The 46981-nt window shown below is 31.0% G+C and carries 40 protein-coding genes and 5 pseudogenes; 24 read left to right on the top strand and 21 right to left on the bottom strand.

The annotated features are described in order from the left end of the window. Positions 1 to 32 precede the first annotated feature (32 nt). Positions 33 to 215 carry a hypothetical protein gene (locus tag HMPREF2658_RS13870; protein ID WP_070854490.1) on the top strand — a complete coding sequence of 61 codons (183 nt, stop codon included), beginning with the start codon at positions 33 to 35 and terminating at the stop codon, positions 213 to 215. Further along, the gene (locus HMPREF2658_RS13865) at positions 212 to 1519 is read left to right on the top strand and encodes a restriction endonuclease subunit S (protein ID WP_000809140.1); all 1308 of its coding nucleotides are present in this window, start codon (positions 212 to 214) and stop codon (positions 1517 to 1519) included. Before HMPREF2658_RS13870 ends, HMPREF2658_RS13865 begins: the two co-directional genes overlap by 4 nt. Before the next feature lie 101 nt (positions 1520 to 1620). On the opposite strand, the gene HMPREF2658_RS13860 is transcribed toward HMPREF2658_RS13865, so the two are convergent. Then, on the bottom strand, positions 1621 to 1815 hold the full coding sequence (locus HMPREF2658_RS13860; RefSeq protein WP_000953270.1) for a hypothetical protein: 195 nt from the start codon (positions 1813 to 1815) through the stop codon (positions 1621 to 1623). A gap of 474 nt (positions 1816 to 2289) precedes the next feature. Here HMPREF2658_RS13860 and HMPREF2658_RS13855 point away from each other — a divergent pair, with 474 nt between their 5' ends. Continuing rightward, complete coding sequence (locus tag HMPREF2658_RS13855; protein WP_070854487.1) at positions 2290 to 4209, top strand: DNA/RNA helicase domain-containing protein; 1920 nt, start codon at positions 2290 to 2292, stop codon at positions 4207 to 4209. A 638-nt stretch (positions 4210 to 4847) separates the two neighbouring features. Continuing rightward, positions 4848 to 5123 carry a site-specific DNA-methyltransferase gene (locus HMPREF2658_RS14500; RefSeq protein ID WP_072468794.1) on the top strand — a complete coding sequence of 92 codons (276 nt, stop codon included), beginning with the start codon at positions 4848 to 4850 and terminating at the stop codon, positions 5121 to 5123. Here the strand turns inward: HMPREF2658_RS14500 and HMPREF2658_RS14495 are convergent. After that, positions 5115 to 6062: pseudogene (locus tag HMPREF2658_RS14495) on the bottom strand (IS30 family transposase). The gene HMPREF2658_RS14500 and the pseudogene HMPREF2658_RS14495 overlap by 9 nt on opposite strands. Positions 6063 to 6160: 98 nt before the next feature. Between HMPREF2658_RS14495 and HMPREF2658_RS13840 the strand changes: the two are divergent. Both HMPREF2658_RS13840 and HMPREF2658_RS13835 read left to right on the top strand, forming a co-directional pair. Next, positions 6161 to 6559, top strand: a pseudogene (locus HMPREF2658_RS13840) (Lrp/AsnC family transcriptional regulator); the annotation flags it as partial. Between the two features lie 61 nt (positions 6560 to 6620). Continuing rightward, positions 6621 to 7094: a GNAT family N-acetyltransferase gene (locus HMPREF2658_RS13835; RefSeq protein ID WP_000455984.1), complete on the top strand. Its 474-nt coding sequence runs from the start codon at positions 6621 to 6623 to the stop codon at positions 7092 to 7094. Between the two features lie 241 nt (positions 7095 to 7335). Here HMPREF2658_RS13835 and HMPREF2658_RS13830 read toward each other — a convergent pair whose 3' ends face one another. Further along, a complete protein-coding gene (locus HMPREF2658_RS13830; RefSeq protein ID WP_000633423.1) occupies positions 7336 to 7893 on the bottom strand; it encodes a DUF4811 domain-containing protein in 558 nt (185 codons plus the stop codon). A gap of 1 nt (position 7894) precedes the next feature. Next, entirely contained in the window at positions 7895 to 9412 is a 1518-nt protein-coding gene (locus HMPREF2658_RS13825) for an MDR family MFS transporter (RefSeq protein ID WP_000107171.1), read from the bottom strand. Between the two features lie 147 nt (positions 9413 to 9559). On the opposite strand from HMPREF2658_RS13825, the gene HMPREF2658_RS13820 reads away from it, so the two are divergent. Further along, entirely contained in the window at positions 9560 to 10132 is a 573-nt protein-coding gene (locus tag HMPREF2658_RS13820; RefSeq protein WP_000540837.1) for a TetR/AcrR family transcriptional regulator, read from the top strand. A gap of 60 nt (positions 10133 to 10192) precedes the next feature. Here the strand turns inward: HMPREF2658_RS13820 and HMPREF2658_RS13815 are convergent, their stop codons facing one another. Beyond that, positions 10193 to 11179, bottom strand: a complete 987-nt coding sequence (locus tag HMPREF2658_RS13815) for a tRNA dihydrouridine synthase (RefSeq protein WP_000662031.1) — start codon at positions 11177 to 11179, stop codon at positions 10193 to 10195. A 308-nt stretch (positions 11180 to 11487) separates the two neighbouring features. Between HMPREF2658_RS13815 and HMPREF2658_RS13810 the strand changes: the two genes are divergently transcribed. After that, positions 11488 to 11691, top strand: coding sequence for a DUF6007 family protein (locus tag HMPREF2658_RS13810; RefSeq protein ID WP_000389758.1), 204 nt, complete (start codon positions 11488 to 11490; stop codon positions 11689 to 11691). A 48-nt stretch (positions 11692 to 11739) separates the two neighbouring features. Beyond that, a complete protein-coding gene (locus HMPREF2658_RS13805) occupies positions 11740 to 12036 on the top strand; it encodes a TfoX/Sxy family protein (RefSeq protein ID WP_000179894.1) in 297 nt (98 codons plus the stop codon). Between the two features lie 160 nt (positions 12037 to 12196). Here HMPREF2658_RS13805 and HMPREF2658_RS13800 read toward each other — a convergent pair whose 3' ends face one another. From HMPREF2658_RS13800 to HMPREF2658_RS13760, 9 genes are all read right to left on the bottom strand, one after another. Next, positions 12197 to 13423, bottom strand: a complete 1227-nt coding sequence (locus HMPREF2658_RS13800) for an ATP-grasp domain-containing protein (RefSeq protein WP_001152729.1) — start codon at positions 13421 to 13423, stop codon at positions 12197 to 12199. Further along, complete coding sequence (locus HMPREF2658_RS13795; RefSeq protein ID WP_000953187.1) at positions 13423 to 14328, bottom strand: transketolase family protein; 906 nt, start codon at positions 14326 to 14328, stop codon at positions 13423 to 13425. Before HMPREF2658_RS13795 ends, HMPREF2658_RS13800 begins: the two co-directional genes overlap by 1 nt. 118 nt (positions 14329 to 14446) lie before the next feature. Then, on the bottom strand, positions 14447 to 15103 hold the full coding sequence (locus HMPREF2658_RS13790; RefSeq protein ID WP_223876702.1) for a 1-deoxy-D-xylulose-5-phosphate synthase N-terminal domain-containing protein: 657 nt from the start codon (positions 15101 to 15103) through the stop codon (positions 14447 to 14449). 4 nt (positions 15104 to 15107) lie between these two features. Beyond that, positions 15108 to 16949 carry a M20/M25/M40 family metallo-hydrolase gene (locus HMPREF2658_RS13785; RefSeq protein WP_000431739.1) on the bottom strand — a complete coding sequence of 614 codons (1842 nt, stop codon included), beginning with the start codon at positions 16947 to 16949 and terminating at the stop codon, positions 15108 to 15110. Beyond that, positions 16949 to 17971, bottom strand: coding sequence for an N-acetyl-gamma-glutamyl-phosphate reductase (argC, locus tag HMPREF2658_RS13780; RefSeq protein WP_000595461.1), 1023 nt, complete (start codon positions 17969 to 17971; stop codon positions 16949 to 16951). The genes HMPREF2658_RS13785 and argC overlap by 1 nt, the downstream gene beginning before the upstream one ends. Continuing rightward, positions 17968 to 19287, bottom strand: coding sequence for a DegT/DnrJ/EryC1/StrS aminotransferase family protein (locus HMPREF2658_RS13775; RefSeq protein ID WP_000845237.1), 1320 nt, complete (start codon positions 19285 to 19287; stop codon positions 17968 to 17970). Before HMPREF2658_RS13775 ends, argC begins: the two co-directional genes overlap by 4 nt. Beyond that, complete coding sequence (locus HMPREF2658_RS13770) at positions 19288 to 19899, bottom strand: hypothetical protein (protein ID WP_000183177.1); 612 nt, start codon at positions 19897 to 19899, stop codon at positions 19288 to 19290. Continuing rightward, a complete protein-coding gene (locus HMPREF2658_RS13765) occupies positions 19871 to 20743 on the bottom strand; it encodes a RimK family alpha-L-glutamate ligase (protein ID WP_000912563.1) in 873 nt (290 codons plus the stop codon). Before HMPREF2658_RS13765 ends, HMPREF2658_RS13770 begins: the two co-directional genes overlap by 29 nt. 1 nt (position 20744) lies before the next feature. Beyond that, positions 20745 to 20915 carry an alpha-aminoadipate/glutamate carrier protein LysW gene (locus HMPREF2658_RS13760; protein WP_000420547.1) on the bottom strand — a complete coding sequence of 57 codons (171 nt, stop codon included), beginning with the start codon at positions 20913 to 20915 and terminating at the stop codon, positions 20745 to 20747. A gap of 178 nt (positions 20916 to 21093) precedes the next feature. Between HMPREF2658_RS13760 and HMPREF2658_RS13755 the strand changes: the two genes are divergently transcribed. Beyond that, positions 21094 to 21900 carry a helix-turn-helix domain-containing protein gene (locus HMPREF2658_RS13755; RefSeq protein ID WP_001004209.1) on the top strand — a complete coding sequence of 269 codons (807 nt, stop codon included), beginning with the start codon at positions 21094 to 21096 and terminating at the stop codon, positions 21898 to 21900. A gap of 3 nt (positions 21901 to 21903) precedes the next feature. Here the strand turns inward: HMPREF2658_RS13755 and HMPREF2658_RS13750 are convergent, their stop codons facing one another. Both HMPREF2658_RS13750 and HMPREF2658_RS13745 read right to left on the bottom strand, forming a co-directional pair. Beyond that, complete coding sequence (locus HMPREF2658_RS13750; protein ID WP_070854485.1) at positions 21904 to 23124, bottom strand: MFS transporter; 1221 nt, start codon at positions 23122 to 23124, stop codon at positions 21904 to 21906. Next, on the bottom strand, positions 23117 to 23668 hold the full coding sequence (locus tag HMPREF2658_RS13745; RefSeq protein ID WP_000627032.1) for a flavodoxin family protein: 552 nt from the start codon (positions 23666 to 23668) through the stop codon (positions 23117 to 23119). Before HMPREF2658_RS13745 ends, HMPREF2658_RS13750 begins: the two co-directional genes overlap by 8 nt. A gap of 112 nt (positions 23669 to 23780) precedes the next feature. On the opposite strand from HMPREF2658_RS13745, the gene HMPREF2658_RS13740 reads away from it, so the two are divergent. Both HMPREF2658_RS13740 and HMPREF2658_RS13735 read left to right on the top strand, forming a co-directional pair. Further along, on the top strand, positions 23781 to 24641 hold the full coding sequence (locus HMPREF2658_RS13740) for a LysR family transcriptional regulator (protein WP_001052504.1): 861 nt from the start codon (positions 23781 to 23783) through the stop codon (positions 24639 to 24641). A gap of 627 nt (positions 24642 to 25268) precedes the next feature. Continuing rightward, a complete protein-coding gene (locus HMPREF2658_RS13735; protein WP_001621787.1) occupies positions 25269 to 25871 on the top strand; it encodes a hypothetical protein in 603 nt (200 codons plus the stop codon). Between the two features lie 291 nt (positions 25872 to 26162). Here HMPREF2658_RS13735 and HMPREF2658_RS13730 read toward each other — a convergent pair whose 3' ends face one another. Next, on the bottom strand, positions 26163 to 27077 hold the full coding sequence (locus HMPREF2658_RS13730) for an alpha/beta hydrolase (protein ID WP_000814443.1): 915 nt from the start codon (positions 27075 to 27077) through the stop codon (positions 26163 to 26165). A gap of 178 nt (positions 27078 to 27255) precedes the next feature. Between HMPREF2658_RS13730 and HMPREF2658_RS13725 the strand changes: the two genes are divergently transcribed. From HMPREF2658_RS13725 to norC, 9 genes and pseudogenes are all read left to right on the top strand, one after another. Beyond that, the gene (locus HMPREF2658_RS13725; protein WP_001100493.1) at positions 27256 to 27810 is read left to right on the top strand and encodes a TetR/AcrR family transcriptional regulator C-terminal domain-containing protein; all 555 of its coding nucleotides are present in this window, start codon (positions 27256 to 27258) and stop codon (positions 27808 to 27810) included. 88 nt (positions 27811 to 27898) lie between these two features. Next, positions 27899 to 28012 (top strand): annotated as a pseudogene (locus tag HMPREF2658_RS14970) (hypothetical protein); the annotation flags it as partial. A 27-nt stretch (positions 28013 to 28039) separates the two neighbouring features. Further along, complete coding sequence (locus tag HMPREF2658_RS13720; RefSeq protein WP_001621785.1) at positions 28040 to 28777, top strand: methyltransferase domain-containing protein; 738 nt, start codon at positions 28040 to 28042, stop codon at positions 28775 to 28777. Positions 28778 to 28931: 154 nt separating this feature from the next. Then, on the top strand, positions 28932 to 29414 hold the full coding sequence (locus tag HMPREF2658_RS13715; RefSeq protein ID WP_000714391.1) for a hypothetical protein: 483 nt from the start codon (positions 28932 to 28934) through the stop codon (positions 29412 to 29414). Positions 29415 to 29618: 204 nt separating this feature from the next. Beyond that, positions 29619 to 30605, top strand: a complete 987-nt coding sequence (locus HMPREF2658_RS13710) for a phosphatidylinositol-specific phospholipase C (RefSeq protein ID WP_000710567.1) — start codon at positions 29619 to 29621, stop codon at positions 30603 to 30605. A 220-nt stretch (positions 30606 to 30825) separates the two neighbouring features. Further along, positions 30826 to 31595, top strand: a pseudogene (locus HMPREF2658_RS13705) (tandem-type lipoprotein). Between the two features lie 93 nt (positions 31596 to 31688). Next, the gene (locus tag HMPREF2658_RS13700) at positions 31689 to 33926 is read left to right on the top strand and encodes a transcriptional regulator AryK (RefSeq protein WP_001188483.1); all 2238 of its coding nucleotides are present in this window, start codon (positions 31689 to 31691) and stop codon (positions 33924 to 33926) included. A gap of 150 nt (positions 33927 to 34076) precedes the next feature. Continuing rightward, entirely contained in the window at positions 34077 to 35255 is a 1179-nt protein-coding gene (locus HMPREF2658_RS13695; RefSeq protein WP_070854483.1) for a M20 family metallopeptidase, read from the top strand. Between the two features lies 1 nt (position 35256). Beyond that, positions 35257 to 36645, top strand: a complete 1389-nt coding sequence (norC, locus tag HMPREF2658_RS13690) for a multidrug efflux MFS transporter NorC (protein WP_001006436.1) — start codon at positions 35257 to 35259, stop codon at positions 36643 to 36645. Between the two features lie 485 nt (positions 36646 to 37130). On the opposite strand, the gene HMPREF2658_RS13685 is transcribed toward norC, so the two are convergent. The 3 genes from HMPREF2658_RS13685 to HMPREF2658_RS13675 form a co-directional block, all read right to left on the bottom strand. Then, the gene (locus HMPREF2658_RS13685) at positions 37131 to 38792 is read right to left on the bottom strand and encodes a Na/Pi cotransporter family protein (protein WP_001791319.1); all 1662 of its coding nucleotides are present in this window, start codon (positions 38790 to 38792) and stop codon (positions 37131 to 37133) included. 324 nt (positions 38793 to 39116) lie between these two features. Then, complete coding sequence (locus HMPREF2658_RS13680) at positions 39117 to 40892, bottom strand: oleate hydratase (RefSeq protein WP_001621781.1); 1776 nt, start codon at positions 40890 to 40892, stop codon at positions 39117 to 39119. Positions 40893 to 41065: 173 nt separating this feature from the next. Then, positions 41066 to 41938: a DMT family transporter gene (locus HMPREF2658_RS13675; RefSeq protein WP_001038104.1), complete on the bottom strand. Its 873-nt coding sequence runs from the start codon at positions 41936 to 41938 to the stop codon at positions 41066 to 41068. A 113-nt stretch (positions 41939 to 42051) separates the two neighbouring features. On the opposite strand from HMPREF2658_RS13675, the gene HMPREF2658_RS13670 reads away from it, so the two are divergent. The 3 genes from HMPREF2658_RS13670 (at position 42052) to HMPREF2658_RS13660 (ending at position 45966) form a co-directional block, all read left to right on the top strand. Further along, the gene (locus tag HMPREF2658_RS13670) at positions 42052 to 43449 is read left to right on the top strand and encodes an aminotransferase-like domain-containing protein (RefSeq protein WP_000170488.1); all 1398 of its coding nucleotides are present in this window, start codon (positions 42052 to 42054) and stop codon (positions 43447 to 43449) included. 189 nt (positions 43450 to 43638) lie between these two features. Beyond that, entirely contained in the window at positions 43639 to 44112 is a 474-nt protein-coding gene (locus HMPREF2658_RS13665) for a DUF1648 domain-containing protein (protein ID WP_000036332.1), read from the top strand. Positions 44113 to 44373: 261 nt separating this feature from the next. Then, positions 44374 to 45966 (top strand): L-lactate permease, encoded by a 1593-nt coding sequence (locus HMPREF2658_RS13660; RefSeq protein WP_000173896.1) that lies wholly within the window; start codon positions 44374 to 44376, stop codon positions 45964 to 45966. A gap of 326 nt (positions 45967 to 46292) precedes the next feature. On the opposite strand, the pseudogene spa reads toward HMPREF2658_RS13660, so the two are convergent. Next, a pseudogene (gene spa / locus HMPREF2658_RS13655) lies at positions 46293 to 46981 on the bottom strand (staphylococcal protein A); the annotation flags it as partial.

Raw genomic sequence — 46981 nt, 5'->3', positions numbered from 1 at the left:
TGAAAACTGTCTAAAAAATTGTTGACATACCAATGGTAGATATAGAGAAAATTGGTTATCAGGGAAATAAGAATGGTACATTAATTTATAAAATTGATGAAAAAGGTCAGTACATATTGGATGAAAATGGAAATAAAATATTAGATGAAGAAATAAGTGAAGCATTAGAAGGATGGACTGAGTACGAAGCAGTAAATGAGGTGTGGAGTTCATGAAGCAAGGAGTTGTAAGTTCTAAGAAATTATTTAGAAGACTCGATGTTAAATACCATTTTAATGAAAATAAAGAGATAGATAATTATGATAAACTTTGTGATTTAAAGGAACTCATTGTAAGAGATCCGAACTGTTATGGTTTCCGTTATAGCTCAGTAGGAATACCTATGATAAGAATAAGTGATATTGGTAATCCTTTTATTAATTATGATAATGTGGCTTATGTAAATGAGAGGATTCATAATAAATATAAAAAAACTCAATTACAAAAATTTGATATTCTTATGTCAGTTAGAGGAGTAAGTATAGGTAAAATCGGTATTTTTATGGGAGAATATTCAGAAGCTAACATTAGTGCGAATTTAATAATAATTAGATTAAAAAATCCATCGTATGCTCCTTATGTAGCAATGAGTCTCATATCTTCTGTCGGACAAAGCCAGATAAGTAGAAGTATCGGTGGTGGATCGAAACCAACAATTACCTCAGGATTTATTGATGAAATAGAGATCCCTACACCTCCTGAGGAAGTGCTTAAAAATATAAATCAACTTTTCTTTGAAGCATTTAATCAACGTGGGTTAGCTAAAGAATCTACAGAAATAATAGATTCAGTTTTTGATGAATTATTTAAGTATGAAGATAATAAAAAATCTGTAAGTTATACTAAAAATATTTTAGATAATAACCGATGGGATAGTCATTACCATAATCCTAAATATATAAATACTAGACGAAAAGTTGATGCCGAAAATGCAAAATATTTAAAAAATTTAGTTACTGAAGTGACAGAGAGCGTCGATAAACTTCACGAAGATAAAGTAGGTTATATAGAAATTTCTAATGTTAATAATCGTACTGGTAGAATCAACGGGATAAAATTTGATTACATTAATAAACTACCAAAAAACGGGAAAATAATATTGAAGGATGAAGACATACTAATATCTAAAGTCCGTCCATATAGAGGTTCCATAGCAATTTATAAAGAGTATAGTGCTGAATTATGCACAGCATCTAAAAGTGCTTTTGTCGTGATTAGAGCAGAAGAATTTATGTATCCTTATTATTTAACAGCTTTTCTCAGATATCGATTAGGTCTTGATCAGATAGTCATGAATCAATCTGGAACAACTTACCCTACTGTAAAGCCAGAAGAGATTATGAATGTCAAAGTCATTTTGCTAGAAGATATGAAGATGAAAGAAATAAATGAAATTTATCGTAAAAATATCGATTCAAAATATCATGAAGAAAAAAATATACAAAGTATTATAGAGCTACTAGAATCGAGTTTCTCATAATCTGTAAAACGGAAATCAATTCCTGCTTTTCCCATGATAACTTTTACTTCCTTTTAAATTTATACGAAGGTTAACTTCAAAAGTGTCGAATGACTTATTATTCAAGTAATTGTACCATCAGCACTGAGTTCTAGAGAAACATCATGTTTAGATAGCTCGTCAATTTCTCTGTCGTAAAGATATTCTCTATTTTGATCAATGATTTTCATTTTAAACAGCAGTTTTTTTAGTTCATCAGCCTCACTAAGATTTGTAAAATATTGAATTGAAACATAGAAATAAGCGGTACTTAACATGACAGCCCTCATTCATTTAGTTCGTTAAATAAATTATAAAGTTTAAATTTGGGCTGTACACTTTTAATTGTAAATAATAATGGTTTTTATTTAGGTTATAAACCCATAATTGGATACCATCTCTTTATTTAAATTCTTTGCTCCTGGCATCCTCTGAATTAAAAGGATACAGGTATGGTGGAGTAGTATTGAGTTTTGAACTCGTGAAAATAAATTATCATCCTCTTTATTGTGATAGGGAGTGGGACAGAAATGATATTTTCGCAAAATTTATTTCGTCGTCCCACCCCAACTTGCATTGCCTGTAGAATTTCTTTTCGAAATTCTCTTTGTTGGGGCCCCTGACTAGAATTGAAAAAAGCTTGTTACAAGCGCATTTTCGTTCAGTCAACTACTGCCAATATAACTTCGTAGAGCATAGAACATTGATTTATGTCCCAGCCTGCAATAATTTTTTAAGGGAAGTGAATATATATGATTACCCAATCATTAAAGACAGTTATCAATTTTTCAAATGAAATTTTTTTTCAAGATTACTTAAATAAAAATAATATGTCTTTAAAAAAAACAGAAATTGAAGATATAAAAAAATTTGTGGCATTATTAAATGGAAAATTAGAAAAAAATAGTAACTTATTTAGGGGGTATATCCTTGGATATTCTTTTCAAGATTTAACAGGAGAATTTGATTTATTAAGATTTACTGAAACACATATTATTAACATTGAACTTAAATCACGCGATACCACTGAAAAAGAAATAGAAGATCAATTAAAAAGAAATAAGTTTTATTTAGGAAGTACTAATTACACACTTTTACAGTATGGGTTTTTATCATCAGAAAATAAATTATATAAATTAAATGAAGAGGACTTATTGCGAGAAATAAATGTAGAAGAATTTATCAGTGAATGTTCGAACTTAAAAAATAAATTATTTATAAATGTAGAAGAGTTATTTAGACCAGAAAAATTTATTATTTCTCCATTTAATAATACTCAAGAATTTTTAGAAGGAAAGTATTTTTTAAATGACGAACAAGTTAAAATAAAGAAATGTTTAACCCAATTTTTGAATAATGATGACTCAATTGTTAAATTAACAGGTGTGCCTGGTTGCGGAAAAAGTTTGATTCTTTATGATTTTTACAAAGAGTGCTTAAAAATTGATAAGAAAGTTGCCTTAATGCATTGTGGTGCTGAGTTGAATGACGGACAGCTAGATTTAATAAAAGGTCATGATTGGAATATATATCCCCCAAAGGCAAACGAAGAGTTTATATCTTTAGATGCTGACATCTATATGATTGATGAAGCTCAACGTAAGTATCCTCATCAGTTAGAGAAAATTTATTCTTATATTAAAGAAAATGATAAAAAGTTAATTATTTCTTATGATCCTGAACAAACATTGGTGAAAAGAGAAACTAAATGGAATATTTCTAAAACTATAGCAGAAGATTACGAAGGTAAAACATTAAATCTAGAATCCAGGATACGTAATAACAAAGAAATTAGTAGTTTTATTAGGTTATTATTAAATAAAAATCAATCTAACTATATTCGGGATTTTAAAAATATTGAAATAGTATATGCGAATGATATTAGTGAATCAAAAACTATTTTAAAATTTTTAGATAATACATATACCGTTATTGATTACACCGCTCCTAATTTTAATAGAAAAGGCTATAATGAAATATCTAACATGAGATACGGAAATACTATATTGAATTCTCATAACGTCATAGGTCAAGAATTTGATAATGTGTGTTTAATCTTAGGTAATGAATTTTTTTATGATAATGATGGGTTCTTAAGAGCGAATGATGTTAATGATCAACTTGATCTTATGAAATTACTTTATCAAAATGTGACTAGAACAAAACATAAACTTGTTTTAGTAGTTAATAGGAATAAAGAGTTATATATTGACCTTTTAACTATACTAAAACCCAGAATTCAGAAGTCAATAAAATTAAAAGAAATTGAAAATATAGGTTACAATACAATACCAAATTCAAAAGGTGTGTTTTATATATTTAAGCATAATAACAATATTTTAAAAAACGAAAATACTGGTGAAGATATTAATGTTAAAGGAAATATATTATATGTAGAGAGTTGTAAAGACTTGAGAAAGGCAATTAAAAGTTTAATAACCAATATTATAACCAAAAAATTAAAAAAATTTGAAGATATTGAAATCGCTGATTTACTTAATCTAAAAGTATCGTGGATTGATAGCAAAAATAAGGAACAAATATTTTCTTATATTGTTGAGCAACATATAGAAAAGTACGGAGAAATTCCTTTTTTAAATATACCTTTAAAATTAAAAGGTTATTCAGATAATATTATTAGAAATTATAGCTATATTGTTGAATATGATTAAGTCTATTAAATATCATTTATAGTAAATTTATTAATAATTAATTTATACTATATAAATGAAGATAAAGTTATCGTAAAACATCTATTGCTAATTCCTCAGGCGTTTTTTACTAAACTAAGAGTGAACCATCATCTTTTATAATTATTGTAAGTTTATCTTCATAGACTAACAACTAAATAATAGTTGAAGTGTTTCCTAAATGTTTGATTGCTGCTTAGAGGTGATATACGAGTAAATTTCATCTCGTCATATTTTTATAGAAATCTTTTCATGATTACCGGAATTATATCTTAGAATAAAATAAGACATATTGCTATCATTTACTTTTTATTAACCGCATCATAAACTGATAAGTAGAGGCGTATCATAAGTGATGCAGTTTTTGGTATTCCAATAACTTTTAGTTGAAGTTTCATTAGAAAAGGTTTAATGAATTGGACATTCCCTGTGTAATTTTATTGCAAAGTCTATTATCATAAAGATATATACTAAATTTCGATGTATGGAGAGATTATATGAGCGCCAACATATTAGATGAAATCAGTGAAATACTAAGTGGAGTAGAAAAATATTGGATAAATGAAAAACTAGCAAAACAAATAATAATATAAGATTTACGTAACAACGATACTAAATTAATTTCTAAGCTTTTAGCTAATAAATCTATTAATGAAACATATGTTCAAGATATAGATGGCTATAAAATATTCGATAAAGAAGCATTTATTTCATTGTTACGTTATAAAAATCACTGGCAAGATAGCTATACTAAGTATGCTAATAAAATTGGTTTAACGGCAGAAGGTAAATATTTAAATTATAATTCTGATGTGGTTTTAAATTTTCGATTTAAGGACTGTGTACTTGAAGGTGGAATGACTAAAGAAGATAGTATTTTTAGATTGTCAAATTAAGCTGGACAGTTTATCATCTTCGATGAAACTCATAAATACTTCCAATGGTGTTCTATAACCTAAAGATTTTCTAGGACGATGATTGATCTTTTGAGCAACACTAATGATATGATCGTCTGTTACTAAATTGAAATTTAGTTCTTTATCTAATCCACTGCGTCTAAGTATTCCGTTAGAATGTTCATTTAAACCTCGCTGTGATGGCGTGCCTGGATCAGAAAAAAATATAGATATATCGTGACAGTTGCATATTGTTTTCCAGTTTGAGAACTCCTTACTACAATCAAAAAGTAATTGATTTAAATATATGAGAAAGTAAAGCTGCATACATTAAGTGCAGAGAGTTTTCTTTATCAGTTTCTTTACGACCTAAGGGTCGTAAGGTGATAATCATCTTGGATACTCTTTCTACCAAAGTAATGATTGCACTACCATGACGACGACCAACAATAGTATCTCCTTCAAGATGTCCAAACTCCTTATTGAATAAAGGAAATTCTTCTATTCTTTCAGAAATATGTCTTTTAAAAGTCTGTCTGCCTCTTTTTCAGAATGACCATTTAGCTTTCTTTTACCTTTCATAGGTAAATCATGTACAGCAAAAATGTTCTCTTTAAACATTCTGTAAAGTGTTTTAACAGAACAATTGATCGTGCGTTCACCTCTGCCAATAATAGTATCAGGTGTCCATCCATCAGCTACTTTCTCTCGGATATAATCTGCCTGTTCTTCTGGAAGCACCATTCTATGTCTCCCACAATTAGACTTTCTTTGTTTATATTCTTGATAATATTCAAGGGCAGACATACTCGACTTAAAAGCATTGATTACGTTATAAATTGTCTGTCTAGTACTCGAAATCTCTTTAACTGAAAGATTCTGGTGATAATATGAGTCTATGAACGTAAGTTCATCCGTGTTAAGATGTGTATAGGCCATTCTGTACTAACTCCTTATGTTTTCTTTGGTAGGAAATACATATTGAGTTTAGCACAGAAGGCTTATTTATTTGTCTAACTTAATTTTACAATTGGCGAAATGAAAAAATAATCAACGTTTTGTTAAATAATAGTAGAATTACTATTAATGAATTAAGTAAACAAGTGAACTTATCTGCTCCAGCTGTAAGAGAAAGGGTAAATAAACTTGAAGATCAAGGTATTATAAAAGGTTATACAATTAACATAGATTATAAGGAATTAGGTTACGATGTAGAAATATTAATTGAGTTAACTATAAAGAATAATAGATACAAAGATTTTAAAGAATTTATTTCAAAACAAGATAATGTTGAGTTTTGTTATCGTGTATCAGGAGAGGCATGTTTTGTATTTAAGGTTCGGTTGGAAAATATGGATGAAGTAGAAACATTTGTTGATACCATACAGCCATATGGGCAGATAAAATGTCAGTTTATCTTTTCATCAGTTGTCTAAACTACATGGAAAAAGTTTAATAAGCATAGGAAAGATTATTAACAGAGAGAAGTGACTTAGTTTGGAATATAAATCTTACAACAAAATGAGTAATACTATTTTATCTATCTTGTTGAGTGAAAAAAATTTCGATAATAAAATGGTAGTCTCAACAGGTAGTTACATTTTGTCTGAGTTGCCATGTATTGTTGCCTATAAAAATAATGATATCGTGGGGCTACTAACGTATAAAGTTTATGATGAGTACATTGAAATCATTTCTTTAGATAGTTTTGTAGAGAACAAGGGTATTGGTAGTCATTTACTTAATTATGCTGAAATAATTGCCTCAGATATGAGTAAAAGAAGTATCAGTGTTATTACTACAAATGAAAATATTAAGGCACTCTATTTCTATCAAAAAAATAAATATAGAATCACAGAAGTTATTTTTGATGCTGTAACAGAAGCAAGGAAAATAAAGCCGTCGATTCCTACAATTGGTAAAAATGGCATTGAAATTAGAGATGAAATTGTATTGAAAAAATGTTTATAACGTATAGATATACTCAGCTTTAAATCACCCTAGTTCATACAAAAAGACTTTAACACAAACAAAAAAGGAGGAAACTTAAATTCCTCCTTTCCCTTATTACACCTATAATTCTATTTTAACGTCTTCGTCCATTTGGGCTTCAAATTCATCTAGTAGTGCTCGTGCTTCTGCTTAATTTGAATCATACAAGGTGTTTTTTGTTATTCCTAAAATTTGGCATAGCTCAATAAACCTGTATTATCTATTTGTCTTTTTTGGCATTTATGATAACCCAAGTATCTTTTGGAACGGTAACTGTAGTTGTTGATTGAATTAATTCGTTTTCACTTTCATCGAAGCTTAGTAATGATTTATATAAATCTGATTTCCAAACCCAAACTTCTTTTTGAGTTTGCTGTGTTGCTTTATCAGTATTCTTCACTTCATATTTAGCTTGATGCTTAATGGACTCAGATATATTATTTTTATCCATTTTAGGCTTGAAATGAGTTGTAGGTTTTTTATCCTTAGGATGATTTCTATAGACCATGACATAGTTATTTGTATTTTTTCCTATTTCATTGATTATTAATATATTAGCTGGATTATTTTTAGGACCACCAGTAAAAATTTCTTTTTTATTTGATGTGATTACTTTCTTTTCCATACCCCAATGGTTAGTCATATTAGCTGTAATACCAATGATTGTTAGTGTCAACGCAAGAGTAAATAATGTTCCTAATATATAGCGTGTGATTTTATGAGGAATTAATAACCAACTAACAAAAGTACATAAAGTTAAAACAATCGTTGTTATCATATTATTTATCCTCACTTTCAATAATATTCATTTTTAAAAATGGAACTAAAATGATACCTATAATTGCAAAGAAAATGCCAATTATAAATGCAGTATTAAAGCCATCGATTGATGCTTGTTGAGCAAGGTGTGCATATTTGAGTGGATTGCTTTCTTTTAAACTATCTGCAGGCATATGGTTGTTAATAATATTTTGAGTAACAGATGTCAGTAATGCTACTGCTATAGATGATGCTACTTGTCTAGCAGTATTATTTACTGCTGTAGCATGTGTACCTTTTTCAACTGGTAAAGCATCCATCGCATTTGTTGTGAGTGGCATCATTAAAATTGCCACACCAAACATTCTTACTGCATATAGAACAAGAATAAGTGTTGGTGATGTGTTAACTGTTAAAAATCCAAATGGAACTGAAGCTAAAGTCAAAATAGTGAAACCAACGAACGCTAATCTTTTAATGCCAATTTTATTGTACAGTATTCCTGAAATTGGAGAGATAAATCCTAACATCAGCGCTCCAGCTAAAAGTGTTAAACCAGATTCAAATGGTGAGAAACCGTGTATATTCTGTAAGTAAGTGGGTAACATCATTTCAACACCATACATTGCCATAGTTACAACGATTAAACCAATTGTCGCTATCATGAAACCTTTAGATTTAAAAACGCGTAAATCCAAGAAAGGATCTTTAGATTTTAATTGTTTGATAACGAACAAAGTGAGAATAAAGATACTTAAAAAAATTGGTAAAATAACGTAATTTATATTTCCCCATCCTTCGCTTGCAACGTTTGAAAATCCCCATAAAAATAATCCGAAACCGATACAAGAAAGTATTAGAGAATAGAGATCTAATTTAAGTTTACGATTAGGTATAACATCTTTCATGAAGAAGAAGCTTAATATAAATGCTATCGCTATAATAATGATTGGAAGAACAAAAATATTACGCCATGAGTCTGAAATTGTAATACCTAGTACCACGTGGTTTTTGTTTAATATCCAACCAGCAAAAGTTGGACCCATTGCAGGTGCGAGACCTACTGCTAAACCACTCAGACCCATTGCAGTACCACGTTGTTTTATTGGAAACATATAAATAATGATGATTTGTAACAATGGCATCATTAAACCAACAGCAATTGCTGTAACAATACGTCCAGCTAGAAATATTAACCAGCCATCTTGATTTGATGGTGCGATTGCAGTAAGAATTAATCCGAATAATAGGGCGCCGTAAGAGTATACATGTAACAATCTAGTAGATATACGCGTCGCTAAAAATGCCGAAAGTGGTACCATAATACCATTTGCGAGTAAAAACCAAGTTGTTGCTTGTTGAGCAGTACTAAAATCGATATCAAAATCGTTCATCAAAGTAGGTAGAGCGGTACCTAATGAAGTCTGCATCAATGCACCAGAGAATGTAGCTAATAATATAATGCTCATTATAATTTTGGGTTTATATTGATTGCCATGAATATCTAAATTCATTGCATTACTTTTTTGAGTAGACATAAAGCCGGCCTCCTATAGTTTTTTAAAATTAATACTTTGAAAATATAACACCTACTTTATAAACAGAACAGAACAAAATCATATACTTTGTACAATTTGAGACACTTTGTTTTATTTTGTGTTATATTCATTTATAGGAGTGATTATATGGGTTATAAAAGGAAAACGGTCTTAACTCAGCGTAATATAAAAAATGCTTTAGTGAGTTTATTAGAGAACAATAAGTTTGATTTCATTACAATCAATCAAATAGTAGAAGAAGCGGAAATAACAAGAAGTACTTTTTACAGGTATTATGATGATAAATATGAATTAATATCAGAAATAGAAGAAGAAATTTTAGAACATATTCATAAAGAAAGGCAAAAGATAGACGAGAACGCTTCAGAGAAGAATTTATTAGATATTGAGATGTTTAAATATCTGTTTGAAACATTAGAGCCATATTCGAACACGATATATCGATTGTTAGGATATAATGGTGATTCCAGTTTTGAGATGAAACTCAAGAATGAAATATCAAGAAGATTTATAGATATAGAACAACGTAATCATATTTCTCAAGTACGAGCAGACTTAGTAAAGGAATATGTATTTGTTATTATGATAAAAACATTACAATATTGGTCAGCTCATAAAGACGAAGTAGATATTGATGAAATAGCTTTAACAATTAGGGATATCCAGTTAAAAGGATTAAGAAAAGCAATAGGGTTATAATTTTAATGAATAACAAAAAAGGAGGAAACTTAAATTCCTCCTCAACCTTTATTACTCATACTATAATTCTATTTTAACGTCTTCGTCCATTTGGGCTTCAAATTCATCTAGTAGTGCTCTTGCTTCTGCAATTGATTGTGTGTTCATCAATTGATGGCGAAGTTCGCTAGCGCCTCTTATGCCACGCACATAGATTTTAAAGAATCTACGCAAGCTCTTGAATTGTCTTATTTCATCTTTTTCATATTTGTTAAACAATGATAAATGCAATCTCAACAGATCTAATAGTTCTTTGCTTGTATGTTCGCGTGGTTCTTTTTCAAAAGCGAATGGATTATGGAAAATGCCTCTACCAATCATGACGCCATCAATGCCATATTTTTCTGCAAGTTCAAGTCCTGTTTTTCTATCGGGAATATCACCGTTAATTGTTAACAATGTGTTTGGTGCAATTTCGTCACGTAAATTTTTAATAGCTTCGATTAATTCCCAATGTGCATCTACTTTACTCATTTCTTTACGTGTACGAAGATGAATAGATAAATTTGCAATGTCTTGTTCGAAGACATGCTTCAACCAATCTTTCCATTCATCGATTTCATAGTAGCCAAGGCGTGTTTTAACACTTACCGGAAGCCCGCCTGCTTTAGTTGCTTGAATAATTTCGGCAGCGACGTCAGGTCTTAAGATTAAGCCGGAACCCTTACCCTTTTTAGCAACATTTGCTACAGGACATCCCATATTTAAGTCAATGCCTTTAAAGCCCATTTTAGCTAGTTGAATACTCGTTTCACGGAACTGTTCTGGCTTATCTCCCCATATATGAGCGACCATCGGCTGTTCATCTTCGCTAAAAGTTAAGCGTCCGCGCACACTATGTATGCCTTCAGGGTGACAAAAGCTCTCGGTATTTGTAAATTCAGTGAAAAACACATCCGGTCTAGCTGCTTCACTTACAACGTGTCGAAAGACGATATCTGTAACGTCTTCCATTGGCGCCAAAATAAAAAATGGACGTGGTAATTCACTCCAAAAATTTTCCTTCATAATATATTTATACCCTCTTTATAATTAGTATCTCGATTTTTTATGCATGATGATATTACCACAAAAGACGAACTTATACAAAAGGAATTTTAGTTGATACAACCATTTGAAAGGGAAGTCTACGAGTAGTCTAAAATGAATGTAGTGGTAAGTTGATCAATACACAGATCAAGGATTATCGTATTAAATTGTTCATTATTAATGATACACTACTTATGAATATGATTCAGAATTTTCTTTGGCTACATATACAGTAAAGCGATTTTTTAGTTATCTTATAACAAAGACAAATTTATAAAGGTGATATTATGGAAGATTTAAAGGAATCTTTAAAAGGTTTAAGTTGGTATGACTTATTTTTTACAGTACCTATGTTTCTACTATTCGTGTATCTACCGAATTATAATTTTATAACTATATTTCTTAACATTGTTATCATTATTTTCTTTTCCATAGGTTTGATTTTAACTACGCATATAATTATAGATAAAATTAAGAGCAACTCGAAATGATTCATTAATACGAATGTGATTAAACATAAAACTGAAGGAGCGATTACAATGGCTACTGAAAAAGATATAAATGATTTGTTTTTAAATCATGTGAATTCAAACGCGGTTAAGACAAGAAAGATGATGGGAGAATATATTGTTTATTATGATGGTGTGGTTATAGGTGGTTTGTATGATAATAGATTATTGGTCAAGGCGACTAAAAGTGCACGTCATCAATTTCAAGATAATACATTAGTATCGCCGTATCCAGGTGCTAAAGAAATGATATTAATTCCAGACTTTGTCAAAGTAATAAATATTACTAATTTATTTGAGTGCATAAAAAATGATTTGAAAAAGTGAAGTGCGGATGGAGAGAGTCGGAAGTATATATAAATACACACCTAGAAAATTTAGAATGTCACTCAACTTTTCTAAGTGTGTTTGAAATGTAATATTATACTATTTATTACAATTTAAAAATAGATATTTTTAAATGCACAAAAATACCGTTAGTTTATGTTCATAGTATTTCAATTTTGAGAGTTTCTTCTATCGCTTTTTTATTTTTAATTAAAGAATTATAGGAATCGGAATAAAAGGTAATGTAACCTAACCTATCATCAGAGTTTTCAGGTATTCTGACTGAATCACCAAGACTAACATTTAACCTTACCGTATTAACAAATTCTAGTTGCTTAATTTTTTCTAAACCATGTATTTTTTTTAATTTGCCATTTTTATGGGCTGTAAAATAATAAATCATACTATATTTTTGACGGCTTTTTTCAAATTTCAAGTTTTCCCCTAAATAATTGAAAATTGTATTTTGGAATATATTAACTCCAAAAGATAGTGGGATTAGTTGTGATGTTATTTCGTCTCCACCAGGTCTACCATTAATTTCAACGATTTTTAATCCATCAATAGTGTCTATTACTTCTATATGAAGGGGGCCATTCTCTATGCCTAAAGCTTTTGCTCCATTTTCAGCAATTTTTGCAAATTCACTTTTATTATCAATAGGTGCGGGTATAATATGGCCTAATTCTACAAAATATGGTGGCTTTGATTTTAATTTTTTTGTGACTTCCAAGAACTCTGTTTTTCCAGAATTTAAAAATAATTCAATGCTATATTCCTGGCCACGCATAAATTCTTCGATTAAGAAAATGTCGTTGACCTTAAACCCCATATAAGATTCTTTGAAATTTAATAATTCTTCTAAGGATGATTTAAGTTGAGATTGATTATGAATTAGCGAAACGAATTGGCTACTTGCAGTATTTGTTGGCTTTAATACTAATGGATATCCTATTAAATCAGCAAATTCCTTAGCTTCTTCATAAGATCGGATAGCTTTATATTTTGGACTTGGAACATTAAATTTTAGAAATAAATCTCTAGCAATATTTTTATTTCTAGCAGCGATTGCAGATTGATAGCCCATAGATTTTAATCCTAATTTATTTGCTACCCAACAAGCGTTTGGTGTAGCATAATCAGTTGCTGGCAACAATCCAATAATTTTATCGGAATATTTAAAAGATTTAATAGCATTATATATATCCTCTTTATTCCGGATGTCACATGTTATTAGGTAGTCGTAGTCATTTGAATATCCATATGTGATTGGATTTGTGCTGTCATTTACTATTACAAGAATTTTGTAACCTAATCTTTTTGTATACTCAACATATTTAACACCATAAAAACTAGGTTCAACAAATGCGAATATTTTATCTTGCATTATTCCACCTCTTTAAGTAATGTTAATAACTTTTCTTTACTAAATCCCAATTGATTTAGTACTTCAGCATGTGAACCGCCATGGTGTGGATATTCATCATTAGGTGTGAATGGGATCACTGTATTGTCAATTAAAGATGCTAGTAAGTTCGATATAGAACCTGTTTGTCTATGTTCTTCAACTGTAATGATTTTGTGTCCTTTAAGTAAAGAAGACAATTCATTTATATAAGTTTTTAGCGAATCTTTATCTACATAAATCAAATGTATATGATTAATTTTATTTGATTTATCATTTATTTCTTTACAAATTTCTGTAGAAATTTCTCCAATAGATATTAATGTCATTTTGTTGTTTTTATCAAATTCTCCATCTATTACAAAAGGTTTGTTATAAGGATTTTTTATACTTTCAAAAGTATCATTTCTATATAGCCTTATATAATATGGTTTATCTTCAAAATAAGATTTTCTGATGACGCTTCGGACTTCTTCTTCACCATGAGGGCATGCGATTGTTATATTTGGAAGAGTTGCCACAATTGACATATCTTCTAGACAATGATGTGTAGTTCCAAACCAACCGCCAGAAACACCACCATAACAAGCAATAATTTTTATATTATGTTCCATGTAGCTAAGAGATAATTTTAATGATTCTGCACATCGTAATGCTACAAATGGAGCAAAGGTTGAAAAGTATGGTTTGAATCCTTTTTGAGCTAAGCCGCTGCATATATCAATGGAAGCCATTTCGGCGATGCCGAAATTAAAAAAGCGTGAAGGGTGATGTTGTTTAAATATATGTTTTTTACCGCCTAAATCTGCTTCAACTGCAATGATATCTTCGTATTTATATGCCAGTTTGGTTAATTCATGCTTATATGCGTCTCTAGATGATAGCATTAAATTAACTCCTCCTTCCATTTTTGGGCAGTAGCCTCATTGATTTTTACGTAATGAGATGAAAAATTATTTTCTAGAGAAGGTATTCCCTTACCTTTAATGGTATTTGCAATAATTACTAGAGCGTGATTTGCTCTTTTTTTGAAAATGATTCTAATATCTCTTTATAATCATGTCCATTAATTTCTAGAACATCAAAACCATACGAAGAAAAACGACTTTTTAAGTTATGATAAGGAGAGATACTTGAAGTTGCTCCATCATTTTGACCATTGTTTTTATCGATTATATAAATAAAGTTGGCAATGTTTTGACCACTGGCTACTTGCAAAGTTTCCCATATTAAACCTTCTTGTAACTCACCATCACCACCTATAATTATTGTATTTTCTCCTGACTCTTTCTGCTTTAATTTATTAGACAAAGACACCCCTATGCCATATGGTAAACCGTGACCTAAGCTGCCAGTTGAGAAGGTTATGTTTGGTATTAGATGATTAGGGTGACCAGTTAAAAGCGAGTTGAACTTTCCATAACTTAATGAAGGTTTTTCTTTTAATTTATTTAATTTATAGAGAATAGCGTATAATGCTGCGCATGTATGACCTTTGCTAAGTATTATTTCGCTATTTTCGAAATTTATATATGAAGCGTATAATAAATCTAAAACTGATAAAGAACCACCCAAGTGGCAACCATATTCTGAATTTGCAATGTCAATTAGCTCTTTTCTTAATTCTCTAGCATCAAGTTCTAAACTTTTTATGAAGTGCATGAAATTAATCTCCTATCCTTGAAAATAAGTTTTGCAATGAAGATACAAGAACTTTATTACTTTTATCAAATTCAGATAATTCAATTTGTTCGTTTTCAGTATGATCTAAAGATGAATCTCCAGGGCCATAAGCAACCATTGGAACATTCCAAGTCGTAGCTAGAGTATTCATGTCACTTGTACCTTTTTTATTTAAAAACTTATATTGAGAGATTTCATTTGTTTTAAAAGCGAAGTTGAATGATTTTACAATATCGTTTGTTCTTTTGCTAGTATATCCTTTAGTACTTCTTAAAATATTGATTTTAGTATTTTTAAATTCTTTATTAAAATTAAAAATTTGTTCCATTAGATTTTCTGGTGATTTAATACTTGTTCTAAAGTTTATTGTACAAGTAGCAAAATCTTTTTCATTATCCTTGTATTTTTTTATATCTAATATCGTTGATAAGCTTTGTGAATCTAAATCCATTATAAAGGCCTTTAACTGTTCTATATAATCGAGTAGCATTTCAATGATACCGACACTATCTTTTGCTGCAGAATGTTCTCTTTTTTTTGAAATAGTTAGTTTTAATTTAGTAAGTCCAAAGTATCCTAATGTAAGAGCATTATATCCACTTGGTTCTCCAATTATGACATGATTTGCAGCATAGTTATCTCTCACAAAAAAAGCTCCTTTTGAAGAAGATACTTCTTCCTCAGTAGCGCCAATAACTAGTAATTTGCAGTTTTTAGGTACTGATATGTTTATCGCAGCTTGAACAAAGTTGAAATAACTAGATTTTGCATCGACACTGCCTCTTGCAAAAATATTATTCTCAGTGTTTTTAGGAGTCCAATAATATGGAACAGTATCAATATGCCCTAATAATAATACGGTGTTTGAACCATTCCCTTTTTCAAATACGATATTACCAGCATTATCAATATATGACTTGTCAAATACACTTTTGTATTTTTCTAATAAATATATAGATAATACTTCTTCATCTGTTGATACGGATGGTATGTTTATTACTTTTTTTAAATCAATATTTTTAGTATAACTATTCATTCTCCAGAAGGTTGAATGGGATTTATATAAACTGTTATATCCACAGATTTGAATATCGCAATATCCGTTTTTTAAAGCGAAATTTGCAGCTCTTACTTTTTGTTTCATACGCCCTTTTACGGAAGTTAAGTCGCTGTCTAAGTAAATATCTTTTATTAACGATTCAGAATCATTAATATTTTTTAATATACCTGGAGAAGAAGTAACAAATCTCAGATGAGCAGCTTTTAAAGAAACGGCTAAATGAGATGCTAACATGTCAGCATCAACATTAATGATTGATTTTAAACTTTCTTCATAAACAGGAGGAGATAAAATAATTAAGTCATTTATTGCCAGCAAATTCCTTACGTTTTTTTCACTAATACTTTTTATGGTACCGTAATGTGATCCTCTCAAGATTTGTGGTTTGCCATTCTGATTTATCTTCAATGGTTTGCCTACTTCTCCTGAAATTAGATTATTAAAATCCCCGGTATGACAATAAATTTTATATTCCGAAAATTCTGTTTTTAAAATTTTTAAAACACCATTTAAATAAGCGTTTTTGATATTATATATGTCTTCAGAGTTTGAAAATCTAACAGAGTCACCATTTTTATATAATGTAACAAATTTCTCTTCAATACTGTTCTCATAATAATAATCTTTAATACTTCTTGCTCCGCCAGACACTAAAATAACCTTTTTATTCTTATCTAATAGATCTTTAATTTCTGATAAAATAGGACTATCCTTTTGATATACTGAATCACTACCAACTTTAATTACATATATGCTATTTTCCATTAGGGCCACATAGCTCCTTTCTGAACAGATAAACCTTCACTTTCTGGAATATTGAAGTAATTATTAGCAGCTTGAATAGCTTGACCGGCTGCACCTTTAACTAAGTTGTCTAACATCGATACAGAAAGACATAAATTTTTATTAAGTTTGAAACTTGTATATACTTGGTTTGTTCCCAAAGTTTGTTTTAGATTAATTTTGTTTATGTTAGATATATAATCTATAAATACTGATTCTTTATAAGTTTGAAAGTATGCTTTCTTTACATCTATTTCTGTAACATCTTGTTTAAGATTAGTATATGAACTAACATATATTCCTCTAGGTATATCTAAACTAAATGCAGAAAAATTAACATTATTAGTATTTTGTGAAATTGTATTTAAAAACATTACTATTTCAGGTTGATGTTTGTGTTCAAAAGCTTTATGAATTCTAAAGTTATTAAAGCGTTCTGCATGAGATTCTTTTGTGGTTTTTCCACCTCCACTGGAGCCTGTTTTAACATCTAAAATAATATTATTGTTTTCTATTAAGTTATGTTTGATAAGAGGATAAAGAGAATAAATTGAAGATACTGCCATACAACCTCCTAAATTAATGATTTTTTTATCTCTATCAATTTTAGTAAATTCAGGTATATAATACTGTACCTTTGAATTTAGGTTTTCCCATTCCGTTGCTGGATAGTAACGATTTGAGAGAGTTTTATCATTAAGTCTGTAGTCACCACTAACATTAAATATAACTTCTGATTTATTAAGTAATTTATTTATATAATTAGGCAATACACCAGAGGGTAAGCATGAAAATATAGCATCATAATCATTTTTTAAACTATCTATACTTTGATATTTCATTTTTCTGTCCAACGTGTGTTGGTTAATAATTGATTTACCACTCATACTTTCGGAAGAAATAAATGTAACCCTAAAGAATGGATGGTTTTGTAAAAGTCTGAACAATTCCATTCCTACAAATCCTGTACCACCTAATATTGCTACCTCTCTTTGTTTTATCATCCTAATCTAGCATCCTTTTCAAATGGTTTTTTTACATTTATTTTATTACTTAACTCGACTACTTTATTAATATTACTATCTATTTTTTTAAAAGCTTGAACATAATGAAGTAGCTTTTCATATTCAATAGGAGATCTCAGTTCACGGCATAATACTAAAGTAGTATTTATCATATTTTCGGCAATAGGAAATTTTTGATTTAAATAATCGATGTTGTTGTTAGTGTTTAAGGTAAAGGGGTAATTATTCCCAAATCCAATTTTATTAATAAATGGTAAATGATGAGGTAATACTCTATTTTGCCATTCTCTAGCAAATATACCTTCTTCATTTAATAAAGTTTGAATAGCTTCTTTAATTTTAAAATTTTCAATGCCGTTAAATTCTTCTAAATTTACATTGATATGAAATCTAAACATGTTGAAGCTGTGAGTTGAATTAATTGGGATAAATGGTGGTGAAAAAAGTCTAGTTTTTTTAAGTTCATCTATTAGAATATTTGCATTACGTTGTCGTATTTTATCATAATAACCCAATCTATCTAATTGACTAATACCGAAAGCTGCTGCAATCCAAGACATTTGGTAATCGATTTGTGTAGTTTCTAAAAAATCTTTAGCACGTCTAAAATATTCTTCTTTTTTAAAGAAAACAATCCCGCCTTCACCGCCAACAGGGAAATTTTTGTCTGCCATTAAGCTTTGTCCAGCCGCATCGCCAATAGATCCACACATTTTATTACCTACTTTAGCAGAATGTGCATGAGAGGCATCTTCAACTAATTTTAATTGATATTTATCACATATTTTTTGTATTTCTAATAAATCTGCAGGTAAACCATGTACATGAACAGGCATAATTACAGAAGTTTTAGGTGTAATCTTTTCTTCAATTTTTTCAGTATCTATACAAAATGTTCGAGGATTTACGTCTACGAAGATGGGTATAGCCTTAGCTGCTACAATGGCTTGTGCAGTTGCAATAAATGTAAATGCTGGGACTATAACCTCATCTCCGGGATTTACACCAACTGATATGAGTGCTAGATGTAAACTGGAAGTTCCACTTGCAGTAGACAATGCATATTCAGCTCCAACATATTTTTTGTATTTTTTTTCAAATTCATCGATTATACTTGAAGGTGTCTGAGAAACGCTTTTTATCATTTGAATAATATCTTCTTTAGTAGTATTGGGGAAAGTTGTTTTTCTAGCTTCCTTAGGTAATATTGGAGACCCACCATAATATGCCAAATTTTCAGTGTGCAAATCATGTTTTGGTGGATATAAAACATATTGAGAAAAATCAGTCTTCATTTAATTCACTCCTTTAATTAGACTTAATTTCAAACAAGCAGCTACTAATGGGCTCAATCTATAGTTAAATTGTATCGCGGGTTCAATTGATGATGCATCTCTTTCTTGTGTCCACATAGTTCTTAAGTCATAAGAACCAAAAATTTTGAGTTTTTCAGCTTTCTCATATACGATTTTATTATCTGTAATAATAACCGCGGCTGGTCCAAAACCCAAACCAGTAAAATCTAATATAAACGTTTCATAATCTTGTATTTTAGGCGAGATTATATCATTCAAATTTTCAAAATTTAAATGGAGTCTTTCTAGATATTCTGGAGTATTAGATATTTTTATCCCAAGCCATTTTAAAAATTTAGTTTCTTTATCAGTTGTGTTAGCTATATTTAAAGCATCTCCAAATCCAGATGAATATGATATAGCTGCTGCGTGTAATGCACCTGTATAGGAGTTGAAAGTAGAGGCGTATTTCTTTTTAGTTAATTTTTTTACTTTATTTTCTAAGCCAGGGAGTTCTTTTTCATTCTTTTCTATGCTCATTATTGTCCCTGTATTTAGAACTCTTGATAAAATAAACGATAGATTATAGTAATCGTTCTTCAGATTTGTCATTTTTGGGCTCCTTTGTTACGAATTCTGATATTATTTCACCAATATTTTTTTTGTATATTTTACTGCTTTTTGCAAATTCAGGATTGTTATTAACTTCACAAATAATATATTTCTGTCTTGAAACATCGAAAAGCAAATCTACACCTAAAATTGCATTTGGCAATATAATCGAAATTTTGTTAATAATATCACTAATTTCTTCTGTAATTTCTATAGGCTTTATTTCCGCTCCTAAATGAGTATTGGTTTTCCAATTGTTATTACTAACTCTTTTAAATAAACCCACTATTTTATTATTAATGACTAATGCTCTAATATCATAGTTTTCTTTTATAATATATTCTTGAGCAAGGTATGGATAATTTTGATTTTTGAGATCTAAAGAAGTTGATACTTCTTTCCACAAAATAAAATCATTATGACTGTCAATTTTAACAATACCTCTACCCCATGAGGAATTAACGGGTTTAATTACAAATGGGGTTTTGAATTTATTATATAGATCTGGAAAAGTTGTTTCTGGAAAAATAGCCTCAAATTCAGGTGTAGGTAAATTATGATTAGAAAAAATATTAGATTGTATTAGTTTGTCAGTACAAATTTTGATGGTATCAAATGTATTAATACATTTGATACCTAAAGATTCAAATAACTTTGCTCTTTGTAAACACATATCTTGAGATAAATTACGAATTATTGCTAAATTAAACTCTTGCAAATAGGATAATTTATGATTGTTTTTTTCTGTCATTATCACTACTTCAACATCATATTCTTTAAGGCTATTTACTATTTGTTTTTCTTCTTCTCTAACAAAAGTTACTGACAAAATAATTTTTAGCAAATTATTCTCCCCAGTCTTCTTCGATTTCAGGAGCAAATTCTAGTTTGAAGAAATTACCATCTTTTACAAGTTCATGTTCTTGTCCGCAAGAATCACATTCTACAATTTCCCCCTCAATTAAACCTTCGCCTAAGTTTATTTCTGAGTTACATGTTAAGCATTTTAATTCCACAAATTATTCCTCCTAATTACTATTTTTTATCCAACAAACCAAATAATTCCTAATAATAAATTCATTAATTAATCGCCCCCTTTGCAATATATGTAAAATTGTAAGAGAATATTTGTAGAAATAATTTTTTTATATTAATTTTCCGCTTTTTAACAAAAAACAAAAGGATTGTGATAATATGAATGAGTTATTGAAAAAAATAAGAGAAGATCGTTGTAAAACCAAAAAAGAGATAAGTGAAGGGATAATTAGTCAAAAGACATATAGCAATATTGAAAAAGGTATAACGTCACTAGATTTAAATGATTTGACAAAAATACTTAAAAATTTAGATGTAACTTTTGAAGAATTTGCTTATCAACATAAAGAAATGTATGAAGATTATTTCAGTAAATATATTCATATGATAAGGAAGACTGTATACTCTTGTAATGATAAATCAATAAACGATTCTATAGACACAATCTTAAAGGATAGTAACTTAAATATAAGAAAGAAAAAGATTTTGACTAGCACATTAAACTGTATATTTAATATTAGTAAAGGGGAATTAAAAAGTGCGAGAGTACATGCTAATATTGTATGGTCATATTTAAAAGAATTTGATACTTTATATGCTTATGATTTGTTTCTTTTGACTCATATTTTTATAATTTTCACTGATGAATCGTTAAATCATGTTATTTCTAGAATAAAAAAAGATATTCGTAAATGGAGAGATTTTAAAAACTTTCAAATAGTTGAAATGTCTTTTTATTTGAATTATGGAAAGTATTTAGAATTACAAGGACAGAAAATCGAAGCGGTTAATGCATATAATGAAGGACTTAAACTTTCAAAGATTAATAACAATGCACTATATGCGTCGGTATGCATGGTAAGGTTAGGGCGTCTCACTCAAAATCAAAAATTAGTAGAGCAAGGTATTTATATACTGAAAATCTTTAATCCTAATTTATGCAAAGAGGTATTAAAAGAAGAGTGACGGTCACTCTTCTTTATGTGCATATTTTATTTTGTCTGTTTTGTTAACAAGCAGCAGTGTAACAAATATGAGTAAGGATAAAATGAGTATAATATAGAAACCGAATTTATCATTAATTTCATTAATCCATCTTCCTAAAAATGGAGCAATGAAACTTTGCAGTAACAATGAAATTGACGTCCATATCGTAAATGAGCGACCGACATATTTATCTGAAACAGTGTTCATTATAGCTGTATTCATATAAATTCTGATTGATGAAATTGAGTAGCCTAGTATAAATGATCCTATGAATAAGTAAAATGCTGAGTTTATCCAAATAAATAGTGCTGAATTTATGACTAATATGAAATATAACAAAAATATCAATACTTTAGTTGAGATTTTCTTCGAAAGAATAGCTGAAATTAAACCTGCACATAATCCTCCAATGCCATATAACATATCTGAAAAACCAAATTGTACAGACGAAAGTTTTAAAACATTATAAACATATCCTGGTAATGATATGTTAAAGATCATTGTAAACATCATTGGTATGATTGAAATAACTCCAAAAATAAATATCATCATGTTGTCTTTTAAAAATTTCCATCCTAATAAATATTCTTGCAATAAGCTATTTGTTGATTCTTCCTCTGAATGAGTTGGTTTATCTACATGCAATCTAAATAACATAAAAATGCTGATTAGAAACATCATTATAGTCATCGCTATAATTAGAGTGAATCCATTTATTTTATATAATATTCCTGATAATCCACCTGCAATAAACATACCTGTTTGCAAACTAATCTCTAATAGAGAATTTGCATCTGTATATTGATCTGGTTTTAATATCTGTTTAACTAAACTTCTAGATGTTGCCATATACGTAGTCCAACCTATCCCATTAACAATCGCAAATCCAATCACTAAATAGGTCTCAAAGCCTATCATTACGAGTGCTATGACAATGAGTAAATATAATATTACCTGAAGAAGATAGGTGATTAAAATAATGTTTCGTCTATTATATTTATCGGCTAGTCCACCTATAATAGGAGAAGCTAAGAAACCGGATAATACATTTAAAGCTAACATAATACCTAATAGTTGGGAGTCGTTAGTTTTGTCGATTAAATACCAATTAGCCCCAACTGTACTAATTCCAACTCCGAATGCTGAAATTATTTCTGCTAAAAAGAACAATCTGAAGTTTTTAATTTTCAACAAATCAGTCATAAATATCACCTTTTTTCAATGCAAGATTTATATTTGCGAGCTCTTCTATAAATTGAGAGTCGTTTAAAATATCGAATGGTTTATTGCCTTCTCCGATCAAAAATCTATAGTTAGTAATATTCATAAACTCAAATATTAATTTGAATTGGTTGACTAAAGGTTGTGCTTTGGTATGCGGATTGTCGCCACCTATGATTAAAATCAAATACTTTTTTTGTGACATGATTTCTTTGAAGTTGTCTATTTGCGGATCTCGCAATGACTCGGTCCATCTATCAATGAAGAGTTTTAAAGACGCACTCATGGAGTACCAATAGAGTGGTGTTGAAAAAATAATAATATCTGATTCTAAAACTTTGATTAAAATTTGTTCGTAATCATCATTATGAAAGCTGGAATCTTTGCTATGACGATTATCTGTAACTTTTTCAATGTTACTTTGATATAAGTTTACAAAGTTGACATTTAAATTCTTCAATAGATTCTCTACTGCGATATTTGAATTGCCATCTTTTCTACTACTTCCAAATAAACAAGTAATCATAGTCATAACTCCTTTCGATTTACCTTTATAATAATATTTAATATATTATTATTAAATCAGAATTCTTAGAATGCAGAATTCGATAAAAGTGAATCCTAAAGGAGATACTACTTTGAACTTAAACATTTTAAAATCATTTTTAGTAACTAGTGAAACAAAGAACCTTACTAAAGCATCAGAATTACTTAACTATTCACAGTCAACTGTATCTACACATATTGAAAAATTAGAAAAGCAATTAGATGTTAAATTATTTTATAGAAAAAAATATGGTATGGAACTAACGGAAGAAGGCTTAGCATACGTTAAATACGCTAAAGTGATTTTAGATAGTAATAGCGAATACGAGAGAGAAATAAAAGGACTTTACAATAAGAAGGTAAATATAAGTATTAACATGCAAGAAAGTCAGTATTTGTATCGCTACTATAATAAGATTAGTGAATGGTTAGCTGAACACCCATATGTAAACTTGAAGTTTAAATCCGCACATTCTAATTTCTATATTAAAGAAGAAATTGCTAATTTCAAATCGGATATTAGCCTTATCACAGACGAAAAGATTATTAATAGTAACTTAACTGCTATTCCTATAACTGAAGAACGTTTAATATTTGTTACTAACAAAGAGATGAAAGATTTCAAATTAAACGATATTCAAAACCATACATTACTTGTTACTGAAAAAGGGTGTAGTTACAGAGAACAGTTAGAAAAGATTCTCTATAAATATAGCTTTTCAACAAAACAAATGATTGAATTTCTAGGAATTGAGTCATTGAAAAAACACTTGAAAAATTCAGATGGGATTGCGCTATTGCCGGAGTTTATTGTTGCAGATGAATTACAAAATAAAAGTTTGTTTCAAATAGATGTCGATGTCGATATTCCGAATTTAGAAACGACTTTGATAATTAATCCTGAATCCAGTAAGCAAGTACTAGAATCTTTTGTAAAAGATGTTTTTTTATAAATATTGGTGAAAACGTGTAGTTATGGTGAAACTCAAAGATAATCATTTATTGGAAAGGACATACGAGCAATTAAAATTTCCAAACAAGGTATACGTGTGCATCTGAATTTATCGGCACGCTTTTAAGTAGATTGAAAGACCGCGCAATAAAATAATTATTTATTTCTATGTAACTTACATCTTTGATACTACAGAAGTTCGATCATTTCTTCAATCGTCTCATAATCATTAAATGCCACTAAGCACGACCCGATTGTTTCACACTTTTTTCAAATCTTTAAATAGCGTTCATTATGAATGACGCCATCTATAACATTTATTTATCTTATAAAATAGTACAATTACAAAGCACTATAACGGCGACTGGACTCACCTTAAATCATCATAACGGCAACTACTAAATATTGATTGCAAAACACATCATAAATTGCCATGCTCAACTATTTTGAAAAGTATCAATTTCACATTATCAAATTATTGAGTATCTCGATTTATTGTTATACACAAACAGTATTTTTGTTATCATAGAGTTAATAAATATAATAAATTGAATAAGTAACTTTACAAAACTAGAATGATTCAATTCAATCACAATTGTTTGAAAATAGAGGTGAGTAGGTGAACGATATGTTAATTAGTCTCGTAATCCCAGTTTTTGCTTTGTTAGTTATTGGTGGTATTATTTGGGTGATTATAGAAGGTATAGTACATATTTCAAAAAAGAATAAAGCAATTGATAACTTTTTTAACAAAGTCAATAAAGTAAGTGAGACATATAAATTCGCTACTACTTTTTTATTTCTAATCTTGGCTACTGCTGGTATTTCTCAATTTTATCTATATTATATAGTATCAGCATTTCTTTTTTGGCTTGTCATATTTACCTTTGGTATTGCAGGTATCATTTTTTTAATGCCATATGGCTTATGTTTCCTACCACTTTATACGCAAAAAAAGAAAAAACAGACATTTAAAAAATACATGGTTTACACTACGATTGGTTTGTCAATTTGTCTAGGTTTATCTCTAGTTTTGGTTTACACTACGAAAATTTATATGGACGAAGGTGGCGTAAGATACTATTACGGTAGTTTTGTAATGAAACAAGCGGGCGGTTATGCTTATTTAGCTTTAGCAGTACTTTCAACGTTGTTAATTGTTGCGAAAAAAGCTACAAATAAAAATAAAGAAATCGAAACCGTCGACAATACAAATATAACGGAAAGATAATTAAGGGAGTGCTCATTCAGGAGTGCTCTTTTTTGATGTTCAAATTTAGTTGGAAATGAAGAAGCGGAAACATTTGTGAGTGGAAAATAAAATTCAAGCTGACATCCTATCGAACATATCTGTAAAGCAAAAAATTAACGCCACAATCTTCAACGTAATTAAAAACAGACATTTTAGTAATATGCTTTTTCAAACACTAATCTAATAATACGTCCATCTACAAAATATTTCTACGCACTAAAAAAGGTGGACTAAATCGTCCGCCTCAATGCACACTACCGCATGTGGTTTTTATAGAGTTTCTTTATAGAATGATTCAAGTTTTGGTAACACTTGATTTACGTATTCTGGAATATCATATAAATCTACGTGTGATGCACCTTCAATTTTATATAGTTCGTTGTTGTCGCCTGCTGCTTTTTCAACAGCATCAACGCTATATTCAATCGTGTCTGCTTCTGTACCTGCGATTGCTAAGAATGGTTGTGTCAACAATTCATCAATATATGTGAAAGGCGCAAATGTTAATACTTCTGAAAAACTTCTTAATAATAGTTTATTTGGTGCGTTTTTATGTTGACCACGTTCAGTTAAATAATAATCATGCCCTTGTACCATTGTTGAATTTTCAGGCATAGAATCATCAATTTCTTCAGGCACATAGCCAGTGATACCATAATCTGCACCATTTGCTTCAGCTGTACGTTGATCTGCAACTTGTGTCATAAATGCCAATTGGTCATTAATTGATACTACATCGCCAGGACCTTTACGGAATAAAGCACCAATATCTACCATACTTACAGTAGCTAATGTTTTAATACGACGTTCTGTTCTTGCTGCACTTACTGTATATCCACCACCGGCACAAACGCCAAGCGCACCAATTCTGTCATTATCCACAAAGTCTAATGTTGTAAGATAATCAACTGAAGCTCTAACGTCTTCTGTTCTCGCAAATGGATCTTCTAAATATCTAGGAGAACCTTCACTTTCACCTTGATGTGATGCATCATATACAACCGTAACGTAGCCGAATTCCGCAAGTTTCTCTGCATACATACCTGCAGTTTGTTCTTTAACACCGCCACCTGGGTGACAAACTGTAATTGCTGGATATTTTTTGCTTTCATCAAATTGTTCTGGTGTATATAAATTCGCTGCTAATAAATTTGTTTTACTTTTAAAATTAACTGATTGTTTCATAGATTAAATGCCTCCATCTTTTTATATAAGTCATTCATTTGTTGTAGATATTTATTACTCTTGTGTGTATAATGCCATACTAGAGTATTTAAATGTACAATTCAATTAACAAGGAAGCACATATGTGTTTTAATACACAGTTTTATAAAAATGGGTTTTAAAAGGAAGGAGTATTATTATGAATGTTGGGGATTTACGTGTTGTTAAAACGAGAGCTAGTATTAAAAAGGCATTTATGACCTTACTTTTTGAAAAAGATTTTGATACTATTTCGATTAAAGAAATTACTGAATTTGCGCAAATTGGGAGAAAAACATTTTATCTACATTATATTGATAAATATGATTTACTAGATCAAATAGTATCGGAAAAATTGATAGAACTTGAGCAAATTTCTGAAGCCAAAAAGAGTCTCGGTATCCAAGAAGGTACACAGTTATGGTTTGAGTTTTTCGAAAATAATAGAACGTTTTTTATGAAAATTTTTAATATCAACAACGCTTCAAATTATAAGAAAAAACTGCTTCATTTTATTGAAGAAGAATTTAAGAAAAAAGTTCCGACACGTGTTGCTACTGAAAAAGGCTTAGACTACGACTTATATATTAATTTTATTAGTAACGGTATTATCGGACTACTTGATATCTATCTAAACAGCAGTGAAAATACAGAAGAACAAGAAAAAATAACATTGCAGGTGTCGCGCCTGCTATCTTTGTACGATTTAATTTAAAACTAAGCTATCTATATTGAAATATAATTGCGTGTAGCAGATATAGTATGTCACTTCTTGAGAGAATTTTATTATAATAGTTTTATGAATTGATATTGTAGTGACAAGAGCTAAGAAAGAATTTTATGTAATTGGCGACATGCAAAGAATACAGATGAAACCATTTTATGAGACGATTTTTAAAGAAAGAAATGTAGAATAACATACAAAAAAGTATATAGAGGAAGTTATGTTCATGCAAAATAGAAATGATTTTATAGAAAAACTATTAGACAGAGCTCAAATTGAAGAAGGCATGCGTGTACTGGATATAGGTTGTGCGACTGGTGAGGTCACTCAATTAATTGCAAAACGTGTGGGGGCGAATGGTGAAGTCGTCGGTGTTGATGTGAATGAATCATTACTTAAAATTGCAAATGAAACCAATCAATATAACAATGTATCATATCAATCTTCTGATATATATCAATTGCCAGAAACTATGGGGCATTTTGATGCGATTGTTGGTAGAAGAGTATTAATGTACTTACCGGATGCTGAAAAGTGTTTACAAATTTTGAAATCAATTTTAAAACCTGAGGGTATATTATGTTTTCAAGAAAGTGATGCTATTAATGCAGGTGTTGGTGCAGATGTACTATCTTTACATCAATCAGCAATTCAATGGATTTGGGAAACAGTGAAGCAAGAAGGTGGCAATATTCATATTGGTCAAAATTTATATAATTTGTTTAATAATAATGGAATGCATGTTGTAGATTATTTTGCAGAGGCAGTGATTCAAACGTCAATGGATAATGATTTAGCATGGCTTGTAGGTGTAATGCTACAAAGAATGAAAGCACATGGTGTCATTAATGATGATTTTTCACTAGATGAGTTTAAATCAAACCTTGAACACGAAGCAATAAACAATCAGTGCGCATTTATACGTGACATGGCGTTTGGTATTATCGGAAAAGCCTAGTTTAAAAAACGCTGAAAGCATCATATTATCATCGCCATTGTTTTAATTTGTAAAGTTACTAATGGATTTTGAAATGACAGCATTTCTTTAGACTAATCAAGTGATACTTAATTATCGAGCAATTTATACATTTTAAAAGGAGCAAAATTGAATAATGAAGAAATTTAACAACTGGATATTAAATGCAATAAGTGGATCTCAAACAGACAAGAATGGAACAACTAAAGAATTAAAAGGGGCAAAATTTATCATTTTATATGCATATTCAATGCTCGTTTTGCTTGCGTTAGTAATTTCTAACATATTCATTCACATTTTGGAGCCTAAACTATCAATCACCACTCAAATCATCATCGTTTTAATTTTAATTGAAGCAATAATTGGACTGCGTTTCTTGAAAGAGTACGATGTTAAGCGTGACAAAGATAAAGAAAATAAGAGAAATAGTAAGGATTTCGTTAAACTAAAATCAATTTTACTAGCAATTTTATTTACATCATTGGCGCTGACAGCAGGCACTGTAGCTGATATATACGGTTTCACTGACTTAGGAAATACTAGAAGTGATTTAATCGTTTGGAGCATAGGTGGTATTATATTTGGCCTCGTATGTTACACAATGGAAGATAAAAGATAACGATAAGGAGCTGGCGATTATAAAGCTAGCTCCTTTTTTAACTTATATATGTAAAGAACTATCCTAAGGGTTTTTAATCATATGTCAATAATTCCTATAATACATTATTAAAACATCAATTAAATAAGTTTTAAAATTTTACACATATTTTTATTTAAAAAAGATGTATAATTAATGTATTAAATATAGAAAGAAGTTGATATTATGAAAAAGTGTATTAAGACTTTGTTTTTAAGTATCATTTTAGTAGTTATGAGTGGTTTATATCATTCAGCACATGCGTCAGATTCGTTGAGTAAAAGTCCAGAAAATTGGATGAGTAAACTTGATGAAAGCAAACATTTAACTGAGATTAATATGCCAGGCTCACATGATAGTGGCTCATTCACTTTAACTGATCCGGTAAAATCAGTTTGGGCAAAGACTCAAGATAAAGATTACCTTACCCAAATGAAGTCAGGAGTCAGGTTTTTTGATATTAGAGGTAGAGCAAGTGCTGATAATATGATTTCAGTTCATCACGGCATGGTTTATCTGCATCATGAACTAGGGAAATTTTTAGATGATGCTAAATATTACTTGAGTGCTTATCCAAACGAAACAATTGTGATGTCTATGAAAAAGGACTACGATAGCGATTCTAAAGTTACGAAGACATTTGAAGAAATTTTTAGAGAATATTATTATAATAACCCGCAATATCAGAATCTTTTTTACACAGGAAGTAATGCGAATCCTACTTTAAAAGAAACGAAAGGTAAAATTGTCCTATTCAATAGAATGGGGGGTACATACATAAAGAGTGGTTATGGTGCTGACACGTCAGGTATTCAATGGGCAGACAATGCGACATTTGAAACGAAAATTAATAATGGTAGCTTAAATTTAAAAGTACAAGATGAGTATAAAGATTACTATGATAAAAAAGTTGAAGCTGTTAAAAATTTATTGGCTAAAGCTAAAATGGATAGTAACAAAGACAATGTATATGTGAATTTCTTGAGTGTAGCGTCTGGAGGCAGCGCATTTAATAGTACTTATAACTATGCATCACATATAAATCCTGAAATTGCAAAAACGATTAAAGTAAATGGGAAAGCTAGAACGGGTTGGGTGATTGTTGACTATGCAGGATATCCGTGGCCTGGATATGATGATATCGTAAGCGAAATTATAGATAGTAATAAATAAGGATTCAATAATGATATTAAGACGAGTATGAAAATAGTTAGATTCTAATTATTTTCACTACTCGTTTTTATTTTGAAAATAAGTAATAATTCAACAATATTATAAATTGAACAGATTGTTTATGGAATTTTTGATAATATTAAAGTGAAAAAGTGTTATAAATTGATAAATATATGTAATTCGCAAAAGTAAATCATTTTAAAAAGAAGAGAGTTGTAAGATGATGAAACGATTAAACAAATTAGTGCTAAGTATTAGTTTTCTGTATTTAATCATTAGTTTCACTGCTGGTTGTGGCATGGGTAAAGAAGCGGAAATTAAGAAAAGTTTTGAAAAGACATTGAGTATGTATCCAATTAAAAATCTAGAAGATTTATACGATAAAGAAGGTTATCGTGATGATCAGTTTGATAAAAAGGATAAAGGGACGTGGATTATTCGTTCTGAAATGGCAATTCAGAAAAAGGGAGAAGCCTTAAATATAAAAGGTATGGTTTTGAAGTTAAATAGAAATACAAGAAGTGCAAAAGGATTTTACTATGTTAATGCGATAAAGAAGGATGAAAATGGCAGACCTCTGGATAATCAAATAGAATATCCCGTTAAAATGGTAGACAATAAAATCATTCCAACTAAAGGTATCAAAGACGAAAACATAAAAAAGAAATCGAGAATTTTAAGTTCTTCGCGCAATATGGCAGCTTTAAAGATTTGTCGAAGTACAAAGACGGCGATATATCATACAATCCAGAGGTGCCGAGTTATTCAGCAAAATATCAATTAACTAATGATGACTATAATGTAAAACAATTACGAAAAAGATATAATATACCAACGAATAAAGCACCAAAGTTATTGTTGAAAGGTACAGGTAATTTAAAAGGCTCATCAGTTGGATATAAAGATATTGAATTTACGTTTGTAGAGAAAAAAGGAGAAAATATTTACTTTAGTGATAGCCTACATCTTGAACCGAGTGAGGATAAATAATCATCCACGCACACGATTCAATATGAAATTCAAATATGTTGCTGTAAAATAATGTAAAATAAACGTATTCATATTACTGAATTGAGGGATAGTATGCAACGTGATTATTTAATTCGAGTAGAAACTGAGAGTATGTCAGATTTCAAAAGGCTCAATGGTTTAATGATTGGTTTTGTTATTAAAGGTGAGGCACATATTTATGATGAAAATAATATGACGCAATGCAACAGTGGCGACATTTTCATCATTAACCACCGCGACTTGTATCGATTTCAACTTCAACAAGATGGCATCATATGTTATATCCAATTCCAAATGAAATATTTAGCAGACAAGTTTGATGATGTGCATTGTCTATATTTTCACTTAACAGATGCGACCACAACAAAAAATATACATCAACTGAGAAATATAATGGCAAGACTGGTTTCAACACATATTCGACATAATGAGTTGTCTAAATTGACTGAGCAACAACTTGTGATTCAGTTGCTTATGCATATGATTCATTATGTCCCGCGTACATATCATTCGAACCAAAGTATCTTAAATGATGATAAAGTGAATCAAGTATGCGACTATATCGAGTTACATTTTCATGAAGACTTAAGCCTTTCGGAATTAAGCGAATATGTTGGGTGGTCAGAGAGCCATCTGTCTAAAAAGTTTGCAGAATCGCTAGGTGTAGGATTCCAGCATTTCTTAAATACGACGCGAATTGAGCATGCGAAACTCGATTTGACATACACAGATGAAACGATTACTGATATTGCATTGCAAAATGGCTTTTCAAGTGCAGCGAGCTTTGCGAGAACATTTAAACACTTTACGCATCAAACGCCTAAACAATATCGAGGTGATCGTCCAGCAATCACTGAAAATCAACAATCGGCACAACATAATTATCACGACCGTGAATTGATATTACTTTTAAATGACTACATTGAAGAAATGAATCATTTTATTGAAGATATTGAAAAGATGAACTATAAAGAGATTGCCTTTCAACCAACCAATCACCAACTAAATCAATTTAATCATATTATTCAAGTAGGCTATTTGAGGAATTTGCTCAATACACAGTATCAATCACAGTTGCTTACATGTCATCATGATTTTCAAGTCAATGAAGTATTAGCATATGATGTGATGCCATATATCATGAAAAAGCTCAATGCGCCATTCACGTATGATGCAGAAATTTCGAATATATTTTATGATATCGATTTGTGTTTAGACTTTTTATTAGATAATAACTTTAGTTTGACCATGCATTTGGATCATTATGACTCACGTGATTATATCGATGCATTTAAAATTTTTATCCATCACGTTGCCCTGCATGTCAGTCATAGAAAAGATTTGAAGTTCAACTTGTATGTGACGACATTGCACAATTCTTTGATTGAAATGATTGATTATTTTAAAGCATTATTCCCTAATGGTGGCTTGTACATCCACTTAGATCAAGCTACGGAAAGACAGCTACCATTGTTGAAACGACTTGAGCCACACATCGACCATTTTGTATTTGATGCTAATTCAAATGATGCTGTTGATTTTAATAAAATGAATGATGATGAATTTAAAACCGCAAGTCAAATGATTATTAATAAAACGAATTACCTTATCGACTTAATGCATCGTCATCACCTAAAGCGTCCACTCATTTTACTCAATTGGAATACATTGACGGGTGATACATTTATTACAAACGGCGAATATTTTAGAGGTGGTATCATCATTGAGCAATTATTAAAGTTAAGCTCAAAGGTAGAAGGCATAGGGTATTGGTTGAATTATGATTTGCACGTCAGTCATTGTAGAAATGAACGGGATTATATGAATTCTATTGAACTGTTTCATCAATATAATGGAAAACGTCCGGTCTATTTCACGGCATTGCTATTTAATAAATTAACAAGCAATATTTTATATTCTGATGATACATGTATTGTCACGGGAACTGATTCAAATTTTCAAATATTGTTATATGATGCAAAGCATTTTAATCCGTACTTAGCGTTGGACAATCAAATGAATATGCGTGCAACGGAAATGATTCATTTGAACATTAATGCCCTGGAAGACGGTATGTATAAGATTAAACATTTTACCTTAGATAAAGAAAATGGTGCATTATTTAATCTTTGGCGCAAACATCATACGATACATGGTATGGACAAGGACTCTATAGATTACGTTAATCGAATGAGTTTTCCAAAATTAGAAGTGTACGATATAGATGTGACGGATACGCTGACATTAAACATTAAAATGATTACGAATGGGATTCACTTAATTGAAGTAAAACGTTACCCAAGTTCATAAAATGATCACAAATCACAAATTTTGATACACATAATTTGTGATTTTTTGTATTCAAAGTTAAAATTGCAAAAAATTAATGGTTAACATCTCTGTTGTTGGCAATATAAATAATGATTAATCATTTATGATGTAACTAAGGAGATGAAGGATATGAATCAACAATTAATTGAAATTTTAAAATCAAAAGAAGACAAAATGATTGAGATCAGACGTTATTTACATCAGCATCCAGAATTATCTTTTCATGAGGATGAAACGGCGAAATACATCGCTGAATTTTACAAAGGTAAAGATGTAGAAGTAGAAACGAATGTCGGACCACGTGGGATTAAAGTAACGATTGATTCAGGGAAACCTGGTAAAACATTAGCAATCCGTGCAGACTTTGATGCATTACCCATTACCGAAGATACAGGCCTATCTTTTGCATCACAAAATAAAGGTGTTATGCACGCATGTGGTCACGATGCACATACAGCATACATGCTTGTATTAGCAGAGACGCTTGCTGAAATGAAAGATAGTTTTACAGGAAAAGTCGTTGTGATACATCAACCAGCTGAAGAAGTACCACCAGGTGGTGCTAAAGCAATGATTGAAAATGGTGTATTAGACGGTGTTGATCATGTATTAGGTGTACACGTCATGAGCACAATGAAAACAGGTAATATGTATTACAGACCTGGATATGTTCAAACAGGACGCGCATTCTTCAAATTGAAAGTTCAAGGTAAAGGTGGTCATGGTTCATCACCACATATGGCCAATGATGCCATTGTTGCAGGTAGCTACTTCGTCACAGCTTTACAAACAGTTGTATCTAGACGACTAAGTCCATTTGAAACCGGTGTTGTCACAATCGGTTCATTTGACGGTAAAGGTCAATTCAATGTCATTAAAGATGTTGTTGAAATTGAAGGTGATGTACGTGGATTAACAGATGCTACAAAAGCAACAATTGAAAAAGAAATTAAACGTTTATCAAAAGGATTAGAAGCATTGTATGGTGTAACTTGCACATTAGAATATAACGATGATTATCCTGCATTATATAATGATCCAGAGTTTACTGAGTACGTGGCTAAGACGCTAAAAGAAGCAGACCTTGAATTTGGTGTCGAAATATGTGAACCACAACCACCTTCAGAAGACTTTGCATACTATGCTAAGGAACGACCAAGTGCCTTTATTTATACAGGTGCAGCTGTGGAAAATGGTGAAATTTACCCACATCATCATCCTAAATTTAACATTTCAGAAAAATCATTACTTATTTCGGCAGAAGCTGTAGGGACAGTTGTTTTAGATTACCTTAAAGGAGATAACTAACATGAATGAAACGTATCGCGGGGGCAACAAGTTAATCTTAGGTATTGTATTAGGTGTTATTACATTTTGGTTGTTTGCACAATCACTTGTAAATGTTGTACCAAATTTACAACAAAGTTTTGGTGCAGACATGGGAACAATTAGTATTGCGGTAAGTCTAACCGCACTATTTTCAGGCATGTTTGTTGTTGGAGCAGGCGGCCTAGCAGATAAAATTGGACGCGTGAAAATGACGAATATCGGCTTATTATTAAGTATTATTGGTTCAGCATTAATTATTATTACAAATTTACCAGCATTGTTAATCTTAGGTCGTATTATACAAGGCGTATCAGCAGCGTGTATTATGCCTTCCACATTGGCCATTATGAAAACTTATTATGAGGGAGCTGAACGTCAGCGTGCCTTAAGCTACTGGTCTATCGGTTCTTGGGGTGGAAGTGGTATCTGTTCACTCTTCGGTGGTGCAGTTGCGACAACTATGGGTTGGAGATGGATTTTCATCTTCTCAATTATCGTTGCCGTACTTTCAATGTTACTCATCAAAGGGACGCCTGAAACGAAATCAGAAGTTACCAATACACATAAATTTGACGTTGCAGGTCTAATTGTTCTAGTAGTTATGTTGCTAAGTTTAAACGTTGTCATTACTAAAGGTGCAGCACTTGGTTATACATCATTATGGTTCTTTGGTTTGATTGCGGTCGTTGTTGTAGCATTCTTTATTTTCTTAAATGTTGAGAAAAAAGTAGATAATCCGCTTATTGACTTTAAATTATTTGAAAATAAATCATATACAGGTGCAACGATTTCGAACTTCTTATTAAACGGTGTTGCAGGTACATTAATTGTAGCGAATACATTCGTGCAACAAGGTTTAGGTTATACAGCATTGCAGGCAGGATACTTATCAATCACTTATTTAATCATGGTGTTATTGATGATTAGAGTTGGTGAAAAATTATTACAAAAAATGGGTTCTAAGCGACCAATGTTATTAGGTACATTCATTGTGATCATTGGTATTGCACTTATTTCATTAGTATTCTTACCAGGCATATTTTATGTTATCAGTTGTGTCGTAGGATATTTATGTTTCGGACTAGGCTTAGGTATTTATGCAACACCTTCTACAGATACAGCTATTTCAAATGCACCGTTAGATAAAGTTGGCGTTGCTTCAGGTATTTATAAAATGGCTTCATCACTTGGTGGTGCATTCGGTGTCGCAATTAGTGGTGCAGTATATGCCGGTGCAGTTGCTGCAACGAGCATTCATACAGGTGCGATGATTGCACTTTGGGTTAACGTATTAATGGGAATCATGGCATTTATCGCAATTTTATTCGCGATTCCTAATGATGATAAACGTGTCAAAGATGCGGAATAATAACGATGACACGCCCAGTGTTTTGATAATGATATAAATGAAAGTAAAGCAAATTAAATGAGGAAATGTATAGAGCAGTGCATATAGATAAATCTATGATTGGATTGACACTAATATAAATATAAATGAAAAACCATCCACTTAAACTTTTGATAAGTTAGGTGGATGGTTATTTATTGCGTTGTTCTAAAAATTTGGACACTTTTATGGAAAGAACTATATATAATGTGAAGGTTATGGCAATTCGCTTCAATGAAGGCGACGTGTAAAAGTGTATATTAAATGATTCGAGGTCAGACTCCGAGAACAGTGTCCGTCATGCTTACCGCATACTAATGAAGCATTATTATATCAGCGTTTATAGCTGATTTAAGATAATAAAGTTTGCTAAACAGAAAAGCCAACCCATGAATGTTGGATTGGCTTTGTATAAGCATATTAAGTTCTAATTTTAAAAAATATGAATATAAATAAGACATTAAAAATTAAATTTCAGTTGTTGCAATTTCTTCATCTGTAGGTACATCATCGTTAAGACCAACAAGTGCTTCAGAAACATTTCGTGAATGATAACCGATACGTTCAAGAACACCAATCATATCGATATATAGTAATCCACCTTTTGTTGTACATTCACCACGATTAAGGCGTTTAATATGACCTTTGCGTAGTTTATGTTCAATATTAAATGATTCTCTACTACGTTCTACAATTTCATCTTTTTTCGTTTTGTCATAAACATCTAACATGTCGATGGCTTTATCAAATGACTCAGCAACATGGTTGAATAATTTATCCATACCGCGTTGTGCATCTTCTGTAATGCGAATATCTTCATCATGTTGGCGTTTTAATTGAGCGACATACTCTTCTGTTAGCTCTGCTACTTTTAAAATAGAGCGATTGACATCAAACATAACTGCTAAACGCTCAACGTCTGCTTTCGTAATGGCTTTTGTAGAAATTCTAACTAAATAATTTCGAATACTATCATTGATTGTTTCAACAGCTTGATGCTTTTGTTCAAGCTTTTTGATCAATTTTTTATCGTCTTTTGTAATTTCGCGAATGTCTTCAAACATTGATAAGACAATCTGACCCACATTTTGTAATTCTTTTTGAGTTTCTTGTAATGCAACACCAGGTGCGTGATAAACAAGATCTTTGTTTAAGTGCTGAGGTTTATAGTCATCAGCAATATCTTTACCTGGGACAAGCTTTGTAACTATCCATGCTAAACCTGCTACAAATGGTAATTGAATCAAAGTATTTGTTATGTTGAAGATACCATGTGATACTGCAATCGTCATCGCTGGTTTTAAGTGCCATACATCTTGTAACAAACTAATCAAATGAATCACAACTGGCAAGAAAATTGTGAAGATAATTACCCCGATTAAGTTAAAGATGACGTGTACAAGCGCCGCACGTTTTGCAGCGATTGAGCCGGCTAAACTAGCTAAGATAGCTGTAATCGTTGTACCAATATTATCGCCTAGTAACACAGGGATTGCTGCGTTTAAGCTAATTAAATCTTGTTGATAAAATTCTTGTAAAATACCAATCGTCGCACTTGAACTTTGAACTAGTGCTGTTAACCCTGCGCCGACAATGACAGCAAGTATTGGATTTGTAGACATATCAAGCATTAATTGCTTAAATCCATCTAATGATGCTAAAGGTTTAACGGCATCGCCCATAAATTCTAGACCGAAGAATAGAGAACCGAAACCGAATAGTATGCGGCCAATGTTATTGATTTTAGAGCGTTTAAAGAAAAAGATTAAAAATGCACCTAATGCTAAAATTGGCATTGCATATTCGCCTAAATCTATACCGATAATAAATGCAGTTACCGTTGTTCCGATATTAGCACCCATTATCACTCCAATGGCTTGTTTCAATGTCATAAATCCAGCTGTTACCAGTCCGATTGTGATAACTGTCGTACCTGAACTACTTTGTATTAAAATAGTTACAACGATACCTGCAATAACACCTAATACTGGATTTGATGTAAATTTGTTTAAAATATCTCGTAGCCTGTCTCCTGCTGATGCTTGAAGCCCGTCTCCCATGATTTTTAAGCCGTAAAGGAAAATACCTAAACCACCTAAAAAGGAGAAAATGACTTCTGTAACCGACATTTCCATTATTTCACCTCAAATAAGCTTTATATTTAGATTATCGCTTATAATTGTAAATTTAATGTTAAGATTAGGTAAAATTATTTAACAATATATGTTATTTGTATATGACTTGTAAAATATCGTCACTTATTATGTAAATTTTCAGTGTGAAATGGCAGGTTTGCAATCACTTGTTTAACAAAATGATGCAATCAATCATGTAATTATGTGTCATCAAAAAAATCATGTGAGTGGGATAACGAAATAAAGTTTGTGAACATATCACTTCTATCCCACTCCATGATTTGAAATCACCAAATAAAAATCTATTAATGGTTTTCGTTATAACAATTTGTGTTCTTTTAATAATGACTCAATGTACGTACCTTTTATCTTTTTAAGGAATCCTGCTAATGCGAGTTTTTGTATTTTCGAATCTTTAGTAATCTCGCGCAAATCTTGATGGTCATTCAGTTCGTATATGGCATCCATTAAGACGCGAAGATCAAATGTACTATTGATGACCTCTGGAATACCACGATCTATATTTAGTAATTGATAAACAGCTTCCATGGCAGTACGAACCGAATATTCTGTTGTAAATACAGTATCTCGCTCTGTTTCTGCAAAGTTACCAATAAATGCTAAATTTTGTGATTGATGCGGGACGACTAAAGGTCTGTCGCCGATAGCACGCGTCATGAAATAAGAGGTAATATATGGCATATAAACAGGAATCGTATTAGATGCATGTTTTGCTAAGTCTTCAATTTTGTCAGTTGGTACACCTAAGTGATACAGCCATTCTTGACATATTTCATTACCACTACATTCTGTGATTGGCTTTTTAATATAATCGCCGTTTACATCTGAATATAAGGCATAAATCCATGTAGATATTTCATTTTTAGGTTGGTCTTTAAACTGTTGCTGACGATTGATTGTAAAACTGATTTGCCATGCAGAATCATTGATTGTAATAATTCCGCCAGTAACCGTTTTGCCTGCAAGAGGGTCACGTTTACAAATGCTTTCTATTGTATCGATAATATCTTTATTGTTTGTTGTCGATGTTGCAGAAACAAACCAACTCTTTTGAGGAATATTTTGGCAAAACTTATCAGGATTACCAAATTCAGGACTTTGTCGCGCTAAATTTTTCCATAGTGTCCAACTACCACCTAATTCGTCAGTTGGTGGTGCTGGTGTATCATTATCACCATACGTAGAGCTTTCCGTAATACTACCGTTTGTCACAAAGACAAGATCATCTACAGTCAGTTTAATTGACTCTGCTTTGCCATGTCGGTGAATTAATATTTCTCGGGCAATTTTTTGACTTGTCGTAACATCTACTTTAATATCTTCTACTTTTACATCGTATTCAAATTGAACCCCATGCGATTTTAAATATTCAACCATAGGTAATACTAAAGATTCATATTGATTATATTTAGTGAATTTTAAAGCTGAAAAGTCTGCGAGACCACCAATATGATGAACGAATCGCATTAGATAGCGACGCATTTCCATAGCAGAATGCCACGGTTCAAATGCAAACATCGTTTTCCAGTAAATCCAAAAGTTTGAATTAAAGAAGTCATCGGAAAATACATCTGTTATTTTGACATCATCTAAATCTTCTTCATTCGTTAAGCATAAATCTAAAATTTCTTTAATTGCCGTTTTAGTCAAAGTGAAGTCTCCATCTGTGACTAAACGTTGACCCTGTTTCTCAATAACACGACAACGAGAATAGTTAGGGTCTTCTTTGTTTAACCAATAGAATTCATCTAATACTGACGCATGATCAATTTCAAGCGAAGGGATAGATCTGAATAAATCCCACAAACATTCAAAGTGGTTCTCCATTTCACGACCACCTCGGACAACATAGCCTTTTAAAGGCATATTTTCACCATCAAGACTGCCGCCCGCTTTGGGTAACTCTTCTAAAATATGAATCTTAGAACCTTCCATTTGACCATCCCTAATTAAGAAACAAGCTGCCGCAAGTGAAGCTAACCCAGACCCGATTAAGTAAGCAGATTTGTTTTCTACATTTTCAGGTTTTTTAGGGCGCGCAAATGCTTCATAATTTCCATAACTGTAATACATATCCACCAAGTCCTTTCGTATTAGAATACACTCAGACTATACCCCTTTGTGAATTGCAAATATTAGTATTTATATTGGTGAATTTGACGAAATTAGATCATTTTTATATTTTTGATTTTTAAAATTTTATCACTCGAATGTTTTTGGATTCTGAGGTGCGGGACTTGGAATAATTATGTATTTTGAAAGAAGTTACTTAAACTAACGCCTAGTAGAGTGATAAGTCCGCCTATAATAGCAAGGGTTGTTGGTAGTTCGTCTAATAATAGATAAGATAATAATAAAGAAACGATAGGTGTTAAATAAAGAGACATTGTTGCATCAGAGACACCAACTGACTTCACGATATAAGCAAGCAAAACGTATGGAATTATAGTAGGGAATATAGCTAAATAAAGTACCGATACTATTGATGTAAAAGTGGCGCCGTGTATATCGTTGATGATTTCAGGAATAAAAATAAGCATAAATGGTGAGCTTGCCATTATTGTATATAGTGTAAAAGCGATGAAGCCGTATTTTTCTATGTATTTTTTCTGGAAAGTAAAATACAAACTTTCACTAAAAGATGCAAGTAAAATAATAAAAACACCTAATACATTAATAGTTGTGTAATCATCTTTACTTATTGAAATAATGGATATTCCTATAAATGCGACGAGTGAACTTAACCAATTCCATTTTGAAAAATGCTCTTTTAAAAATATATAAGCTAAAGCACTAGAAAAAATAGGCGTTGTAGAGACTAGAATTCCAGATATACCTGCACTAATCAAAGTTTCACCAAAATTTAAAGCTGTGTGATATATCACAAATCCACAAAATCCTAAAATAAAAATAACAGGGATATCTCTTAGTTCTGGGGTAGGTAATTTCTTTATAATTACGAACGGCAAGAGAATTATTGTTGCTAAAATTAAACGAAATGCCGACAATGATTCTGCACTAAAATCATTTAACGCAATCTTTATCATTGGAAATGCAGATCCCCACAATATGATAGTAAATAAATATGATAGAAAAGTAGTGTCTCGAAGTTTATTCATTAATATCATCACTCCTTTAATTAAGTGTTTCTATATTAAAAAATATGATTTAAAATGAGTACAACCAATTTTGATTGGATTTACCTATCCAATTTATAAAAAGGGGGGAGAAGATGACGAAATATAAAGATATTGCTAGTGACATCAGAGATAAAATAATCGCAGGGGATTGGTTTTATGGAATGAAGATACCTTCACAGAGGCAGTTGGCGATACAATACAACGTAAATAGAGTGACGATTATTAAAAGTATTGAGTTATTAGAGGCTGAAGGATTTATCTATACTAAGGTGGGGAGTGGAACATATGTTAATGACTATTTGAACGAAGCACATATTACAAATAAATGGTCTGAAATGATGTTATGGTCCTCTCGACAAAGAAGTCAGTATACGGTGCAATTAATTAATAAAATTGAGACAGATGACACGTATATACATATAAGTAAAGGTGAATTGGGTCAACCATTAATGCCACATATTCAATTGAAAAAAGCCATGTCTAATACAGCCAGTCATATTGAAGACTTATCTTTTGGTTATAATAACGGCTATGGTTATATCAAGTTAAGAGATATCATCGTTGAACGAATGTCAAAGCAAGGTATAAATGTAGGTAGAGAAAATGTAATGATCACTTCAGGCGCTTTACATGCCATTCAACTTTTATCTATTGGGTTTTTAGGTCAAGATGCCATAATAATTTCAAATACACCATCATATATTCACTCTACCAATGTTTTTGAGCAATTGAATTTTAGACATATTGATGTTCCTTATAATCAAATTAATGAAATTAATACCATCATTGATAGATTTATTAATTTTAAAAATAAAGCGATTTACATAGAACCTAGGTTTAATAACCCGACAGGTTGTTCTTTAACGAATGAGCAAAAGCAAAATATAATTACTTATAGCGAAAGACATAATATACCTATCATTGAAGATGATATCTTTAGAGATATTTTCTTTAGCAATCCAACTCCTGCTATCAAAACTTATGATAAATTGGGAAAAGTTATACATATAAGCAGTTTTTCAAAAACGATTGCACCAGCAATAAGAATAGGTTGGATTGTTGCTTCTGAAAAAATAATAGAGCAATTGGCAGATGTAAGAATGCAAATTGACTATGGATCCAGTATTTTGTCACAAATGGTTGTATATGAGATGTTGAAAAATAAGTCTTATGATAAACACTTAGTAAAGTTAAGGTATGTTTTAAAAGATAAACGAGACTTTATGTTAAACATCCTCAATAATTTATTTAAGGATATAGCACATTGGGAAGTTCCAAGTGGAGGTTATTTTGTATGGTTAGTCTTTAAAATAGATATAGATATTAAATATTTATTCTACGAATTGTTAAGTAAAGAAAAAATACTAATCAATCCGGGTTACATTTATGGCAGTAAAGAAAAGAGTATAAGGCTATCTTTTGCCTTTGAATCAAATGAAAATATTAAGCATGCGCTCTATAAAATTTATACATATGTGAAAAAGGTTTAATTAAAACAATAATTCGAATCATTATGTGGCATGTTAAACAGCTAAATATAAGCTATGCACATTTAACAAGCGGATACTCCTGACGCAATTATAGTATCATTACATATTGTTTAATCGTTTGGGGTAATGTAATTAAAAGGTAAAATAGGCAGAGTGTTATACATAAAATGTAAAGAAAGAGGGGATAGAATGTCTAAAATCAGGTCTTTTACAATATTAAGTCTACTTATTTACTTAGCTATGATGTGCTATACAGTAGTGACCTATTCAAAATTACCAACCAAAGTACCTATTCACTATAATTTAGCAGGGAATGCTGATAACTTTGCTGATAAATGGGTGCTGCTTTTGATTAATAGCGCATTTATAGTGATTTGGCTTATATTTTTCATTGCAGGTAGATACTATGAACGATTTGCCAAATGGTCACATTATAATCATACACCACGTGAAATTCGAGCGATTAAATTATTTTTAAGTACGTTAAATTTAGAGATTATGAGCTATATGTCTATCTTCACAGTATTAGAAATTTGGCAAATACAACACCATCATCAATTCAATTTACTATGGTTTAATATGATATTTATCATTATCATTGGTTTGACGCTTGTCATATTTTGTTTACTTCCGACAATTCATAAAATGAGAGATTCTCAATAAAAATATAAACTGTCATGATGCAGTTTTGAAGCGGATTCGTGAGATTATTATAAATAATATCTAGTATTTATAATTAAAATGATATATTATTTATTATAGTTAAATATTGTGTATATTTTGTGAACTTTTTGTAAAAATTCGATTGCCTGTCACATATAGGAGTGTTACATTTTAAATATGTGATCATCGCAAAATATAAGTTGAAATAGGTTGTAGATTAATCAGGATGATAAATATTTTATATAAAGAGAGGGAGTCATTATGACACTACTTACTGTAAATCCATTCGATAATGTTGGATTATCAGCCTTAGTTGCAGCAGTACCTATTATTTTATTTTTATTATGCTTAACCGTTTTTAAAATGAAAGGCATTTATGCAGCATTGACAACTTTGGTTGTTACATTGATTGTGGCTTTATTTGTATTTGAATTACCAGCGCGTGTATCAGCAGGTGCGATTACAGAAGGCGTTGTTGCCGGTATTTTCCCAATAGGATATATCGTTTTAATGGCAGTTTGGTTATATAAAGTTTCTATTAAAACAGGACAATTTTCTATTATTCAAGATAGTATTGCAAGTATTTCAGAGGACCAAAGAATCCAACTATTATTAATTGGATTTTGTTTCAACGCATTTTTAGAAGGTGCAGCAGGATTTGGTGTGCCAATTGCGATTTGTGCAGTATTATTAATTCAACTTGGATTTGAACCATTAAAAGCAGCGATGTTATGTTTAATTGCTAATGGTGCGGCGGGTGCCTTTGGTGCAATTGGTTTACCAGTTAGTATTATTGATACGTTTAACTTAAGTGGAGGCGTTACAACATTAGATGTTGCGAGATACTCAGCATTAACACTTCCAATTTTAAACTTTATTATTCCATTTGTTTTAGTATTCATTGTAGATGGTATGAAAGGTATTAAAGAAATTTTACCTGTCATTTTAACAGTGAGTGGTACATATACTGGATTACAATTATTATTAACAATATTCCATGGTCCAGAACTAGCAGACATTATTCCATCACTAGCAACAATGGTGGTGTTAGCATTTGTTTGTCGTAAATTTAAACCGAAAAACATTTTCAGATTGGAAGCGTCTGAACATAAAATTCAAAAACGAACGCCTAAAGAAATTGTCTTTGCTTGGAGTCCGTTCGTCATTTTAACTGCCTTTGTATTAGTATGGAGTGCACCATTCTTCAAAAAATTATTCCAACCTGGAGGTGCGCTTGAAAGTTTAGTATTAAAAATGCCAATTCCGAATACTGTGAGTGATTTATCGCCTAAAGGAATTGCGTTGCGTCTCGATTTAATTGGTGCAACTGGGACAGCGATTTTATTAACAGTAGTTATTACAATTTTAATTACGAAGTTAAAATGGAAAAGTGCAGGTGCTTTATTGGTCGAAGCAATTAAAGAATTATGGTTACCGATCCTTACAATTTCAGCTATCCTAGCTATTGCTAAAGTTATGACATACGGTGGTTTGACTGTAGCAATTGGACAAGGTATTGCTAAAGCGGGAGCAATTTTCCCATTATTCTCTCCAGTATTAGGTTGGATTGGTGTGTTTATGACTGGTTCAGTTGTAAATAACAATACTTTATTCGCACCTATTCAAGCGACAGTGGCACAACAAATTTCAACAAGCGGTTCATTACTTGTGGCAGCTAACACTGCAGGTGGTGTAGCAGCGAAACTTATTTCACCACAATCAATTGCCATTGCGACTGCAGCTGTTAAAAAAGTTGGTGAAGAATCTGCATTATTAAAAATGACGTTAAAATACAGTATTATATTTGTTGCCTTTATTTGTGTTTGGACGTTTATACTAACGTTAATATTCTAAATATAAATAATGTTGTCACTTGGATTCAAATGACATTTTAAATCTAATTATTCATGAATCGAACTAGTACGAAATGCATTGAGCATTTTGTCTAGTTCGATTTTTTAATGTCTAAAAATGTCGTATATGTAATTAGAGTAGAAAGTGTTGAGGCGTTTTAGAAGTTTTTTAGAAAAGTAAGTAAAATAAAAAATGCACTGAGCAACAAAAGATGTTACTCGTGCATTTAGATGATTCTTATCATTTCAAATAAGAATGTTGTTAATCATATATAGGTTAAAATTGGTTTGGATAAAATGATATCTATCGTTGTGTATTGTTTGTTTTTATAGTTCGCGACGACGTCCAGCTAATAATGCTGCACCTAACGCTAATGATAATCCACCAAATACAGTTGTACCGATGAATGGATTTTCTTCACCAGTTTCTGGTAATGCTTGAGCTTTGTTAGCATCTGCATGATTTGCTGGTTGCTTCTTATCAACAACAAGTTCTTGACCAGGTTTGATCATGTTTTTATCAGCTAATTTGTTATCTGAAGCAATTTTGTCAGCAGTAGTGCCGTTTGCTTTTGCAATGTCATTTACTGTATCACCAGGTTTAACGACATGTACTCCGTTGCCGTCTTCTTTACCAGGTTTGTTGTTGTCTTCTTTACCAGGTTTTTTGTTGTCTTCCTCTTTTGGTGCTTGAGCATCGTTTAGCTTTTTAGCTTCTGCTAAAATTTCTTTGCTCACTGAAGGATCGTCTTTAAGGCTTTGGATGAAGCCGTTACGTTGTTCTTCAGTTAAGTTAGGTAAATGTAAAATTTCATAGAAAGCATTTTGTTGTTCTTTGTTGAATTTGTTATCAGCTTTCGGTGCTTGAGATTCATTTAACTTTTTAGCTTCTGCTAAAAGGTTAGCACTTTGACTTGGGTCATCTTTTAAGCTTTGGATGAAACCATTGCGTTGTTCTTCGTTTAAGTTAGGTAAATGTAAGATTTCATAGAAAGCATTTTGTTGTTCTTTGTTGA

The sequence above is a fragment of the Staphylococcus sp. HMSC062H10 genome, from assembly GCF_001836945.1.
In the GTDB taxonomy this organism is placed as follows: Bacteria; Bacillota; Bacilli; order Staphylococcales; family Staphylococcaceae; genus Staphylococcus; species Staphylococcus aureus.
This window is presented reverse-complemented; position numbering and strand designations above follow the sequence as displayed.

Coding starts and splice junctions, on each gene's coding strand:
- HMPREF2658_RS13775 (WP_000845237.1), bottom strand. CDS start 19,287: ATGAAGACTGATTTTTCTCAATATGTTTTATATCCACCAAAACATGAT.
- HMPREF2658_RS13695 (WP_070854483.1), top strand. CDS start 34,077: ATGAATCAACAATTAATTGAAATTTTAAAATCAAAAGAAGACAAAATG.
- HMPREF2658_RS13870 (WP_070854490.1), top strand. CDS start 33: ATGGTAGATATAGAGAAAATTGGTTATCAGGGAAATAAGAATGGTACA.
- HMPREF2658_RS13660 (WP_000173896.1), top strand. CDS start 44,374: ATGACACTACTTACTGTAAATCCATTCGATAATGTTGGATTATCAGCC.
- HMPREF2658_RS13750 (WP_070854485.1), bottom strand. CDS start 23,124: ATGACTGATTTGTTGAAAATTAAAAACTTCAGATTGTTCTTTTTAGCA.
- HMPREF2658_RS13720 (WP_001621785.1), top strand. CDS start 28,040: ATGTTCATGCAAAATAGAAATGATTTTATAGAAAAACTATTAGACAGA.
- HMPREF2658_RS13820 (WP_000540837.1), top strand. CDS start 9,560: ATGGGTTATAAAAGGAAAACGGTCTTAACTCAGCGTAATATAAAAAAT.
- HMPREF2658_RS13865 (WP_000809140.1), top strand. CDS start 212: ATGAAGCAAGGAGTTGTAAGTTCTAAGAAATTATTTAGAAGACTCGAT.
- HMPREF2658_RS13825 (WP_000107171.1), bottom strand. CDS start 9,412: ATGTCTACTCAAAAAAGTAATGCAATGAATTTAGATATTCATGGCAAT.
- HMPREF2658_RS13735 (WP_001621787.1), top strand. CDS start 25,269: ATGTTAATTAGTCTCGTAATCCCAGTTTTTGCTTTGTTAGTTATTGGT.
- HMPREF2658_RS13700 (WP_001188483.1), top strand. CDS start 31,689: ATGCAACGTGATTATTTAATTCGAGTAGAAACTGAGAGTATGTCAGAT.
- HMPREF2658_RS13665 (WP_000036332.1), top strand. CDS start 43,639: ATGTCTAAAATCAGGTCTTTTACAATATTAAGTCTACTTATTTACTTA.
- HMPREF2658_RS13725 (WP_001100493.1), top strand. CDS start 27,256: ATGAATGTTGGGGATTTACGTGTTGTTAAAACGAGAGCTAGTATTAAA.
- HMPREF2658_RS13670 (WP_000170488.1), top strand. CDS start 42,052: ATGACGAAATATAAAGATATTGCTAGTGACATCAGAGATAAAATAATC.
- HMPREF2658_RS13830 (WP_000633423.1), bottom strand. CDS start 7,893: ATGATAACAACGATTGTTTTAACTTTATGTACTTTTGTTAGTTGGTTA.
- HMPREF2658_RS13795 (WP_000953187.1), bottom strand. CDS start 14,328: ATGCTATCATCTAGAGACGCATATAAGCATGAATTAACCAAACTGGCA.
- HMPREF2658_RS13860 (WP_000953270.1), bottom strand. CDS start 1,815: ATGTTAAGTACCGCTTATTTCTATGTTTCAATTCAATATTTTACAAAT.
- HMPREF2658_RS13680 (WP_001621781.1), bottom strand. CDS start 40,892: ATGTATTACAGTTATGGAAATTATGAAGCATTTGCGCGCCCTAAAAAA.
- HMPREF2658_RS13805 (WP_000179894.1), top strand. CDS start 11,740: ATGGCTACTGAAAAAGATATAAATGATTTGTTTTTAAATCATGTGAAT.
- HMPREF2658_RS13800 (WP_001152729.1), bottom strand. CDS start 13,423: ATGCAAGATAAAATATTCGCATTTGTTGAACCTAGTTTTTATGGTGTT.
- HMPREF2658_RS13730 (WP_000814443.1), bottom strand. CDS start 27,077: ATGAAACAATCAGTTAATTTTAAAAGTAAAACAAATTTATTAGCAGCG.
- argC (WP_000595461.1), bottom strand. CDS start 17,971: ATGATAAAACAAAGAGAGGTAGCAATATTAGGTGGTACAGGATTTGTA.
- HMPREF2658_RS13715 (WP_000714391.1), top strand. CDS start 28,932: ATGAAGAAATTTAACAACTGGATATTAAATGCAATAAGTGGATCTCAA.
- HMPREF2658_RS13815 (WP_000662031.1), bottom strand. CDS start 11,179: ATGAAGGAAAATTTTTGGAGTGAATTACCACGTCCATTTTTTATTTTG.
- HMPREF2658_RS13785 (WP_000431739.1), bottom strand. CDS start 16,949: ATGGAAAATAGCATATATGTAATTAAAGTTGGTAGTGATTCAGTATAT.
- HMPREF2658_RS13745 (WP_000627032.1), bottom strand. CDS start 23,668: ATGATTACTTGTTTATTTGGAAGTAGTAGAAAAGATGGCAATTCAAAT.
- norC (WP_001006436.1), top strand. CDS start 35,257: ATGAATGAAACGTATCGCGGGGGCAACAAGTTAATCTTAGGTATTGTA.
- HMPREF2658_RS13810 (WP_000389758.1), top strand. CDS start 11,488: ATGGAAGATTTAAAGGAATCTTTAAAAGGTTTAAGTTGGTATGACTTA.
- HMPREF2658_RS13755 (WP_001004209.1), top strand. CDS start 21,094: ATGAATGAGTTATTGAAAAAAATAAGAGAAGATCGTTGTAAAACCAAA.
- HMPREF2658_RS13710 (WP_000710567.1), top strand. CDS start 29,619: ATGAAAAAGTGTATTAAGACTTTGTTTTTAAGTATCATTTTAGTAGTT.
- HMPREF2658_RS13790 (WP_223876702.1), bottom strand. CDS start 15,103: ATGCACTTCATAAAAAGTTTAGAACTTGATGCTAGAGAATTAAGAAAA.
- HMPREF2658_RS13675 (WP_001038104.1), bottom strand. CDS start 41,938: ATGAATAAACTTCGAGACACTACTTTTCTATCATATTTATTTACTATC.
- HMPREF2658_RS13685 (WP_001791319.1), bottom strand. CDS start 38,792: ATGTCGGTTACAGAAGTCATTTTCTCCTTTTTAGGTGGTTTAGGTATT.
- HMPREF2658_RS13855 (WP_070854487.1), top strand. CDS start 2,290: ATGATTACCCAATCATTAAAGACAGTTATCAATTTTTCAAATGAAATT.
- HMPREF2658_RS13770 (WP_000183177.1), bottom strand. CDS start 19,899: ATGACAAATCTGAAGAACGATTACTATAATCTATCGTTTATTTTATCA.